This is a genomic window from Marinobacter sp. SBS5 (assembly GCF_048285575.1).
In the GTDB taxonomy this organism is placed as follows: domain Bacteria; phylum Pseudomonadota; class Gammaproteobacteria; order Pseudomonadales; family Oleiphilaceae; genus Marinobacter.
On sequence record NZ_JBLWAZ010000003.1, the window covers coordinates 838,512 to 896,182 of the forward strand.

The window sequence follows — 57,671 nt, forward strand, 5'->3', positions numbered from 1 at the left end:
CATTCTTGAAGAAGAAAGCGATGCCGGGCAAGCCTATGACGACGCAGTAGCACGACTTCTGGGCGAGGAGCGCGAACACCGCTTCATGACCGCACAGAAGAAAGGTTTCTTCTCACGGATGTTCAAGGGGGGCTAAGGGATGAGTTTCCTGGATTACTTCAGAAGCAGTAAAAACACCAGCACTGCCAGCGTTGCCAAAGAGCGCCTGCAAATCATCGTGGCCCACGAACGAGGCCAGAGGGGGCAACCGGATTACCTCCCTCAGATGCAACAGGAGCTGCTTGCTGTTATTAGAAAATACGTTCAAATCAGTGATGACATGGTGCAGGTCGAGATCGACCGAAACGACAGCTGCTCGGTACTGGAGCTGAACGTTACCCTGCCGGAGCAATAGCACCTATGCCCGCCTTACCAGCGGGCAAAATGGTCCTCCATCAATCCCCGTAGCCCTGCTACGGGGATTTTTTTGCCAGAGACATCCTCAACCGTTCCCTCGAAGGTACCCACGAATTGGCGGAAATTCGAAGCCAGTATCCCGGCATTCAGCTTCTCTTTACGCACGCCAGACGGGACAAATGACAGGTCTACTTTGCCATCTTCAGTAGTGACCCGCCAATGGCTATCCTGCTGATAACGATTAAATTCAAACCGAGCCGCCCCCAGGATGACACGCCGGCCATCCAGCCAGAGCGCGTTTTCCGTCATGCCTGTTTCGTTGACACCCGCTGCCAGATTCAATCCGACAGCCACGCCTTCATCCGTCTGACCGGCCAAACAGGCCCAATTCCAGGCGGTTTCCCGGCGCATGAAACCACAACTCCAGTCGATAGTGCCCCGGCTTTGCTCCTCCGTTCGCCATATCTGCTGCCCCCAGCGCACTTCGCCTTCTACCGGCAATCCTGCGGATTTACGCGTAAACACCCACCCCGTATACCCCGCCGGACACACTAACCGATGAGGGTCGTTGTCGTCCGTCAATTCCAGATCAACCTCAATGTTACCCGGCGCACTCACCCGCACATTCCGGCCACCTAGAGAGGGCGTGATCGACAGAGACACATCGCCCTTCCTGAAACGTGCGTTGCCCTGCTCCGGATAAGGCTCAATCTCGGTGTGCCGCGCGAGAGGCTGCAGAAACGAATGTTCATACATCTGCCCGGATTCAAAATCGAACAGATAGAAAAAACCGGACCCAACCAACTTCAAATCGACGATCGCCATTCCGAACACCCAGCCCGGAGACATCGCACTGACAAACTGAAATTGATTGAAGCGCCATTGCCGCGCTAATCGGGAACGCGGCTTGTCCATCACCGTGCGCAGGTCATAATCCCGGTAATTAATGACATCCACAGGTTCGGACATCAGCCCCGGAGCAATCCGCCCTTTCGGGTCGATCAGTTTTTTCTGTGTCATAGTTTTCGTCAGATTAGGCCAATTCTAGGTTGGGCGATATCAGGAGGCTACTTGGTTCACAAACTCCCGTTACTTCATCAAACGGGTGTGGATCAGCGTGGTAGACTTTCCTTAACCTTCAATCGCAAAGTGTAGCTTATGACCATCACCCGTGTCCGTGGCATTATGGGCATTCTCTTCGGTTTCGCCGCCCAGTTCTCAGCCGTTCCCACTTCTGCTGACAACCACCCAGCCTTGCCAGCAGAAAACTCAGAACACTGGGCTCTGCAAAAGCAAGTCGACAACATTCGCATCTACACCATGGATCAGCCCAATTCGGGGTTTCGAGCATTCAAAGCCGTTGCCGACCTCACCGTGCCGATCAACAATCTGATGGCCGTGATGATCAACCCGGAGTCCTGCAAAGAATGGGTGCATAACTGCACAGAGTCCTTTGCCTTTGGCGAAGGCAACTTCCATGATCGCTACGCTTACTCCGTCAACGACATGCCCTGGCCCGTTTCCGACCGGGATTATGTGCTGCGCATTCGTACTCGCGGCAATGCCGAAACGGGCGAAGTCATCATGAATTTAAACGCCACTCCGGGCATGCGCGCCGAAACAAACAGCCGTGTCCGTGTTGACCTCTCCAATACATTCTATCGGTTCACCCCCACCGGGCAGGGCTCTCACATGGTATGGGTTCAGCACACCGAACCTAACGGTGCCCTCCCGGAATGGCTGGTCAATCAGCTGGTGATTGATATCCCCGTCAAATCCCTTAAAGCCCTGGAGGCCGTGGCCCAAACAGATAAATATCAGGGCTATCGGATCAAATGGGCGCCAGATGGCAACATAGATGCCGTGGTTCCTGACAGCCCCTAAGCTCTAGATCAAACGGGGGTGACGGCAGGCCAAGGAACGGCTAAGCTGCAACTGAAACACTGCAAATGGAAGAGCTATTATCTAATGCCTATTCTCGCCCACGAGATCATGACGCCTACCATTAAGGCGGTCCCTCAAAACTGGACGATGGATCGTTTGGCCCGGTTTCTCACCGACAACGAAATCACCGGCAGCCCTGTCACCGACGACAGCGGCGAAATCATCGGCATCGCGACCCTCAAAGACATTACCGAGTTTCGCTGGAACGCCTCTCGCTCAGAAGATAAGCCAAAGCTGACCGAAGAAGAGCAAGATGAGGCCCGTCGCCTGCGCATGGTGATCTTTGAAGAAATGGGCAAAGTGCCAGTCGAAGTCAGGGACATCATGACGCCACTGGTATTTTCGGTCGATGAAAACACCCCCGTACGCGACATTGCCAATGTAATGATGGGCGAACACTTACACCGAATTTTTGTCACCCGGGATTCAAAAATCACGGGCATTATTACCACTTACGACATGCTCAAACTGATTTCAGACAAAGAGCTGTCCCAGCGCTGCGCCGAGTGCGACTGACACAACACAGAGGTAACGCATCTATGCCCAGAGCACCGCAAGCTCGCAAAAAAATGTACGTCCTCGATACCAACGTTCTCATCCACGATCCCAATGCCCTCCTGAACTTTGAAGAACACGATGTCATCATTCCGATGACCGTCCTCGAGGAACTCGACAGCCTGAAATCCGGCAAGCAAACGGTTGCAGCAGACTGCCGCCAAGCCATTCGCAACATTGATAAGCTGCTTGGCGACGCCAATCCGAAAGACATCGAGAAAGGCGTGCCCATTCTTCGGGGCCAGAAAGCCGAACCTCTGGGCAAGCTGTCCATCATCATGAGCACCGAACGCAACGGCAACCATTCACTGCCAGAGCACCTGAACGACAACAAAATCATCAACACCCTTGCCGCCTTGCAAGAACGGCACACCTCCCACGACATCATATTGGTCAGTAAAGACATCAATATGCGCCTGAAAGCACGGGGCTTTGGTGTCGAGGCGCAGGACTACCACAACGACCAATTGCTGGACGACATCGACCTGCTTCCCAAAGGCTACAAAGAATTCCCCAACTCCTTCTGGGACAACATCGCCAAGGTGGAAACCGTACAGCGCGCCGGCGTTACCGAACACCTGCTCAAGCGCGAAGGTGAACTGGCAAAACTCAACATCAACGAGTTTGTAATTGATGAACGAGGCTTTATCGGTCAGGTGGTGGACATCTCCGACGATCAACTGGTGATCAAAGACCTACTTCACGACGACCTGATGAACGAAGAAGTCTGGGGTCTGATCCCAAGGGATATCTATCAGGCCATGGCGCTGCACTTGCTGCTGGACCCGGAGATCCATCTGGTCAACCTGACTGGGTCTGCCGGTTCAGGTAAAACCATTCTGGCGCTGGCCGCCTGCATCGAAATGACCGTCGCCAGCAAACTCTACAAACGCATCATCGCCACCCGCTCTACCCAAGGGCTGGACGAGGACATCGGCTTCCTGCCCGGCACAGAAGCGGAAAAAATGGAGCCTTGGCTGGGCGCCATCGTCGATAACCTAGAAGCACTGCACGAAGACGACGAAAACATGTCGGCCAGCGTGGATTACATCCTCAGCAAGGTACCGCTGCACTTCAAGTCCCTGAACTACATCAGGGGCCGCAGTTTCCAGCACAGCCTGATCATCATCGATGAATCTCAGAACCTGACGCCCCACCAGATCAAAACCATCATCACCCGAGCTGGTAACGGATCAAAGGTGATTTGCTTGGGCAACCTGGCACAGATCGATACGCCGTATTTGAGCCCGCTAAGCTCTGGTCTGACTTACATGACCGAACGCTTCAAAGGCTTTGCACACGGCGGGCACATTCACCTTCAGGGCGTACCTCGCTCGGTTCTGGCGGAATTCGCTGAAGCCAACCTTTAACCTGCCCGCTCAAACACAGGGCGATTCATCCCGCCCTGTGTTCTGGCCCTTCCTGCCCGTACTTCATGTCTTGACCTAGCCTCGGCCAAGGGGCAGCATCCATTCATAACGATTACAATTAGAGCCAACAGGACACTCAATGGCCAAGACCCTTTCTTCAGACGTGCTGGTCGCCGGTGGCGGCTTAGCAGGCATTATCACCACTCTTGAAGCCCTTCGAGCCGGAAAAACCGTCACCCTCGTTGACCGCGATACGCCTGAACGCTTGGGCGGACTTGCCTTGTGGGCCTTTGGTGGCATGGCTTTGGTTGATACCCCCCTGCAACGGCGCTTAAAAATCCCCGACTCCCCGGAAACCGCTCTGAACGACTGGCTAAGATTCGGTGAACTGGCCCCAGACGATGAGTGGCCGATGAAGTGGGCCCGGTACTACGTGGAAAACTCCCGCACGGAAGTTTATGACTGGCTGCTGAGCGAAGGGCTGAAGTTTATGCCTGCCGTGAACTGGGTAGAACGTGGCCGACTGGCAGACGGCAACACAGTGCCGCGTTACCACATCGTTTGGGGCACCTCTCGCGAACTCACACGAAAAATGATTGAGGCCATGCATCAGGCCAATACCGGTGGTCGCCTGACCCTGCTGCACCAACACCGGATTACCGGCCTGGATCACGAGGGTGGAGAAGTCTCCGGCGCCGTCGCTATCAACGAACAGACCGGAGAGGAAGTGCGCTTCACCGCACCAGCGGTAGTTCTGGCCATGGGAGGCATCAACGGCGGCCATAGGGAATGCCGTGCGAACTGGCCTTCAGAACGCCCGCAACCCACCAGTATGCTCAATGGAGCCCACCCGTTTGCCGATGGCAAACTGCATCACTGGACCGAAGACAACCTAGGGGCAAAAATCACCCACGCTGGCGAGATGTGGAATTATGCTGCGGGCTTTCCCCACCCATACCCACACTTTAAAGGTCACGGGCTTTCCACCATTCCCTGCAAGTCTGCGCTCTGGCTGAACCATCGCGGCGAACGCATCGGCCCGGAACCTTTGGTTACCGGCTTCGACACCCACTGGCTGTGCCAGCAAGTCGCAGCGCAGGAAAAACCCTGGACTTGGCACCTGCTGAACCGGCGCATTGCCCTGAAAGAATTTGCCATTTCCGGCGCAGAACACAACGCCCGCATTCGCGACAAACAATTCCCGCTGTTCCTCAAAGAGCTGCTGCTCGGCAACAAGAAACTGGTTCGCCAGATGGAACACGAAAGCCCACACTTTCTGGTGGCCGATACGCTTGAAGAGCTGGCTGACAAAATGAATAGGCTAACCTGTTCCGTGGATATCGACCCCGCCACACTCAAGGCAACCGCCGACGCTTTCGATGCCAATTTCCATAAGGGCAATCAGCTCAACAACGACCCACAAATCCGGCTGATCCAACACGCACGGCAATGGGGCCCCGACCGGCTTCGCACATGCAAACCAGCCCCCTTGCAGAAATCCGGCTCTGGCCCGTTTATCGCCATCCACATGCAGCTGACCACACGAAAAAGCCTAGGTGGCCTGCGTACCGATCTACAAAGCCGTGTTCTGGATGGCAGCAACCAGCCTATCCCCGGCCTCTACTGCGTGGGCGAAGCCGCTGGCTTTGGCGGGGGCGGTGCCAACGGCAAGCGATCTCTCGAAGGGACCTTTTTGCCGGGCTGCATCATGACCGCCCGGGCAGCGGCTCGGTCCATATTGGCCGCAGGTTGATACCAGCCTTTTACAACAACCAATAAGAATACTGATCAGGAGAAGTTCCATGCCTAACGGCGCTCAAGCTTTGATGAAAACACTGGTGGATGCCGGTATTGAGGTTTGTTTTAGCAACCCGGGCACCAGCGAGATGCATTTTGTCGCCGCGTTAGACAACGAACCCAAAATGCGGGCAGTACTGGCCCTGTTTGAAGGTGTGGCAACTGGCGCTGCGGATGGCTACGCCCGCATGGCCGACAAACCCGCCGCAACCCTGCTTCACCTCGGGTGTGGGCTGGGTAACGGTTTGGCCAACCTGCACAATGCCCGCAAAGGCAAAGTACCCATCGTGAATATTGTCGGCGACCACGCCACCTATCACGTTAAATACAATGCCCAACTGCAATCAGACATAGAAACCGTCGCGCGCAACGTATCGCCCGGGTTCGTTCGCACGTCTCAAACCACCGAACAACTGTGCCAGGATGCCGCTGAAGCCATTGCCGCCGCCAAGGGCCTTCCCGGTCAAGTCGCCACGCTGATCCTGCCTGCAGACGTTTCCTGGGGCGAAGGCGGTGTACCTTGCGCCCCTTTACCGGAGCCAGAACTCATAGCTGCTGACGATGCCACGGTGCAAGCCGTTGCTGAAGCCGTGCGCAGTGACAAAAAGACCGCGATACTGCTCGGTGGCCGAGCACTTAGGGAGCCTAGCCTGATGGCGGCGGCTCGGATTGCCGCTCACAGCGGTGTAAAGCTGTTCGCGGAAACTTTCCCCACCCGCATTGAACGAGGCGTTGGCCTGCCTCCGGTCGAACGGATCGCCTATCTGGCAGAGTTGGCCACGCTGCAATTATCCGAATACGACAACCTGATTCTTGTGGATGCGAAGCCGCCAGTATCGTTCTTCGCCTACCCTGGCAAGCCCAGCGATCTGGTACCAGAGCATTGCACGCTTTATACGCTATCCACCCCCGAGCAGGATGCACTCTCCAGCTTAACGAAACTCGCAGACGTGTTGGGGGCAGCCTCCGCTGAACCAGAACTCCAGAAGCCTGCTCGTCCTTCCCGCCCTCGCGGAAAACTCACTGCGGAGAAAGTCTGTAAGGCGCTGGGCCACATGATGCCGGAAAACAGCATCATCGTGGACGAAGCCATTACCTCCGGTTTGATGCTGAACGCCATGACCGCAGGCGCCCCCCGGCACGACATCATCACCCTCACCGGTGGTGCCATCGGCCAGGGCTTACCCAGCGCAACCGGCGCCGCTATCGCCTGCCCGGACCGGCCGGTTTACGCATTGATTGGTGATGGTACGGCCATGTACACCATTCAAGCTTTGTGGACCATGGCGCGCGAGCAACTCAACGTCACGTCGATCATCTTCAACAACGCCTCATACTCTATTCTGAACGTCGAGCTGGAGCGTGTGGGTGCGGAAGAAGCGGGTGATAAGGCCAAGTCGCAGCTGGACATCAGTGGCCCGGTCACCCACTTCGCCCAACTTGCTCAAAGCATGGGCGTGCATGGCATTCGAGTACACACCACCGAAGAGCTGTTAAAAGCCATGGAGTACGCACAGAACACCCCGGGCCCGCATCTGATTGAAGCGATCGTGCCCGAGTCACTGAATGGGGTTAAGCGGAAGGTACTGCCTTGGCTGCTGCGCTCGCTTCCGAGCTTACCACGGCCGGTCACCAAGGCGTTGAAGCAGAAAATCGCCCCTTAAGCGATCACCGTGAATGAGTCAGTGCGGGCTGGGTTCCCGCGCCGGCTCAGTCTTTGAACTCAGCCTTATCCAAGCCGTGCTTTTTCATTTTATCGTAAAGCGTTTTGCGGGCAATGCCGAGTGCCACCATGGTGTCTTTGATGCTGCCCTGACACGTATTCAGGGCGCTCATAATGGCCGCTCGCTCAAACCCGTCCATCATTTCTGACAGGGTCTGTCGACCCGCCAGATGCCGGGTATCCGCACTGTCACTGTCCTCCAGCGCCGCCGGCCCTAACAGCACGTAACGCTCTGCCAGATTTCGAAGCTCCCTGACGTTGCCGGGCCAGGAATGCTGCATCAATCGGGCTGCCTGCCGGGCGTCCAGAGGCACACTTTCCCGGTCATAACGGGCCGCAGCAATCAACGCGAAGTGGTGAAACAGTGTGGGAATGTCTTCTTTACGTTCCCGAAGGGGCGGGATATCCACTTTTACCACGTTCAGGCGGTAATACAGGTCCGGTCGAAACTCGCCGTCATCACACAGTTTTTTCAGGTCAGCTTTGGTAGCCGCAATGATGCGGACATCGACATCCAGCACCTGGTTACTTCCCAAACGCTCCACCTTCTGCTCTTCCAGCACGCGCAGCAGCTTGACCTGCAGCGGCATGGGCATGCTTTCTACTTCATCCAGAAACAGGGTGCCTTGGTGGGCGTATTCCACCTTACCAATACGACGCTTATCTGCACCGGTAAAGGCACCCACTTCGTGGCCGAATAGCTCACTCTCGATCAGATTCTCGGGCACTGCACCGCAGTTGATCGCTACAAAGTTGTGAGCACTGCGCGTGCTACTCTCATGAATGTAGCGAGCCAGCGCATCTTTACCGGAACCTGTTTCGCCGTGCAGCAAAATATTGGCTGAAATATCGAGAATCGGCTCAACCGTTGCCATCACCCGCTGCATGGTGGGCGAATCCCCCAATATCCGCGGCCCCGGCTTTGCCAGTTGCCGCAATTGCGCCTTCAACCGGCGGTTTTCCAGCGCCAGTTGACGCTTCTCCAGCGCGTGCTTCAGGAGCTCGATCAGCTCTTCGTGATCAAACGGCTTCTCGATAAAATCATAGGCGCCCTGCTGCATGGCCGATACCGCAGTGCTGATATCACCCTGCCCAGTCAGAAGAATCACCGGAATGTCCTCATCAATGGCTCGCACGGTCTGCAGTAACTCCAAACCGTTCATACCCGGCATGTTGTAGTCACTCAGAACAATGCCTTGGTACTCCGGTCCCAAGTTTTTGAGCGCAGATTCCCCATCGGCAAAACAGGCCACCGGCATATCTTCCAGCGCCAGCGTCTGCTCCATCACCATCCGAATATCGGGATCATCATCCACAAAGATCACTAACGGTGCGGTCATTCCTCTGCCCTACGCTGTTTCAGTTTCAGAACAAACTCGGCGCCCGAGCCATCCGCCCGGTTCTGGCCAGACAAACTGCCCCCGAGAGACTCAACAATCTGTTTCGAAATCGACAAACCCAAACCCAACCCTTGCTTCACCGATCGGGTCGTGAAGAACGGCTCAAAAACACGCTCGGTGTTACGGGGCAACCCGTGGCCGTTATCCCGAACCACACAACGCCAATATTCACCGTCTTCCACGATCTCCACCTGAATCTCCGGCTCAGCCTGCCCTTCAACTGCCTGTACGGCATTCGCCATCAGATTGACCATCACCTGTTCAACCCGGATCAAGTCACCATGGCACATCGTCGGCGCATCCGGCCGAAGCCAACAGATAGTGATACCGTCGCTGCTGCTCTGAGCATTTATGATCTTCAATGCCGCGTCCACCGGTAACCGAAAATCCACCAACGAAGGAGGTCCTTCGGACTTGCGTGCGAACACTTTGAACTGGCGAATCAGCTCCGCCATTTTGTCGCACAGCGTGACGATTTCCTGCAGGTTGGCATCGACCATATCGCCCGCGCCACGTTCCAGAAATTTCCGGCTGTTGCGGGCGTATGCCTGAATGGCCGTCAGAGGCTGGTTTATCTCATGGTTAAGGCCCGCAGACATTTGCCCAAGCACCGCCAGCTTGGCGGCCTGAATAAGCTCCTGCTGGGTTTCGCGTAATTCCGTCTGAGCCCGCTCCCGCTCCTGAATTTCCGCCAGCAATTGATCGTTCGAACGCTTCAAATCCACGGTACGCTGCGCCACCCTGCGCTCCAACTGCTCACCTCTGGCCGCCAGCTCCCGCTCCCGCCTCTGGCGTTCACGTAAATACAACCACGTCAGGAACCCCGCGAGAAAGATCGCGCCGCCGCCTACCAAGAACCCGATCCGCGCCCAGAGGACCGACCGTGTGTCGGCAACCACCACCAACCGCCAATCCAACCGGGGCAACCCGGCATCCAGCGCCAGATAGCTTTGCTCGGAGTCACCATTTTTTATACGCATGCGGGTTGCGTGTTCCGACAGCACCCACGGGCCGTCCTGCAAGCTGAACTCAACCGGCTTCAACTCACGCTGTGGGTACCGCTGACGCACTTTGGGGTTTTCGGCGGCACCACCTGTCGGCGAAAAATCCCGATACAGCCACTTCCGGTTACTGGCAAGAAAGCTGATGCCGTCATCATCCAGCACCACCATTTCTGCCTGTCGCTGAATATCAGGTCGCTGCCAGAGCGATTCCAGCTCGTGCACCAACACCTTGATCGCCACCACCCCAAGAATCGCTCCACGCTGATCCCGTACCGGGTGGGAAAAGTACAAGCCGCGTTCAAGCGACATGGTACCGAGAGCGAAATACACCACCGATCCTCCGGTGTTCACCGCATCGTAGAAATAAGGACGATAGGAATAGTTGCTACCCACAAAACTGTCAGGCTGGCCAAAGTTGTTCGCAGCGATCGCAAGGCCGGTCAGGTCCATCAGGTAGACGTCGGAGCCACCCACAATCGTGGCCATCCGCTGCATTTGCTCATTGGCCTGGAGCAAAGTCACCGGATCATCAGGGCGTTTGAGGGCTTCCGCCAATAGGGGGTGTTCCGCGATCAATTCGGGAACGGGAATGTAGCGGTTTAGTTCGTTGGCAACCAACTGCCGGTAACGGAAGGCTTCCTGAAGACTGTCGTTCTCGAGTTGACGGTAACCAAACCAGCCGCCCAGCACCCAAGACAAAAGCAGGGTGGCGGTCAGAACCACAACAACACTGATCCGATAAAACATGGGGTCGAGTTCCGGAAAAGCCTCTAGACTAACGCCCGGAACCCGGCAGGACAACCGGCGCTCCCGCCCGTTGTCCTGCCCTGGAGTCACCACGTCAAGCCGCGGCCAGTCCAGGCGCGCGCTTACGCTGGATCAGGAAGGCAATAACCGCCAGCCCAATACCCGCCAAGTCTGTCCACATACCGCCTTCGATGGTCAGCAACGCAGCGGCTACCAGCAGCAAGCGCACCAAAACCGGTGCCGCGGATTTCGCGAACCAACCCAGCACGCCCGCCGACAGCAAGTACACACCAAAGATGGCGGTAATCAGCGCCCGCGCAATCTCAAGCCACTCGGCTTCCATCAACAGCGCACCGTTGTAGAAGAACATGAACGGCACGATGAACGCAGCAATACCGATACGGAACGATGCCACCGAGGTCGACATGGCATTGGCACCAGAGATGCCCGCAGCCGCATAGGAAGCCAGCGCTACCGGCGGTGTGATCGCGGATACTACCGCGAAGTAGAACACGAAGAAGTGTGCCGTCAGCGGCTCAATACCCAACTGCACCAAGCCTGGCGCCACCACGGAAGCGGCTACGGCGTAGGCGGCCGTAGTTGGCATACCCATACCCAGCAGGATGGAGATGAACATCGCGAACACCAGCGCCAACAAGTTACTGTGGGCAGCCACATCCAGCAGCAACACCGAGAAGCGCGCACCAACGCCGGTCAGTGAGATTACACCCACAATAATACCGGCGGCCGCACACACCACGATGATCTGGATAGACATATAAGCCGCGATTTCAAACGCGCGCAGAATCGACCGGATACCCATCTTGTTGGGTGAAATCCAGCTTACAACCGCGGCGGAAACCGTCGCCAAGGTGCCGGCACGAATAACCGAATAGCCTTGGAACAAGGCCACAATCAGGATGATGATTGGTGCAAACAAGTACACCTGGCGCGCCAGAACTTTCAAGTTCGGCAGTTCATCACTGCGCATTCCGCGCATGCCCAGCTTCTTGGCTTCAAAGTCGACCATGAAGAAAACAGACGCGAAATACAGAATCGCAGGAATAATCGCCGCAATGGCAATGTCGGTATAAGGAATACCGGTAATCTCCGCCATGATGAAGGCACCGGCACCCATGATTGGTGGCATGATCTGACCACCAGTAGAAGCAGCCGCCTCAACAGCACCCGCAGACTCTTTGCTATAACCCACCCGCTTCATCAACGGAATGGTCAGCGAACCGGTTGATACAACGTTACCGGCACTGGTGCCGTTGATCATACCCATCAGGCCTGAAGCAAAAATTGCCACCTTCGCGGGGCCACCACGAGAACGACCCGCTGCAGCGAACGCGAAATTCACAAAGTAGTCGCCCACTTTGGAGGCCTGCAGGAACGCGGCGAAAATAATGAACAAAATAATGTACGTCGAAGACACCGCGGTGGTCGGCCCCAAGATGCCAGCATCGGTGTACACCTGACTGAAGAAACGCTGCACTGACAGGCCCGGATAGCCCAGGAAACCCGGTAGATAAGGACCTACGAAGACATAAGCGAGGAACACCAAGCCAATCACCACCAGAGCCATACCCGCTACTCGGCGAGTCAGCTCCATGATCAAGGCGGTACCGGCAACAGCTGCGAAGGAAATTCCCACTGGTGCAAAGGCGGTGCCCGTGGTCATACGCATGGAGGTGTTGAACACCACCAACAGGTAAGCAGCTACGGCTATCGAGCACACCACCAACACAAGGTCCGGCACGCTAAAACGGGCACGATCGCGCTGGTGGAACCAGCTCATCACAATACCGATGCCCGAAGCCGCCAGCAGAGGCCAACCAAAATGCCAGGTTTCCAGTTCAGCGGGCACTCGGAAAGCGCCGGCCTTCAACTGCAAATCAAAAGAATAGGTTTGGTACAGTGCGTAAAACGCGGGAATCAAAGCAAGGGCACTGATCCAAGACGTCCACTTATGCCGGGCAGCGCCTTCTTCAGAGGAAACAAAACGGGCACCGGCAAATAATATAAAACCCAGCACCAAGGCGCCGGCGACGTGCACAATCCGGAACGACCAGGTTTCCATGGGGGCCACGTTCAACGTGTACAAATGGAACACGGAATAGGCAATGGCCAGCATGATCACGAACTTGAGCAACAGACCGGTAAACAAGCGGCGGTTGGCCTCAATGGGCTCTTCGTCAACGTCGTGCGCGAGCAGGTGATCTTCGTTAATCGTCAGGTTTTCAGCCAATGGTTTTTCGCCATCGGCGGGAAAATGTTCTTTGGTCATGATTGGTCCTGCCTATCGATAAGGCGGTTATTCAGAAACAACCAAGCCCCGGAGGCTATAACGCACTCCGGGGCTCAAGCCTGATTACTTAATCGCGGCAGCTTCGATGGTGTAACCGTTTTCGTTAAACCAACGGGCAGCACCCGGATGCCAAGGCAGCACGGTGTTCTTTTTGTAGTTCTCTGGGATAGAGAAACGAGCTGCTTTATGGATCGACACCATCTTGTCGTTGTTTTCCATAGTCAGCTTGGTGATCTCATACACAAAGCTCTCTGGCATGTCGCAGTTCACCATGGCGAAGTTCCACATGGACACAACGCGCGAAGGCTCATCCAGCGACTGGTAGGTGTTGGCTGGAATCACGAACTCTGAAACCGGGAAGTTATCAACGATCTTCTTGGCTTCTTCATCGTTCATGCCAATGATGTTCACATCGGTCTGAACTTCCAACTGGCTAACCGCTGGAATCGGAATACCCGCTGCAAACGCAACCACATCAATCAAACCGTCCTGCAACTGGCCACCCAGATCAGACCAGCTTCCGTTACGGCGCTTAAAGTTAACCCCAAGGGCTTCCATCATGCGCGGGAAGTAAGTGTCGGAGGTGGAACCCGCCGGGCCGAAACCGATAGTAGCGCCATCAGGAATATCAGAGATGGATTTGATACCGGTGCTGCTTAGAGCAGTAATGGAGAACGGCGTCTCGTACATCGGGAACATGGCGCAGACATTGTCCATCTTCATGCCCGGTGCCAGAGGGCTTTCGCCATCGCGGGATTCACGGGCTGGGCCCATGGTGGTCAAGCCGAACTTCAGGTCACCGGTGTGTACCAGCGCCATGTTCTGAACCGGGCCACCTGTGATTTCAGCACCACCAGACACGCCCAGGTTTTCTGCAACAAAGTTCGCCCAACCAGAACCGTAGGCAAAGTAGGTGCCGCCCTGACTTGCAGTGCCAACAGTAAAGCTGTCCGGCCAGCCGGCACGGTCCTGTGCAACAGCAGGTGTTGCAGCGAATACAGATGAGGCGAACGCGGCCGCCACGATGGTCTGAAGTTTCATATAAAAGGCTCCCGATGTGTTTTGTTAGTTCGGTGCAGATGAGGCCGAGGTCGGCCTCCTGAAACAGCACAAAGCAAAACCAGGGCCAAAACAATAAAAAACATACAAAACAATTGGATACAAAAACAAAAAATGAACCGACAAGAAAAAATGGGTAGAAACCCACACACGCGTTCTGCGAATTGGGTTGAAACCCGCCAAAGCCCCAGAACTAGCGGCCTCCCGCAGCATTCATTCGCCTTCTAAACAATTAATGACACAAAAAATCACACACAGCCCACAAATAGCGCCAAATAAGGCCTTTTCCGCCTATAGGAGCGAATTTGATATTTAGTCTTCAAACCATTACGCTTAATCAATGTTGAACGATCATTCAACAAATTGAACAAGTATTCAGGAAGAGCGGAACCGGGAATTTATGGCAAGAATCGGAGTGGAAACAATTCGGCGCCAACAACTGATCGACGCAACACTGAAGGTCATTGAAGAGCACGGCTTCCAAGGCGCTACGATCGGAAAAATCGCAGCGGTTTCTGGGCTGTCCGTGGGCATTGTTAGCCATTATTTCGGCGGTAAGCAGGGTCTGCTGGAGGCAACCATGCGACATTTGCTGTCGTCACTTCAGCAAGACGTGTCCACGCTCATGGCAGGCCGGCCAAATACGCCGCGGGAACGGCTAATGGCCATTGTCGATGCCAACTTCTCCGGAGTTCAAACTCATACGCAGTCTTCAAAAACCTGGCTAGCGTTCTGGACCCAAGCCATGCACAGCCCGGATCTCATGAGACTGCAGCGCGTGAACGAACGCCGCCTGCTCTCCAACCTGATGTTCTATTTGCGCCAACTGATGCCAGAAGCGCAGGTGCGCACCACCGCTCAAACCATCGCCGCCTTGATCGACGGATTCTGGCTAAGAGCGGCGATGAGTGAAGGCCGTATTGAGCCCTCACAAGCCGTCACCCTGTGCAAAACCTATATAGACCAAGCCATTCAAGCAAATAACGGAGCCTCCTGATGACGCTGCCTATTTATCAATCGTTTATTAACGGCCAGCCCATGGCCAATCAAAGTGGCGAACGGTTTGATGTTGTAAACCCGGCTACCGGCAAAGTGATCTATCAGGTTGAGCAGGCCGACGAGTCGGTCATGAAAGCCGCGGTAGAAAGCGCACAGAAAGGCTTCAAAGCCTGGTCCGCCATGAGCGGCCTTGAGCGTGGCCGTATTCTGAACCGGGCCGCCAACATTCTGCGTAAACGCAACGACGCGCTCGCCAAAATCGAAGTACTGGATACCGGCAAGCCCTGGCAGGAAGCCAGCGTGGTAGACGTGGTGACGGGTGCAGATTCGGTGGAGTACTTCGCCGGGCAAGCGTCCAGCATTACCGGCGAAAGCCAGCACTTGGGGCCGGACTTTTTCTACACCCGCCGCGAACCGCTGGGCATCTGTGCCGGTATCGGAGCCTGGAACTATCCACTGCAGATCGCCTGCTGGAAATCAGCACCGGCGCTGGCCTGCGGCAACAGCATGATCTTCAAGCCGTCAGAAGAAACTCCGCTGGGCGCCATCAAACTTGCCGAAATTTACATCGAAGCGGGTGTTCCGGCTGGCGTGTTTAACGTGATTCAAGGCGACTACAGAGTGGGTCAGATGCTCACGGCCGACCCAGCCATCGCCAAAGTTTCTTTTACTGGTGAAGCGAAAACGGGCCGCACCGTCATGGCCGACTCTGCTTCCTCACTGAAATCCGTGACTATGGAACTGGGTGGTAAATCCCCTCTGGTCGTGTTTGAAGACACCGACCTCGAACAGGCCGTGTCTGCAGCCATGCTGGGCAACTTCTACACGCAAGGCGAAGTCTGCACCAACGGCACTCGCGTATTCGTTCAACGCTCGATCTACGACGCCTTTATTGACCAGCTGGTGAGACGTACCGAGAACAACATCATCGCCGGCGACCCTGAACACCCCGACACAAACTTCGGTTCTCTGATTAGCGCCAAGCATCGCGACTTGGTGATGAAGTACATCGACAGCGCGAAAGCTGAAGGTGCGCGCCTTCTAACTGGCGGTAAAACTCTTCAGCCGGCCGGCTTTGAAGGCGGCTATTTTGTAGCGCCGACGATATTCGCCGACTGCACCGATGACATGACCATCGTGCGGGAAGAAATCTTCGGCCCGGTGATGTCGATCCTGCCGTTTGATACCGAAGAGGAAGTGATTCAGCGCGCCAACGACACCGACTATGGCCTGGCAGCGGCGGTATTCACCACCGACACCACCCGTGCTCATCGCGTGATTCATCAGCTTGAAGCCGGCATTTGCTGGATCAACAGCTTTGGTGCCTCACCTGCAGAAATGCCCGTGGGTGGCTACAAGCTCTCAGGACTGGGCCGCGAGAATGGTCGAGAAACCCTCGCGCATTACACCCAGACCAAATCCATCTACGTCGGCATGGCCCCGCTTGAGGCACCGTTCTGACACCGTCATTCCAACAAATATCGCTGCGGGCAAACAGCCCGCATCCGTATGAAGGAGACAGCTTTGCAGTTTGATAACGAATTTGACTATGTGGTTGTTGGCACCGGCTCAGCCGGCTGTGTGCTGGCGAACCGTTTGAGCGAAAGCGGTGATGATCAGGTACTGGTATTGGAAGCCGGGCGTCGTGACGACACTTGGAAAATCCACATGCCCGCGGCACTCATGTACAACCTCATGGACGACAAGTACAACTGGTACTACCACACCGAGCCGCAAGAACACCTCAACAACCGCAAACTTTACTGGCCCCGCGGTAAAGTCTGGGGCGGCGGTTCCACTCTGAACGCCATGGTGTACATCCGCGGCCACGCCTACGACTACGACCGCTGGCACGATGAAGGCGCCAAAGGCTGGCGCTATCAGGACGTACTGCCCTACTTCCGCAAAGCCGAAAGTCGTGAAAAGGGCGCCGACGATTACCGTGGCGGCAACGGCCCGTTAAACGTCCATACCGGTGACGAACCCAACCCGCTGTTCGGTGCGTTCCTGGAAGCTACCAAACAGGCCGGCTACCCCTATACTGAAGACATGAACGGCTACCAGCAGGAAGGCTTCGGCGAAATGGACATGACCATTCGCAAAGGCAAACGCTGGAGCGCAGCCCAGGCCTACTTGCGGCCAGCACTGAACCGCCCGAACCTGACGGCCGAAACCGGCGCCATGACCACCCGCATTCTGTTTGAAGGCGAAAAGGCCGTGGGCGTTGAATACATCCAAAACGGCAAAACCATTCGCGTGGCTGCCCGTAAAGAAGTGATTGTGAGCGGCGGCGCCATCAACTCGCCACAGCTGTTGATGCTCTCGGGCATCGGTGCGGCAGACGAACTAAAAGAGCACAACATTCCTGTTGTGGCCGACCGCCCAGGCGTTGGCAAAAACCTGCAGGATCACCTGGAAATCTATGTGCAGCACAAATCGACCCAACCGGTCACTTTGTACAAGTACACCACCCAGCCAGGCAAAACCATCGCTGGTGTGAAGTGGTTCCTGAACCACGATTGGGGTGCCTGCCGGACTGCTCATTTAGAAGCCGGCGGCTTTATCCGTTCCGAAGCGGGCGTACGGCACCCGGACATTCAGTACCACTTCTTGCCGTCGCAAGTTATCGACCACGGTCGCAAAGATGCTGAATGCCACGGTTACCAGGCCCACGTTGGCCCCATGCGCCCGACAAGCCGCGGCTTCCTGAAGCTGAAATCAGCCAACCCGACCGATCACCCGATCATTGACCCTAAATTGCTCAGCACCGAACGGGATCGCTGGGAAATGCGGCAGAGCGTCAAGCTGACTCGGGAAATTTTCGCACAGACCGGTTTCGATCCGTTCCGAGGTGAAGAACTCCGCCCGGGAGCCAGCGCCACCACAGACGAAGACATCGATGCCTTTGTCCGGGAATACGCAGACAGCGCATACCACCCTTCCTGCACCTGCAAAATGGGCGCAGCCGACGACCCCATGGCCGTTGTCGACGAAGAGGCTCGGGTTTACGGCGTAAGCAACCTGCGAGTGGTGGATGCCTCCATCATGCCCAGCGTGGTGAGCGGAAACCTGAACGCACCCACGATCATGCTGGCAGAGAAATGCGCCGATCACATTCTCGGTCGCGAACTGCTACCCCCTTCGTCAGCACCCGTTTGGGAGCACCCTGACTGGAAAAACTCACAACGATAACGCCGTGACAAAAGACCAAGAAAGGAGAACGACCATGAAAAAACTTATGCTGGCCTGTGCTGGCCTGGCTATCAGCGGAGCTGCAGTGGCAGCCCCTAACGCTGAATGTAAAGCTGTTCGCTTCGCCGATGTTGGCTGGACCGACATCACTGCCACCACCGCGCTCGCTTCCGAGGTACTGGAAGCTATGGGGTATGAGCCCAGTGCAAAAGTGCTGTCCGTGCCGGTAACCTACCGCTCACTCAAGAACAAAGACATCGACGTGTTCCTGGGTAACTGGATGCCGACCATGGAAGGCGATGTTCGCCCTTACCTGGAAAGCGGTGATGTCGAAAACGTGATCACCAACCTCGAAGGCGCGAAGTACACTCTGGCGGTACCTCAGTTTGTTTACGACGCGGGCGTGACCAGCTTTGCCGACATAGCCAAGTACGCGGATGAATTTGATGAGCGCATCTACGGCATTGAGCCGGGCAACGACGGCAACCGCCTGATTCAGGAAATGGTTGATCAAGATGCCTTCGGTCTTGGCGACTTCCGTGTTGTTGAATCCAGCGAAGCCGGCATGCTGTCACAGGTTAGCCGTTCCGTTCGCCGCAACCAGTGGGTCGTCTTCCTCGCGTGGGAACCGCACCCGATGAACGCCAACTATGACCTGGCGTACCTGGACGGTGGTGACGACTTCTTCGGCCCCAACTACGGCGGCGCCACCGTTCGGACCAACGTGCGTAAGAACTACCTGAACGAATGCCCGAACGTAGGCACCTTGCTGAAAAACATGAAGTTCTCGCTAACCATGGAGAACGAAGTGATGGGCGCCATCCTGAATGACGGTGAAGAGCCGCGTGATGCTGCCCACACTTGGCTGGCCAACAACCCTGACGTGCTGACCAGCTGGCTTGAAGGGGTGACCACCTTGGACGGTAAAGACGCACTGCCTGCAGTGAAAGCCCACCTCAAGTAGCCAAGTACATCGTGCTGACCTAACAGCACGATGGCTATCAGAAGCACGCCCCGAGCTATCCGCCCGGGGCATTTGTTACGGGTTACCTAGACCTTTCAATTTCCGTGCTGGCGCGGCCCGCACCCAAAAAGACAGAAAACCATGAACTGGATAACTGAGCATCAACTGCCTTTCGGCGACTTCATGGAAGACGTTGTTGATTTTCTAGTCATCAATTTCAGCGGCTTTTTTGACGCTGTATCCGAAGGCTTACAAAGCATGATTCACGGGCTGACCGATGCCCTCCTCTGGATACCGCCCGCTGCCCTTGTACTCCTTTTGACAGTGGCTGCCCATCTGCGCCATCGCCGCTGGGGCCTCACACTTTTTACCGCCTTCAGCTTTTTGCTGATCTGGAACATTGGCTACTGGGAAGACACCATGGCCACGCTTTCACTGGTGCTCTACGCCACCCTGCTGTGCGTAGTGATCGGTATCCCCCTAGGCATCTGGGCCGCCCACAGCGAATGGCTGTACAAGTTCCTGCAGCCGGTTCTGGACCTGATGCAAACCATTCCGCCATTTGTGTATCTGATTCCGACCTTGACCCTATTCGGACTGGGCGTTGTGCCCGGCGTTATCTCCACCGTTATTTTTGCCATTGCCGCACCGGTACGGCTGACCTACTTGGGCATTTCTCAAGTGCCGAACGAATTGGTTGAAGCCGGCAAGGCCTTTGGATGCACCAACCGCCAACTGCTGCTCAAAGTCGAGCTGCCCGCCGCCATGAGCTCGATCGGTGCAGGCATTACCCAGTGCATCATGCTGTCCCTATCGATGGTGGTGATCGCTGCGCTGGTCGGGGCTGATGGTTTAGGTGTGCCGGTTGTTCGCGCCCTGAACACCGTCGACATCGGTAAAGGTTTTGAAGCCGGACTGGCCATTGTATTGCTGGCTATCTGGATGGACCGTTTTTTCCGCCAACGTAACGCTGGGGAGCCCACACAATGATCGAATTCGACAACGTCAATGTTGTCTTCGGCAAACAGCCCAAGCAGGCGCTGCCGCTGATTGAACAGGGCCTGGACCGGGCTGAAATTCGCGAGAAAACCGGCTTGGTGGTGGGTGTCCAAAACGCCAACCTGAGCGTTAAAAAAGGCGAAATCTGCGTCTTGATGGGGCTTTCCGGTTCCGGAAAATCGAGCCTGCTGCGCTGTATCAACGGCCTGAACGATGTCACCAGCGGCTCCATTCGCATTCAACATGATGGCGAAATGGTGGATTTCACCCAAGCCAGCGAAAAAGTGCAGCGCGATATCCGTACCCGCCGCATTTCCATGGTGTTCCAGAGCTTTGCTCTGATGCCCTGGCTGACCGTTGAAGACAACGTGGCCTTCGGTTTGGAACTGCAAGGGATGAGCAAGGCCAAGCGCCGGAAGAAGGTCGCTCGCCAACTGGAATTGGTCGGCCTTTCAGCTTGGGCCAAGTGCCGCCCAGATGAGCTTTCCGGTGGTATGCGCCAGCGCGTGGGACTGGCCCGAGCACTGGCCACGGAATCCGAAATACTGCTGATGGATGAACCCTTCTCCGCGCTCGACCCACTGATCCGCCACCAGCTGCAGGATGAGTTGTTGAGCCTGCAGGACGAATTGCAGAAAACCATCGTATTCGTGAGCCACGACTTGGACGAAGCCCTGAAACTGGGCTCTCACATCGCCATCATGAAGGACGGTCAGATCGTTCAGCACGGCAAGCCCGAATCCATCGTGCTGCACCCCGAAAACGATTACGTGAAGAGTTTCGTAGCCAGCACCAACCCGCTAAACGTTCTGGCTGCGCGCTCACTGGCGCTGCCGATTGGGCAAATTCAGGAAGACGCCAGCGGCAACCGTTGCCTGAACAAACGCTACGACATTTGGCTGCACACACCCGATGTGGCGGAAAAGGCCGTCGTCACCAGCAATGGCCAAACCTTCCAGACTCAATCCTGGCAAGAGGGGCAAGCCATCGAGAGTTTGGCCAAGCAGCCAACCCGCATCGCGCCGGGTACACCGCTTCGGGATGCCGTGGAAATTCGCTACTTCACCGGCCACAGCCTGTTGGTTGAAGAAGGCGGACAAATCACGGGCGCCATCGGTGACCGCGAGCTTTACCACGCCATGCTTGGTAAGCACCTGGACGACTGACGTTAAGCCTCTGCCTAACTTGGCCCGGCACTTTGCCGGCGCCAAGCGCCCTTCCCCGCTACTTTAATTCACCAACGCCCCTGAACGGTCGCCACAATTCTTCTTCCACCTGCGTGATTCCGGTGTTCGCACAAGTAAATGCCCTGCCAGGTACCCAAGGCCAGCTTACCGTGGGAGATGGGGATGGTGAGTGATGGCCCGATCATGACATTCTTGATGTGGGAGGTAGTGTCGTCCGGCCCTTCCAGTGTGTGTTCATAGTAGGACGCATTTTCCGGCACCATGACATTGAAGTGGCGTTCCAGATCACCCCGCACGTCTGGGTCCGCGTTTTCATTGATCGCCAAGGACGCAGAGGTATGTTGAATAAACAGATTCAACAAGCCCACTTCGCAGTTCGTCAGCTCCGGCGCCCGCGCGAGAATGTCTTCGGTAACCAGATTGAAGCCCCGCGGGTACGGCGGCAGTTCAATGATGTTCTGATGCCAGATCATAATCTCTCCACAGTCTATTTCTGCAGGTCATCCCACGGGTGAACCGGGACAGCAACGTCTTCCGATACTTCGCTTTCGTAGGAGCTTCGGAAGTGATCCATGGCTTTTTCCGCCTCGCCCAGCTCGTCAAAACGGGCAATGTGGTAAATGGCTTCTCCTTCATTTACCAGTGGCAAATTGTTCACACAGATCACAATGCCCGAACAAGGCGACGTAATCGCGACTTCCGTTTCACCGAACGGGTCAGCCACCATGGCCAGCTTCTGCCCTTTAAGAACACGTTGCCCCAAACGAGCGACCGGGCGCATGATGCCGTCGATGTCGGCCCTCACCCACTGGGAGTTTGCTGCGGTTTCTGACCGTTTTTTCGGAGCCTTGGGGCCTTTCTTGGCAGGCACCATTTCCAGCTCGCGCATCACCCGAATAATGCCTTTCACACCACTGGCAATCACCACGTCATCAAAACGCAGGGCTTCTCCACCTTCAAAGGTGATCACCGGTATATCGAGCGAGTCTGCGTAGGCTCGCAAGCTGCCATCCCGAAGACCGGCATTGATAATGATCGGTGCACCAAAGGCTTCGGCCATACGGGCAGTTTCCGGGTTTTTCAGTTCGGCCCGGATCTGCGGCAGATTAAAGCGGTGGATGGCGCCCGTGTGCAAGTCGATGATGTGCGTCACTCTTTCCATAATCAGGGTGCGCAGCAAGTAGGCAATCCGCCCGCCTAACGAGCCGGACTCTGACCCTGGGAAGCAGCGGTTCAGATCACGCCGGTCCGGCAGGTAACGGGTGCGCTGAACAAAACCGAATATATTGACGATAGGCACCGCAACCAAGGTTCCGCGCAGGTGCCTAAGTGCCGAGTTTTTCATCACCCGGCGAATAATCTCAACACCGTTGATTTCATCGCCGTGGATGGCACCACACACCATCAATACCGGCCCGTCACGGCGCCCATGTACAACCTCCACCGGAATGTGTAGCGGCGTATGGGTGTACAACTTGGCCACCTGAACGTTCACGGTTTCACGGGTACCGGCTTTCACTTGTACTCCGGCAATTTCGAACGGTGCTCGCGCCATATACGGTTACCCTCTGCCCTTGGTTTTGGTTTTCCAAGGTTTGTAGTTTTTTTCAGTCCAATTGATAATCATGCCTGCAACGTTCTTACCGGTGGCATTCTCGATACCCTCCAATCCTGGCGACGAGTTCACTTCCATCACCAAGGGGCCTCGACTGGAGCGCAGCAAGTCCACACCCGCCACGTTCAAGCCCATAGCCTTCGCCGCAGTTACGGCCGTGCGCCGCTCCTCAGGCGTAATGCGAATCAAAGAGGCTGTGCCGCCACGGTGCAGGTTTGAGCGGAATTCGCCCTCAGCGCCTTGGCGCTTCATAGCCGCAATCACTTTGTCGCCAATCACGAAACAGCGAATATCCGCACCCCCGGCTTCCTTGATGAACTCCTGCACCAGAATGTCAGCTTTCAGGCCCATAAAGGCTTCGATCACACTTTCTGCCGCTTTACGGGTTTCCGCCAGCACCACACCAATACCTTGAGTGCCTTGCAGCAACTTGATCACCACCGGCGCGCCACCCACCATTCTCAGCAGTTCTGGCACGTTATCCGGCTTGTTGGCGAATCCGGTGACCGGCATACCCACGCCCTTACGAGCCAGCAACTGCAACGAGCGCAACTTATCCCGGGAGCGGGTAATTGCCACCGACTCGTTTACCGGAAACACGCCCATCATTTCAAACTGGCGCAACACGGCCGTGCCGTAGAACGTCACCGACGCACCTATCCGAGGAATCACCACGTCGAAGTTCTCTAAAACTTCCTCGTGGTAGTGAATCTTCGGGCTCGCGGAGGTGATGTTCATCGAACAGTGCAAACAGTCGATGACCTTCACTTCATGGCCGCGATTAATGCCTTCCTCCATCAAACGGCGGGTCGAGTAGAGGTGACGGTTTCGCGACAAAATCGCAATTTTCATGATCAGGTCCTTGGTGCCGGTTCGCCGGCAAGGTAAGAAGCTTCAGGGTATACAGTGGCACGGCCCGACATAGCGGTGCGCCCCAAGAGCATCCGAAATCTCATGGAGTCCCGGTTGGTCAATGTCATTTCAATGGGCCAGCTTTCGTTGCCCACAGTTACCGTGGTTTCAATCACCAGCCGTAATTCTTTGTGGCCACCGGAATCAGACACGGTTCGCTCATCCAGCACTTTGGCATCGCACTCAACCACCTTCTGCATATCGTTCTGTACGGGGTGCACCCAGAACTTCACGCGGCGTTCCCCATTTTCAGTATAGGGCTCAGTACGAAACGTGTGCAGGCAGGAGGTGCGCGCTCCGGTATCCACCTTGGCTTTCATCCGGCCAATACCCAAATCCGGCAGCCCCACCCACTCGCGCCAACCCAAACTAACTCTATTCTCAGTGGCGGCAGGAGGCGTGGCTTTAATTTCTTCAGTCGCGTTTATCGACATCCGGGAGACCCTTCTCTTTTTGTTGCTCCGGTGCTAACAGCTGCACCCGGAATGGCTCTGAATGACTACCCGCATAAATGCTGGTATGTGGAAACGGAATTTCGATGCCGTGGCCGTCCAGCATTTTTTTTACAGCGATCATCATGCTGCTTCGGCCTTCCAAAAACCGGTCTTTGGGCACCCAAAAGGAAAACTGTAAATCTACGGAAGAAGCACCAAACCCGGTGACCTGCACGAAGGATTTCGGTTCTTCGAGGCACGCGGCATTGTCATTGGCCAGCTCGAGCAGCAACTCGCTCACCCGCTCCACGTCTTCGGCGTAGGCAATACCCAAGGTCAGGTCAATTCGCCGGATCGGAAAACGTGAGCGGTTTACCACTCGCGTTTTAATCAGGGTTTCGTTAGGAATGCGCACATACAAGTTGTCGGGCGTTCGCAGCTTTACGCTGAGCAGGTCGATCGACACCACTTCACCTGCGGTGGCATCCACTTCAATGACATCGCCAATTTCAAAGGGTTTCTCCATCACCAGGAATAAACCACTGATGATGTTCGAGGCCGACGTTTGGGAGGCAAAACCAATCGCCACGGTCAGAATACCCGCCGCGCCCAACACCACTTCCAGCGAGAAACCCGCTTCCCGCAGTGCCGCCATCGCAAACAACATAAACACCAGGTAAAAACACAAGCGGCGAATCATGATTTGATGGTGGCGAGAGACCCGCTCCCCCACTAAACGGCCTGTGCTGCGAGCCACCAGCGTGCCAAGCACAGCACCCAGCGCCAACAGGAACGCAGCTGAAAACCACTGCCCCCAGGCAATGCCGTTGGCTATCTGGGCGATTGTCTGTTGTATCGAATCGAACAAAGAAATACTCCTGTCTTGGCGCTCAGCCAAAGATGTTATCAACGGCGCGCACTAATCTTCGGCCTCGGGCCAGCTTCTCTCGGGCTGGGGCAACAGGTTCACACTCACCGGCTTCAGCAATGACCATATGATCAATATGCAAGCTGGCAGAACTCATGTCGGTCTCGCACTTGACCGTTACACCCGAGGTCCAGAGTTGCCCCCGCTCGTTCTGATAGATCGCCAGCAGCGGGGTTGGCAAACTGAACCGTTCCAGTAACAACGGCTTTTCCCGGTCATTGATAATCGTCACGGGTGTCACGGCTCGCCATGGGCGCTTGGGAACCGCCTCCAACGCCAGTCGGCCATAGGTAGATGAGGCATAGCACAGCTCGCCTTCACGGGTATTTCTGCCCAGCCAGGTCATAGATGGCGGTGCCAAAGGAAACTCAGCCAGCTCCGTGCGAGCCTCTCCCACACACACTTTCATCCACAGTGTGGTACCCACATACAAAACACAACTCGCCCCCGCTGGAATCGTCAACGGCTGGTAAGGACGAATGACGGTAGGCTTATTGGCCATAGCGGGCAAAAAACAGAGCACACCATCATCCTTCGTGCGCACAAAACGCTGCACCTTAATGTCTGATGACGGCAAGGTATGGCCCGTTGATTCGTACCAGTTTTCTGGGTCTGTCCCTTGCTGGGCCGTTTGCTCACGGATCTGCCACTCAAGATCCAGCAGTGTCACCCACAACTTGGTATGACCGAGCTGATGGTGCTGCGTCTGGCCGGAAGCCAGTTGATAGGGGTGCGCCCAGACACCGTCGCGCTGACCTTCGGATTGCTCTGTCATACCGTGGAAAAAACTCCTTTTTCATAACCAGAAATATTGTTTAACTATAATCCAATCAGCCAAGGTCAGCGAATATATAAGTTAATGATTTGCCGCCTGTAATTACCCCTACTCCACAGCACGAGGTAAACCCGCTCATGGCAGAACTGGTCTGGTTTCGGAACGACCTGCGCACCGCTGACAACGCAGCCCTCACCGCTGCCTGTAAAAGTGGCCGCCCCGTGCGTGCGTGCTTTATCGTAACGCCTGCGCAGTGGCAGGAGCACGACTGGTCGGCCGCTCGGGTTCAATTTGTACTGGAACACGCTAACGCGCTGTCGAAACAACTGGCCAAACTCGGCATTGCTTTCACCTTTCTCCATGCCGACACCTTTACATCCAGCCTAGACGTTTTGGAACAACACTGCCGCCAGCACAACGTAAGCCATCTGCACTTCAACGAGGAATACGGTGCCAACGAGCGCAAACGGGACAAGCAAGTTCGCGACCGGCTAACCAATCTGGATATAACGGTCAAAAAATACCGGGACCAAACGGTCGCACCGGTGGGGCAAATTCTCACTCAGAAAGACGAGCCCTATTCCGTCTTCACTCCGTTTTCTCGCCGGTGGCGTGTGTGGATTGAAGAAACCCACCCAACGCTGTATCCAGCACCGTCAGAGGTCGGACCGGAAGTGACACCGGAACAAACCGACACCCTACCCGCGCCGTTCAAGAATGCGCCGGAGCCTTTGGTCGCAACCGGCGAAAATGCCGCCCACGATGCACTGGAGGAATTTTTGGCAGAACGGGCCGCCAGCTACAAAGAGCATCGGGACTTCCCGGCACTGGACGGTACCAGCCAACTGTCGCCCTACTTGGCCAACGGTGTTTTATCCGGCCGCCAGTGTTTGATTGCCGCCCAGCAAACCGGCAGTTCCGGCGAAGGCATTGAAACCTGGATCAACGAAATTGCCTGGCGCGACTTCTACATCAATATCCTTTATCACTACCCACGGCTCAGCATGCACCGCGCGTTCAAGCCGGAGACGGAAGCCTTGAAGTGGAATGAGCCCGGCGAGCACTTCGAAGCATGGAAAGAAGGCCGAACCGGCATTCCGATTGTGGATGCCGCTATGCGTCAGCTAAAAACCACCGGCTGGATGCACAACCGCTTGCGGATGATCACAGCGATGTTCCTATCCAAAAATCTGTTCATTGATTGGCGGCTGGGCGAAGCCTGGTTTATGAAGAATTTGGTGGACGGGTTTCTGGCCTCTAACAACGGCGGCTGGCAGTGGAGCGCTTCCACGGGCACGGATTCCGCACCCTACTTCCGGGTGTTTAATCCGGTCACCCAAAGCGAGCGTTTTGATCCGAAAGGCGAATTTATCCGAAATTGGGTGCCAGAACTGGCGAAGCTGGATAACAAGCGGATTCACGATCCGTCTAAAGGCGGTGTTATCCCTAAAGGGTATCCGAGGCCCATCGTAGATTTGAAGGAAAGCCGGAAGGAGGCGATTGCCCGGTTTCAGGCTTTGAAGGACTGAGTCGGGTTATCGGTCAGGGTTGGGGCGGCTATCAGGAAGCTACTTCACAAGCTGACGGGCTGAGTTGGGGATGCCTTTCCAAAAATGTGCGTAGCCATGGATGGCGGAGCAGAAGCGTCACATGGACGTGCCGAAGGAGCGGTTTTTGGAAAGGCATCCCCAACCCGGCCCCACTCCAAAGTTAGACCGAACACACGGGGCAGTCGGGGTCTTTTAAGAGCTTCATTTCTCGCCACTGCATTTGCCACGCATCCAAAATGAGCAGCCGGCCCACAAGTGGGCTACCAATTTGCGCGATAACTTTTATCGCTTCCATCGCTTGGGCAGAGCCAATCATCCCAACCAGCGGAGCAATAACACCCGCTTCGGAACAAGTCAGGTCTTCGTTGCCTTGCTCTTCATACAAACAGTGGTAGCAGGGGCTATCCGGATTGCGGGGATCATAAACGGATAGCTGCCCTTCCCCCCGAATCGCCGCGCCGGAAACCAATGGAACGCCGGCGGCAACCGAAGCACGATTGAGAGCAAAGCGGGTGTTGAAGTTATCAGTGCAATCCAGCACCAAGGTTGCATCAGCGACCAGTTGCTGAAGGTCGTCACCATCGACTCGGCGATTAACCGCGTTAACGGTGATCTCCGGATTGATGGCACGAACGCGCTCGGCCAAGCGTTCTGCTTTGGAGTCGCCGAGCCAGCTTTGCTGGAAGCCGATTTGGCGTTGAAGATTGGCCAGTTCGATCTGATCGTCATCCACCAGCGTTAGCTGCCCTACTCCGGCCGCGCCTAAATACAATGCAACCGGGCAACCCAAGCCACCGGAGCCCAGAATCATCACACGGGCCTCTTTGAGCTTTTGCTGGCCAGCAATGTCGAATTGGGGAATCAGGATTTGGCGGCTGTAGCGGAGTAGTTCGTCATCGCTGAGCATGGGAGGTCTCGCAGTTAGTCGCTGGCTGGCTTCCGGGCCAGAGTCATTCGGTCGTTGCCGCCGTAGTCTTTCCGGGTTTCTATGTTGAACCATGCGGCTTTGGCAAACAAATCCCGCACGGCTTCACCTTGGTCGTAGCCGTGTTCGAGCATCATCCAGCCGCCCTCATTTAACCAATCCAGCCCTTGGATAACCAGCAAACGAATATCATCAAGGCCGTCGTCGCCGGCAACCAAAGCCGATGAGGGCTCGAAGCGCACATCGCCTTCGCTGAGATGGCGATCGCTGGCTGGAATATAGGGCGGGTTGGAAATAAGCAGGTCAAAGGTGTCTGCCGGGATATCGTCAAACCAGTTGCTCTGCACCACAGTAATGGGAAGCTTCAGGTTTTGGCTATTCTCGCGGGCCAAATCGACCGCCTCGGCAATGCGATCACTGGCCGTTATCTGCCAATCGGGCTTTTCGCTGGCGAGAGCCAAGGCAATGGCGCCGGTGCCGGTACCCAAATCCAGAACCTTGGCGGCTTTGGGTAATTCAAGCGATAAGGCGGTTTCTACAAGACACTCGGTGTCTGGGCGAGGTATCAGCGTGGACGTGGATACCTTCAAAGGAATCGACCAGAACTCTTGTTGGCCCAACAGGTAGGCAATGGGATTGCCGTTTACGCGTTCTGCCACCAGAGCAGAAAACTGCTCGGCCTGCTCAGCCGCAATTTCCCGCTCCGGCCAAGCCCGAAAACTGGTGCGGCTGTGACCGGTGACGTGACTCAACAACAGCTCAGCATCCAATTTGGGTGAATCGCCACCGATTTTGGCTGCTGCATCTTTTATCAGGGCTTCACAGGTCAACAAGGGTTTACTGGTCCTGTGATAGCTCGGCCAGCAACTCGGCCTGATGTTCCTGCTGCAGCGGAATTACCACTGCGTCCAAATCACCGCTGACCACTTCATCCAGCTTATACAGCGTGAGGTTAATTCGATGATCGGTCACCCGGCCTTGCGGGAAGTTATAGGTGCGGATGCGCTCGGATCGGTCACCACTGCCGACGAGGCTTTTTCGGGTTTCGGCCATGCTTTGCTGCTGTTTTTCCAGCTCGGCATTCTGCAGGCGAGACGCCAGCAAGCTCATGGCTTTAGCGCGGTTCTTATGCTGTGAGCGCTCTTCCTGACACTCCACCACCAACCCTGTCGGCAGGTGAGTAATACGGATCGCGGAATCGGTTTTGTTAACGTGCTGACCGCCAGCACCAGAGGCCCGGAAGGTGTCTACGCGCAAGTCACCTTTGTTGATATCGATGGCTTCCGCTTCGTCGGCTTCCGGAATAACGGCTACTGTGCACGCAGAGGTATGAATGCGGCCCTGGGATTCGGTTTCCGGTACCCGTTGAACCCGGTGTGCTCCGGATTCAAATTTAAGAGCCCCGTATACGCCATCTCCTGACAGCCGCGCAATCACTTCTTTATAGCCGCCGTGCTCACCTTCGTTCTCGTTCAGGATTTCAACCTGCCAACGGCGCTTTTCCGCGTAACGGGAATACATGCGGAACAAGTCACCAGCAAAAATAGCGGCTTCATCACCGCCAGTACCGGCACGGACTTCCAGAAACACGTTTTTGGTGTCGTTCGGGTCTTTCGGCAACATCAGCCGCTGCAGTTCCGCATCCAGCTCTTCGCTGCGAGCCTGAGCGTCGGATAGCTCTTCTTCGGCCATGGCACGCATATCGGCATCGCCGTCTTTAGCCAACTCTTTCGCTTCCGCAATATCATCAAGAGACTGCTGCCATGCCTGGAAGCATTTCACCACAGGTTCGATTTCTGCGTATTCTTTGGATAAATCACGAAACTTGTTCTGGTCGGCAATCACCGAGGCATCGCTCAACAGCGCACTCACCTCCTCGAACCGCTCTACTAACTGTTCAAGGCGGGATTTAATCGATGGCTTCATAGTTTTTCCGTGGTGGTGGGCTCGTCAGCATCCAGCGCTTCAAGCTGATAAAGCTCACGAAGAAAGTCCGCTACTTCGGTACGCCCCTCAGCCATGGCTTTACGCACTTGCGTGGATGGTTGGTGCAGAAGTTTATTGGTGAGGCCCCGCGCCAGACTACGGAGTGCCGTTTCCGGGTCCGTACCGTTACGCAGCGCCCTCAGCGCTTTCTCGGTTTCCTCGTCGCGGAGCGATTCCGCTCGTGAACGGAACACCTTCAAAGTAGAGACAGCGTCTAACGCGCGAAGCTGGTCGAGAAAATCCTGAACACCGCTGGCAATCAGGTTCTCTGCTTCACGAGCGGCACCTTCCCGAGAGCGAACGTTTTCTTCAATAACCTGGCGCAGATCATCAACGGTATAGAGGTATACGTCGGCCAAGGCCCCCACTTCCGGTTCAATATCACGAGGAACCGCAATATCCACCATGAAATAGGGGCGGTGTTTACGTTTTTTCAGTGCTCGCTCTACAGCACCTTTACCGAGAATCGGCAGCGGGCTGGCCGTTGAGGAGATCACAATATCGACATCCGCCAAGTGATCCGGAATCTCGGACAGGACAATACCCTTACCGCCGTGAAGTTCAGCCAGTGCCTGCGCCCGTTCCAGCGTGCGGTTTGCAACCAGAAAATCACGCACTCCGGCATCGGCCAGGTGGCGAGACACCAACTCGATGGTTTTACCGGCACCGATCAACAGCGCCTTGTTGCGAGACATATCGGAAAAAATCTGATGCGCCATGCTGACAGACGCATAAGCAACAGACACCGGGTTTTCGCCGATCGCGGTTTCGGTGCGGACACGCTTGGCTACAGAGAACGTGTGTTCAAATAATCGGGAAAGGAACGACCCGGTGGCGTTGTGTTCACGGGCCAGGGCATAGGCATCTTTGAGTTGCCCGAGAATCTGTGGCTCACCCAACACCATGGAGTCAAGGCCCGCAGCCACGCGCATCATGTGTCGCACGGCGTCAGAATCCCGATGCACATAGATCACGTTTTCCAGATCGGCCGCGTCTAAGTCATGAAAACCGGCCAACCAGCGTAGTACCGAAGGTGCGCAGTCGTCATCACCCGCCAGATAGAGCTCCGTGCGGTTACACGTAGAGAGGATGCCGGCTTCACTGGCACCCGTCGCCACCCGCAGTTCGGAGAAGGCTTCGGCCATCCGCTCAGGTGTAAACGCTACCCGCTCGCGGATCTCCACGGGCGCCGTGCGGTGATTTATTCCCAGTGTTAGCAGTGCCATCGTGAGCTCAAAACACCCTAGTCCGTTGGAAGATAAGCAGCCTCATTCTACCGGCGCCCGCTTGCGCCTGCCACCTGAAAACACCCCAGCTTCGGCAACTGCGGACATGTTGGGCAACTTCAAGCGCTTATGCCATTATAGGCGCTCGGCCTTGACCACGAACCGATCTGCCTCAATTTTCCGGCAAAGAACGGTCATTCTGAAACACAGCCTCGAGCTCACAGGACGTTGCATGCAAAGAAACGCACCATACCTGGCCACCTGCCTGCTGGGATTTACCTTCGCCACTTTATCCGGCTGCTCCAGTTTTTCAGGGTCATCAACACAACCGGCCCCCGAACCTGTTGCCACCCCGGCAGCGCAACAAACCGACATTGAGTACGCCGACTTTGAACCTGAAGTGCTTTACCAGCTATTATCGGCAGAAATCGCGGCGCAAAGAGGCCGCTACGACGTCACCCTGGTCAACTATATTCAGGCCGCAAAAACCTCCAACGATGACGGCGTCATCGAACGGGCCATGCGCATTGCCCAAACACTCAATGCCGACAACGCCCAACAGCAACTGGCCGACTTGTGGCTCGAAAAATCGCCGGAAAATATTCAAGCCCACCGTGTAGCAGCCATTCAAGCCGTCAAACGACAAAATCTGGAGACCGCGCTGTTTCACATGGAAAAGATCATGGACCAAGGTGAGGATGCTGACTTTGACAGCCTGGCCGCCATGGCCACACAACTCCCTCCGGCCCAGCAGCAAGAATTACTGGCACTTTACCTGCGCCTCGCTGAACGCCACCCGAACACACCAGATTTGGAATACGGCATTGCCTTACTGATGAAGGTTACAGGTGCGCCCCAAGACGCCCTTGAAAGGCTAGACCCTCTGCTCAGCGAACACCCGAACTTTCAGCCGGCCATTACCCTCAAGGGTGACTTGCTCTATCAAACCGGCCAGACAAAGGCTGCACTGAACTATCTCACCACCAATACCCGGCGATTCCCTGACAATCGCCAGATGGGCACCCTTTACGGCCGAATACTCATTAACGAGCAAAAGCTGCAAGCGGCGCAAGATGAGTTTCAGCGGCTCGTAAATCGCCACCCCAATACACCGGGACTTAAGCTATCCCACGCATTGGTGGCGATCGAAAATCAGCAACCGGAGATCGCACGCACAGAGCTCATGGCATTAATCGAGCAAGGACACCACTTCAACGAAGCCAAGTATTACCTTGGCCGCGTAGAAGAGGAAGCCGGAAATACCGAGCTGGCCATCAACCACTACCAGAGCGTCGAAGATGGCAACTACTACTTCCCCGCCCTATCCCGTGCCAGCGAGCTGCAAGCGCAGGCCGGTGAGCTGGATGAAGCCATCAACCATCTACAATCGCTTAGGACCAACAGCCCTGATCAGGCCGAAAAGTTCTGGCTGCTGCAAATCAATCTGCTGATTGATCAGAACAAGAAGTCCCAAGCTTTGACCGCGGCCAACACCGCTCTTGAGGAATACCCCAAGAACGTTGAAGCTCGCTATGCCCGCGCCATGCTACTGGATGCTAACAACGAGCCAGAGCAGGCGGAACAAGATCTAAAAACCATTCTCGACATAGAGCCGGCCAGCTCCATCACTCTGAATGCGCTCGGCTACATTTTGATTGAGCGAACTGGACGCTTGCAGGAAGCTCAAGGTTACATCGAGCGCGCACTGGCGCTCGACCCGGACAACCCCGCTATTCTCGACAGCATGGGCTGGGTTCTGTTCAAGCAAGGTCACACAATGGAAGCGCTAGATTACCTGTCTAAAGCCTGGGGCGCCTACCCCGATCCGGAAGTGTCTGCCCACTACGGCGAGGCGCTGTGGAGCATTGGCGAACAAGAGCAGGCCCGCATTGTCTGGGAGGAAGGGCTGGACAACGACCCTGATCACGAAGTCCTTCTGGAAACCATACAGCGCCTGACCAACGATGGGAGTAGCGAATGACCTGCAGAATTCCCCTATTACTGGCTTTATTCCTCTCAATCACCGGCTGCACCACCATTCAGCTGGAGCCGTTACCAGAGGGCATGACAGAACAGCCACCCGCCGGGTGGGCCGCTCGCTCGTCAGAATTAACCCGGTTCAATCACTGGTTACTGTCCGGCAAATTGGCCGTCAAACAGCCTTCGGACAGCGGAACCGCAGTGATCAACTACTGGCAGCAGCGCAACGAGAGCTACGAACTGGCCTTGTCTTCATCGTTCCTCGGATTGGGCAGCACCCAACTGAAAGGGGTGCCCGGATACATTCATCTGACAATGCCAAACGGCGACAGCTACCAGTCCTCAGAACCTGAAAAACTTATTCAGGCGGCCACGGGCTGGCAACTACCCATCGACAACCTGACATGGTGGATCAAGGGTCTACCCGCGCCAGACGGAGACTTCCGCTTACTGTTTGACGAACAGAACAAGCTTGCCATCCTCAAACAGGATGGCTGGGAGATTCGCTACGATCGCTGGCATCCGTTCGTCGAAACCCTGCCAGAACTGCCCGCTCGCATCACGGCCCTGAAAGGCGACAAGCGAGTCCGTGTCGTCATCAGCCGCTGGCAACGCGAGGATTGATTCAGTGACAACCCGCATCACCCTGCCCTCGCCGGCAAAGTTGAATCTGTTTCTGCACATCACCGGCAGGCGGCCAGACGGCTACCACGAGCTTCAAACCCTGTTCCAGTTTCTGGACTACGGCGATGAGCTGACGCTCACTCTCACCCCGGAACAGCCAGGAATACGCCTTGAAAACTCCATAGAGGGCGTCCCCGACGACCAGAACCTCATCATCCGGGCGGCCCGGGCGCTGGCGTCTCGCAGCTCGCACGCGTTACCCGGCGTAACCATTAATTTGAACAAACGGCTACCGATGGGCGGCGGATTGGGTGGCGGCAGCTCCAATGCCGCCACCACACTTGTTGGGCTGAATTATCTCTGGGGCCTGAAGCTGAGTGAAGACGAGCTGGCCGACATCGGGCTGGCGCTGGGCGCCGATGTGCCTGTTTTCATTCGCGGCAAAGCAGCAATTGGCGAGGGTGTAGGAGAAATCTTGACCCCCGCAAACCCGCCCCAGGACTGGTTTTTGGTGCTAAAAGCCGAGTGCGAAATAAATACTGGAAAGATTTTTTCACAAGAAGGGTTGACAAGAGACACGCCAAAATTGAAAATACGCCCCGCTTTTGAGGGAGACGCCTCGAGGTACCGAAATGACTGCGAGGATGTAGTTCGTGAACTGTATCCTGAGGTTGACCGAAGCCTGGAATGGCTTGCACAATTCGGACCTGCAAGATTAACCGGAACCGGGGCTTGCATTTTTGGACGTTTCCCTACAGAATCCGCAGCGCGGATCATCTGGGAAAGCAAACCCTCCGGCATCAAGGGGTTCGTAGCTAAAGGGGTGAACATTTCACCACTTCACACAAAGCTAACAGAGCTAAGATGATGCCAAAAAAGCACGATACTGGGGTGTCGCCAAGTGGTAAGGCAACGGGTTTTGATCCCGTCATGCGCAGGTTCGAATCCTGCCACCCCAGCCACCTTTCTCCCGCTTCTTCTGAATCAAACGCCGATACCGAGAAGGATGCCGTCGTGTCAAAACTGATGATCTTCGCTGGCAATGCCAATCCTGAGCTTGCCCAAGCAATCGCAAAAAAACTTCACATTCCCATGGGCGAAGCCACTGTTGGCCGCTTCAGCGATGGCGAAACCACCGTTGAGATCAATGAGAATGTACGTGGCCATGATGTTTTTATCATCCAGCCCACCTGCTACCCCACTAACGACAACCTGATGGAACTGATCGTGATGGCTGACGCCCTGCGTCGCGCCTCTGCATCACGAATCACCGCGGTTGTGCCTTATTACGGGTATGCACGCCAGGATCGTCGCGTTCGCTCAACGCGAGTCGCGATCAGCGCCAAGGTCGTAGCCGATATGATCTCCAGCATCGGCGTGGATCGTGTACTGACGCTTGACCTGCACGCTGACCAGATTCAAGGCTTCTTCGATATTCCGGTAGACAACATCTACGCCACACCCGTGATGCTGGAAGACATCGAAAAGCAGCGCTTCGAAAACTTTGTTGTTGTGTCACCGGACGTTGGCGGCGTTGTTCGTGCTCGCGCTGTCGCCAAGCGCATGGACGACGCCGATCTGGCGATCATCGACAAACGTCGTCCGAAAGCCAACGTATCCCAGGTTATGCACATCATTGGTGATGTTGCCGACAAGACCTGCATCTTGGTGGACGACATTGTGGATACCGCCGGCACCCTGTGTAAAGCCGCTGAAGCTCTGAAAAATCGCGGTGCTTCGCGCGTTGTTGCCTACATTACCCACCCGGTACTGTCGGGCCCGGCAATCGAGAACATTAACGGATCTGAACTGGACGAACTGATCGTCTGCGACACGATCCCGCTGAGTGACAAAGCGAAGAATTGTGATAAAATCCGCGTCCTCAGTATGGCTGGCCTGCTTGCGGAATCTATCCGCCGTGTCAGCAATGAAGAATCTATCAGCGCCCTGTTTGAGAACGTGTAATTCGGAATCCCCGAAATACAACGCAATATCAAAAAGTTAAATAACGCTGAAACCGTATCAGAGTCGGGAGCCTAACAAGGCTCCCGACTCTTTTAGTCAGTCTGGGAAATAATTCTCAGACTATTCAAAAAAACATCATCTGTTCAAATGCCTGGTCGCGGGCTGTTCAGATGACGATTGAGGTACATATCATGTCCCAGGAATTTGTTATTGAAGCATTTCCTCGCGACGATCAGGGGAGAGGTGCGAGCCGCCGCCTGCGTCGTGAGGAAAAGAAAATCCCAGCTATCATCTATGGCGAAGGCAAAGAAGCCGTATCCATTTCTATCTGGGAAAACGAGCTGAAAAAAGCTCTGGAAAACGAATCTTTCTTCTCTCAGATCCTGACCATCGATCTGGAAGGCAAAAAGGAAAGCGTTATCCTGAAGGATCTGCAGCGTCATGCGTACAAGCTGCGCCTGATCCACGCTGATTTCCTGCGTGTAGACAAAAACCACGAAATCGTTGTTCAGGTTCCCGTTCACCTGGTGAACGAAGACACTGCTCCTGCGATCAAGACTTTCGGTGGTGTAGCTTTCCGCCTGCTGACCGAAGTTGAAGTTGCGTGTCTGCCACAGAACCTGCCTGAGTTCATCGAGGTTGATCTGACCGACGTGGAAATGGATCAAGTTGTTCACCTGAGCGACCTGAAACTGCCAGAAGGCGTTCGCATCCCTGCCCTGCAGCACGATGCTGAGCACGACCAGGCAGTTGTGTCCATCCACAAGCCGAAAGGCTCCAAGGCTGATAACGCCGAGGACGCTGAAGAAGCTGAAGAAGGCGGCGAGGAGTAATCACTCCGGAGGGACTGGCATATGGCACAGGATATTGTCATGGTCGTTGGCTTGGGGAACCCCGGAGCTGACTACGAGAATACCCGCCACAATGCCGGCGCCCTGTTCGTCGAAGCGCTGGCCCGCGATGCGGGTCAGACGCTCCGCCCCGAAAAGAAGTACCACGGGCTTTACGCCCGCATCCAATGGCAGGGTCTCGACCTGCATCTGCTTAACCCCAGCACGTTCATGAACCGCAGCGGCCTGGCCATCAAGGCTCTGGCGGATTTCTTCAAGATCGCGCCTGAAAATATTCTGATCGCCCACGACGAACTCGATATCGCTCCCGGTACCGCCAAACTTAAAAAAGGCGGCGGCCACGGCGGCCACAACGGGTTACGCGACGCCATCGCACACTTGGGCACCAAAGACTTCCAAAGACTTCGCATTGGAATAGGCCACCCCGGCGACAGCCGTAAAGTGACCGGCTATGTACTGGGCCGCCTCGGCAAGAAAGAAACCGAGGAGCTAAACGCAGTCACCGATGAAATCATGCGCGTGCTTCCGGATGCTGCCAACGGCAAACTCGCAGCCGCCATGAACCGCTTACACAGCTTCAAGCCTACCGCCTGAGCACGACACAACCCCTTACTCGCACCTATACCGATACACCGGTATAATCCGCGCAAATTATTAGTTCCAGCAGAGGCATTCCATGGGATTTAACTGCGGCATTGTCGGCCTACCTAACGTCGGCAAATCAACCTTGTTCAACGCACTCACCAAGGCCGGTATCGGCGCGGAAAACTTTCCGTTCTGTACCATTGAGCCGAACGCGGGCGTGGTGGCCATGCCCGACCCACGCCTGACCAAACTGGCAGAAATCGTCAAACCCGAGCGCGTGGTGCCCACGACTATGGAGTTTGTCGACATCGCAGGCTTGGTAGCTGGCGCTTCCAAAGGTGAAGGTCTTGGCAACCAGTTTCTGGCTAACATTCGCCAGACCGATGCCATCGCCCACGTAGTGCGCTGCTTTGAAGACAGCAACGTTATCCACGTTGCCAATAAAGTCGACCCGGCCTCCGACATCGAAATCATCAACACCGAGCTGGCGCTTGCCGACCTCGATACCGTTGAGAAGGCTATCAAACGCGTACAGCGTGTTGCCAAGAGCGGCGACAAAGACGCCAAAGCCCAGCTCGAGATGTTCGAACAGCTGCTGCCCGTCCTGAACGAAGGCAAGCCCGTACGAAGCATGAATCTCGACAAAGACCAGTTGGCACTGATCCGTGAGCTATGCCTACTCACCATCAAGCCCACGATGTACATTGCCAACGTTAGTGAAGACGGCTTCGAGAACAACCCTCACCTGGACGTTGTTCGCGAAATCGCAGCTTCTGAAAACGCAGCTGTCGTCCCGATCTGCAACAAGATCGAAGCCGAGATCTCCGAACTGGAAGACGACGAAAAAGCCATGTTCCTGGATGAGATGGGCATGGAAGAACCGGGTCTGGACCGCGTGATCCGTGCCGGCTACAAGCTGCTCGACCTGCAGACTTATTTCACCGCAGGCGTGAAAGAAGTGCGCGCCTGGACCGTTCGCGTGGGTGCCACTGCACCGCAAGGGGCCGGTGTTATTCACACCGACTTCGAGCGCGGCTTCATCCGCGCCGAAGTCATCAGTTACGACGACTTCGTGCAGTACAACGGCGAAGCCGGAGCAAAAGACGCAGGCAAATGGCGTCTGGAAGGCAAGGAATACATCGTTCAAGACGGCGATGTTATTCACTTCCGCTTTAACGTGTAATTTTTCGAAAATTTTGGCCAAGAAGCCTTGACAGCTTGAGGCCAAATGCCGAAAATACGCGCCTCGTTTCGGGTGATCCCCAAAACGATTTGGCAAGGTAGCTCAGTTGGTTAGAGCACAGCACTCATAATGCTGGGGTCGGCGGTTCGACTCCGCCCCTTGCTACCAGTATTCTAAAAGCCCGACTCGAAAGAGTTGGGCTTTTTTTTTGCTTATACCTTCTGGAATCTGCTGCTATGTCCGAAAACATCGCGTCCGGCTTATCCATCAACGCCCTTGATCGAATTACCCGCCACTTCGATGAACGTTACATCCAGCCCGGAAAACTGCCCGGCGCGGTAACCCTCGTGGCTCGTCACGGAAAAGTGGTCTGGACTCAGGCTCAAGGCTCCATGGACATTGAACGCAGCCGGCCTATGCAGAGGGACACGCTTTTCCGTATCTACTCCATGACCAAGCCAGTCACCTCCATTGCCATGATGCAGCTCTATGAACAGGGCAAGTTCCTGCTGAACGACCCCGTGCACAAGTACATCCCGTCATGGCACAATCTGAGGGTTTACAAAAGCGGCGGCTACCCAGATTTTGAAACCGGGCCAGCCACCAAAGCAATGACCATTCGGGATTTGATGACGCACACCTCCGGCCTGACCTACGGCTTTACCGAACGCACCGAAGTAGATGCGGCGTACCGCAAACTGAAACTGGATGGCAGTTCGATTCTTACGCTGGAAAAGCTGGTAGAAAGACTGGCTGAGCTGCCTCTGGAGTTCTCGCCCGGTACCGCATGGAATTACTCAGTCTCAACAGATGTACTCGGGTATCTGGTAGAAGTGCTTTCAGGAAAACCACTGGATGAATATTTTGAAGACCACATATTCCAACCGCTGGGTATGACCGACACCGGCTTTCACGTTAAGCCAGAACAGCAGCACCGCTTTGCGGCCTGCTACCTGTATCAGCCCGGCGACACCATGAAGCTGCAGGACGACCCGGAACGCTCAAAGTACCTGAAGCACCCGCGATTCTTATCGGGCGGCGGTGGGCTGGTATCAACCATCGACGATTACCACAAGTTTGCCCAGGCCCTGTGTCAGGGCGGCGAGTACCAAGGGCAACGAATCATCGGACGTAAAACGCTGGAGTTCATGCGCCGCAACCATCTGCCCGACAACAAGGACCTACCCGCCCTATCCATCGGTGGGTTCAGCGAAACTCCCTACCAAGGCAGCGGCTTCGGTCTGGGCTTCTCAGTGAAAACGGATGTCGCGTCGTCTCATACCGTTGGCTCAGAAGGCGAATTTGGCTGGGGAGGATTGGCGAGCACAAGTTTCTTCATCGATCCGGAAGAAGACCTTGTTGTCATCTTCATGACTCAGCTGATGCCGTCGTCGTCTTATCCCATCCGGCAAGAATTGAGAGCTTTGGTCTACGGATCGATGACCTGAAATACGCCGGTAGCGAGCATTACGTAACACTACCTATTCGATCATAGCCGCCTATGGCATACTCGGCCTCCTTAGCCAACAACGAACAACTCATCAGCAAGGAATGTTGTCATGAAACCAGCAACTCTCGCCCTGCACGCCGGCTTTAAAAGCGACCCGACCACCAAGGCCGCAACGACGCCGATTTACCAAACCACGTCATACACCTTTGACGACACCCAGCACGGTGCCGATCTGTTTGACCTGAAAGTTCAGGGCAACATTTATACCCGCATCATGAATCCCACCAACGCGGTTCTTGAAGAGCGCATGGCCGCTCTGGAAGGCGGCATTGGCGCGCTGGCGGTTGCTTCCGGCATGGCAGCTATCACCTACGCATTGCAAACCATTTGCCGTGTTGGCAACAACATCGTCAGCACTGGCCAGCTATACGGCGGCACCTACAACCTGTTTGCACACTCGCTGCCGAACCAGGGCATCACCTGTAAAATGGTCGCCCACGACGATTACGAAGCACTGGAAAATGCCATTGATGACCAGACCCGTGCGCTGTTCTGCGAATCCATTGGTAACCCAGCAGGCAACGTCGTAGACATCCAGAAGTGGGCCGAAATCGCCCATAAGCATGGCATCCCGCTGATCGTTGATAACACTGTCGCCACACCTGTTCTGTGCCGTCCGTTTGAACACGGTGCCGACATCGTTATCCACTCACTGACTAAATACATTGGCGGTCACGGTACAACCGTAGCCGGCATTGTGGTGGATTCCGGCAAGTTCGACTGGAAAGGCAATGCCGATAAGTTCCCGATGATGAACCAGCCGGATCCCTCTTATCACGGCGTTGTTTACACTGAAGCACTGGGCGAAGCCGCCTTTATCGGCCGCTGCCGCGTAGTGCCGCTGCGCAATACCGGCTCAGCCTTGTCACCGTTCAACTCCTTCCTGATCATGCAGGGCATGGAAACGCTAGCCCTGCGTATGGAACGCCATTGTTCCAACGCAGAAAAAGTCGCCCAATTCCTGCAGGATCACCCCTCTGTTGAATGGGTTAACTACGCTGGCTTGGCGAACAGCCCGTACAAGGCAACCTGCGAGAAGATCTGTGACGGCAAAGCTTCTGGCATTCTGAGTTTCGGCATCAAAGGCGGCCGCGAAGCCGGTGCCAAGTTCATCGACGCGCTGGACCTGATCCTGCGCCTGGTTAACATTGGCGACGCTAAGTCTCTGGCCTGCCACCCAGCCACCACCACGCACCGCCAGCTTGATGCAGACGAACTGAAGAGTGCTGGTGTTAGCGAAGATCTGGTACGTCTGTCCATCGGCATTGAAGATGTTGAAGACATCATTGCCGACGTTGCTCAGGCCCTGGAGAAGTCCCAAGCCTGATTTGCATCAACCGGGTACGACCAAAGTCGTGCCCGGTACCCTCGTGATTGCCCGTATCCACCTTGTAACTGCACGCCCTGCCCATTAACCTTTAGAGCTCACCTTATCTGATTCGAGAGCTCCAGACCTCATGAGCGACACCGCAAAGCCCCGCATTACCAGTGGTTCCAAATTCCGTAACGAACACGGTTTCTCCGCCATCAAAGACGGCGTCAAGCGATCGAGCTCAAGTTCGGAAGATAAGCCTCTGGAGCGCAAGCCAAAATGGCTGAGAGCGCGCATGCCTGGTGGCGAACGCTATGAGGCCGTGCGCCGGAATGTATCCGAACACCGGCTGAGCACGGTTTGTCAGGAATCCCACTGCCCGAACATCGGCGAATGCTGGACCAACGGCACCGCCACTATCATGGTGATGGGTTCGGTCTGCACCCGCGCCTGTAAGTTCTGCGCGGTCGACACCGGCAACCCGAAAGGCTGGCTGGACCCGGAAGAACCGGAGAACACCGCCAAGTCGGTAGAACTCATGGGCTTGCGTTACATCGTGTTGACGTCGGTAGACCGGGACGATCTTGATGACGGCGGCGCCGCTCACTACGCGGCCTGCGTGTCTGCCATTAAACAGCACACACCGGAAGTTGCGGTGGAAGCCCTTACGCCAGATTTTGATGCAGTGATGAGCGATGTGGAGAAGGTGGTGGATTCCGGTCTGGACGTATTCGCTCAGAACGTAGAAACCGTCAAGCGGCTGACCAGCCGTGTGCGGGATCCTCGCGCCGGTTACGAAAAAACCCTGAGCGTTCTGGCACATGCCAAGAAACACCGCCCGGACGTGCTCACCAAGACCAGTCTGATGCTGGGCCTAGGTGAAACCGAAGAAGAAGTCCTCGAAACCATGGATGACTTGCGTGCTGTCGGCGTAGATATTCTGACACTGGGCCAATACCTTCGCCCTACCCCGAATCACCTGCCTGTAGAGCGCTATGTGACCCCGGAAGAGTTCAATCGATTCCGTGATATCGGTTTGGAGAAAGGCTTTATGGAAGTGCCGTCAGGGCCAATGGTGCGATCCAGCTACCGGGCCGATCGGGTGTTCGACAAGAACAACCTGGGGCTGACCGTGCCTAATGTTCCCGAGGCGCCTCAGGCTATGCAGATTCCCGTCAAACACGTGGAATAATTCAGGTTCGTATAATTTTATCTAGCAAGCAAACAGTTCAGAACAGTTTGCTCTTGAGACGGGCCTCACTCAAGGTGAGCGTGGCCCCATCCCACAAATATTCACACTCGCTTACTGCGACTGCTGCATCTGGCGCTGTTGCATTTGCTGCTGCATCTTTTGCTGCATTTCCTGCATCTTGCGGTCGAGCTCATCACGCTGCTCTTTAGTGAAAACCGCATCAACCTTCGCCTGCATCAACGCAGAAACGGCCGCGATTTTACCGGTCACATCACCCAGCTTTTCAGCGTGTGAGCGAATAGCGCCCTCGTCGTAGTCCGCTTTGATTTGACCCTGCAAGTCCCGCTGCAAACCTTGAGCGTCCTGACGCAGCTCACCTAGCTCACCTTCCATTTCGCTGATGATGCCGCGGATCTTCGCTTGCTGGTCATCAGACAGGCCGACCATTTGAGCCAGCTGCGCAACTTGATCCGTCTGACCCTGCTGGGCAAAGGCCGGCATAGATAGGCTGAGTGCAATGAGTGCAGAACCAATAATTTTTTTCAGTTTCATAGTACGCTCCAAACTTGCGTGGCCAAATTCGCCACTGGATAGTTAAATTTACGCTTCAGTGCCTGACACCCTAAATCATTCTCCTACGCAATTTCACCCCGATACCCCTGCTTTTTGTACAGACTTTCATGCCACCCTCTCACACGCCGCGCCACTCAGGCTTTTTAAGCAATGTGAAAATTTAGTCATTCCACTGCATAATGGCGGCTTTCCACACCATACGGAGCAGACATCATGGCCATTAACTGGTTTCCCGGGCATATGCACAAGGCCCGAAAGGAGATCAAAAAAGTCATGCCCCAGATGGATCTCATCATCGAGGTCGTTGACGCCAGACTCCCATTCAGTAGCGAGAACCCGCTGGTGCCTTCACTGCGCGGTGATACGCCTTTGATCAAAGTGCTGAACAAGCGGGACCTGGCAGACCCGGCGATTACTGAACAGTGGCTGGAGTGGCTGGAACAGGAACGGGGAGTGCGCGCCATCACCCTCACCCACAATCAGCGCCAGGAAGCCTTGAACATCCTCAAGCTCGCGGAGGAAATGACACCCGATCACGATCGCCAAAAAAGCGCTTTACGGGTGATGATTCTGGGCATCCCGAACGTTGGAAAATCCACGCTCATCAACACCCTTGCGGGCCGCCCGGCTGCGAAAACCGGCAACGAGCCCGCGGTTACACGGGCTCAACAAGCCATCAAACTTCCGGACAATGTCTTGCTCTACGACACCCCCGGCTTTCTATGGCCCAAACTGTCACCTGAGCATTGCGGTTATCGCCTTGCCGTCAGTGGCGCGATTCGAAGCGCGGTGCTGGATTTTGAAGATGTCGCCATGTTTGAGGCCGATTACCTGGTCGACACTTACCCGGAACTGGCAATGTCCCGTTATGGCCTCACTGAACGCCCTCGAGACGGCTTGGCGTTAATGGATGCCATTGCAGCCAAACGTCGCTTCTTGGGCCGCGGTGGCATCCCTGATCTTCACAAGGTTTCGGAAGTGCTCATCAACGAGTTCAGGGCGGGTACCATTGGCCGGATTTCGCTGGAGACCCCCGCAATGGTAGAAAAAGAACTGGCGGAAGCCAGAGCTTTGGCAGAGGCTGAAGCCGCTGAAAAAGAAGCCCAAGAGCAGGAGCGCAAACACAAAGGCCGCAAACGCTAAGCATTAAGAATTAAGCACAAATACCGCTAGCTCGAACATCCGGTATAAAGCTATTTTCTTTTGGTATACTCGCCCAAGATTCGATAAGCAGCCTTCGCTGGCAATGTAGAGCTGCTTGTTCTCACATTTATTCTAGGTTGAACGGCTATGGCTCAGGCAATCCCTCTTCGCTCCGTTTCCCCGCTCAAGGCCTCTTGCAATCAATGCAGCCTGAGCAATCTTTGCCTGCCGCTTGCAGTCGAAGAAAACGATCTGGATAGCCTTGAAGACATTGTTCAGCAGGGAAAGATTTACAATCGAGGGGAACACGTTTTTGACCAAAGCACTCCGGTCAAATCCTGCTTTGCGGTAAAAAGCGGCTCGATCAAAACCTCCATCATCACCGAGAGCGGCGAAGAGCAAGTTACAGGCTTCTTTATGCCGGGCGAACTTATCGGTCTGGATAGCTTGGGCAGCGACCACTATGCCTGCACAGCTAAGGCTCTGGAACGCACCAGCCTATGTGAATTCCCGATGGATAAGCTGGAAGACCTGACCATCAAGCTGCCTGAACTCCAGCACCATATGTATCAGTTGATGAGCAAGGAAATCCAAAGCAGCCATCAGCTGGCCATGTTGCTTAGCAAAAATACAGCTGAAGAGCGCATCGCCGCCTTGCTGCTATCTCTTTCCAGCCGCTTCCGTCGTCGCCGGATGTCCGGCACGAACTTCACTCTGCCCATGCCTCGAAACGACATTGCCAATTTCTTGGGCCTTGCGGTTGAAACCGTCAGTCGTGTGTTTACGCGTTTTCAGAGCCAGGGCATCTTGCGGGCGAAAGGGCGCGAGGTTGAACTTCTTGATGTGGAAGCCCTGCAGACCGTCACTCACGAAGTGAGTAAGCAAGCCTGTCGGACATAGTAACCAGAAAGCGGGCCTGGCTTAATCAGCCGGCTCGTTTTCAGGCTTTCCAGCCGCGATGACCATTAAAAACTCTTCCTCCAGCCAGCGCCGCCACGGCAATTGTTTTATGCCAAAGGTATTGCGAATTTTAGTGCACACCATGGTCGTATTAACCGGCTCCAGGTAACCCCAGTCAGGCGTCTCATCCACAACCCGGATCCCCTCTGGAATGCCCGGCATATCCGCGATGGATAGCCCCAATTCGTAAAGAGATATTTCCTCAGCGCCGGCATATTGGTAGGTGCCCCAAACTTCAGCGCCACAATCCAGCTGCATAATGATAGCCGCCATGACCCGTGCCAAATCCTTCACCGCGACAGGTTGCCCCTGACAGCGGCCTGGCAATGGGAGCGTCTCCGGGTTGGCGCTGTTTTCATAGACCTTCTTCGCAATCCGGGCCAGACTCCAACCGGTTCGCAAAATAATATGTCTGGGCAACTGACTACGTAACGCCTGTTCGCATTCCCACTGCCAGCGCCCCAATTCATTGATCGGCTGACCGGGATTGGAAGCGATATAAGCATCCTGTTTGCGACCATCAAACACATAACATGACGACAACTGAAGCATGGCCATGCCTCGGTCTAGCGCATGGCCAGCGAGCGCCAGAGGAAGCGAGAAGGCAGCCTCATGAGTTGCTTCACGATCGGACTCGGCTTGCTCGGGATCTCCCAGCCACAGTGCATTAACAATCAAATCAGTGTCATCTGGGATCCAGTTTGCCAACGCATGGAGATCGACCCGAGCAGGATCGCTTATCAGCAGAGGACTCACCCGCAGGTGCGATGCTCGCAAGCGGTCAAGAAGCACCCGGCCTAATGGGCCGTAATCGTGAACAACTAATACATGCACGGGAATTAAATACCTCCGAATTTCGCTGATATGACAGGCTAATCCACTTTAGGGCCAATGGCCTTAACGAAGGTTTTGCTGCACCATTCATCGCACCATCGTATGACGACTGATTATCGTCAGTATGTACCACGCTCACAGCAGCAACACCACCAGTGCGCTGCAACCATGAGCATACAACACCAGGACTTATCATGCTGAAACAACAAAGCCACATTGTTGCCCCCATCCCAGACGAACTCCGCACTCGAGCTCTTTACACCGTAAGCGAACTCAAAACTCGCGGAAAAGCCGATAAGGAAGCCATCGACAAGCTGCACAACCTAATCGTAGAGCTGACTGAGCACGGCCTCGATTTCTTTTTTCTGGAACCGCTACGGCGCTTGAACGCGGGCAGCATGACCATGAGCATGGCCAAAGTGGGTATTGGCAGCATGCTAAAGGGCAGCAAAATGGTGGTTCATAAAGTACTCAAAAAGCTGAACGACCGCAGCCTGACTTCCATCTTGGAATTCATCGAAGAAATCATTCACGAGCCGGAAGCTCAGTAAGCGCAGCCAACGCACCCGGGCCTGACGATCACCGGCAGTCCCGGGGCACTCTTGCCGTCACTCCGGTCAGCAACTCGTAGCCGATGGTGCCGGCACAGCCAGCCACTTCGTCAACGCTCACGGTCTTGCCCCACAGCTCCACCATGTCGCCTTCCTGAGCCTCAGGAACGGCGGTCAGATCGACTGCCAGCATATCCATCGACACCCGGCCGAGCAGGCCTATGCGCTGCCCACGAACGGCTGCCGGCGTACCGGTACCGGCATGGCGTGGATAACCATCACCGTAACCAATAGCAACCATGCCCATCCGGGTTTCAGTGTCTGCCACCCACGTTGACCCGTAACCAATGGATTCACCCGGCCTGACAACTCGCGTGGTGATCAACGGGGCCTCGAGCGTCATAACCGGTTCAAGCCCCAGCTCCGCCCCGGTTTTACCTATCATGGGGGAAGCACCGTAGAGCATGATTCCTGGGCGGCTCCAGTCATAAAGCGGCTGCTCAGGCAGAAAGTGCGCTGCAGAGTTGCCTACACTTCGCATAAGCGAAGGCCATGCCCCTGTGGCTTGCTCGAAAATACGCGTTTGCTGTTGAGTCATGGTACTTGCTGTATCGTCGGCGCAGGCAAAGTGCGTGACGAAGCCTTGCAGTTCCGCTCGCCGCTCTACTCGTTCAAGATTTTCCATGACGGCAGGAAGATCTTCCGGTCTGAAACCTAACCGATTCATACCGGTATTTACTTTCAACCAATACCTTGGCGCACGACTCGCGGCCAACCACTCCAGCTGCAAGTTGTTGTGCAACACGGGCTCAAAGCACTGCTGCCGGCACAGGTCCACATCTTCACGGCTGTGCACACCCTGCAGCATCACAACCGACTGACTCAAACCTGCGGCACGTATTTCCAGCGCCTCTTCCACGCACGCCACGGCAAACTTGCCAGCATCGTCAGCCAACGCCTGCGCGACCGCACGAATGCCATGACCATACCCATCGGCTTTTACAACGGCCATCGCCTGTGCCGTACCCGCTTTTGCTTTTGCTTGTGCCAACCTGTAGTTGTGCTTCAGTGCGTCCAGATCAATTCTGGCAACGGTTGCGCGCGGCATTAATAGTCACCACCGTAATCGCCATAATCCCCGTGGGCCAAGTCCTCAAACTTGGTGTACTTGCCGATAAACGCCAGCCGGATGGTCCCGATCGGACCGTTCCGCTGCTTACCAATGATAATTTCGGCGATGCCCTTATCCTGAGTGTCTTCGTTATAGACCTCATCCCGATACACGAACATGATAACGTCTGCATCCTGCTCGATCGCACCGGATTCGCGGAGGTCAGAGTTCACAGGTCGTTTGTTGGGCCGCTGCTCAAGGCTTCGGTTCAACTGGGACAGCGCTACGACGGGGCAACTCAACTCCTTTGCAATACCTTTCAGCGACCGGGAAATCTCGGAAATCTCAGCCGTTCGCCCTTCGGTGTTTCCGGGTACGCGCATCAACTGAAGGTAATCCACCATGATCAAGCCAATCTTGCCGCCATTTTCACGGGCAATCCGGCGCGCCCGTGACCGCATTTCAGTGGGACTCAAACCCGGCGTGTCATCAATATAGAGCGGCTTGTCTTTCAGCAGACTCACAGCTGAAGTCAGTCGTGGCCAGTCTTCTTCCTCTAGCTTACCGCCACGGACTTTCGTCTGGTCAATACGGCCCAGAGAAGAAAGCATACGCATGGCCAGTGCATCCGCGGGCATCTCCATACTGAACACCAGAATCGGTGTGCCCGTGCTGATCAAGGCATTTTCCACGATGTTCATGGCAAAGGTGGTTTTACCCATCGATGGACGACCGGCAACAATAATCAAGTCCGCCGGCTGCATACCGGAGGTCTGGTCATCCAGATCTCGGAAGCCGGTGGTCAAACCGGTGGTTTGCTCGCCAGATTCGAACAATTCTTCGATACGGCTGAGGGTTGTCGCCAGAATAGGGTTAATAGCTTTGGGGCCCGACCCTTCTTTTGTACGAGCTTCTGCAATCTGGAAGACGCTGCGTTCTGCCTCATCCAGAATTTCACTACTTTTTCGACCTAGCGGATTAAAGGCGGAATCGGAAATCTTACCGGACACCTCAACCAGCTGGCGTAAAACAGAACGCTCGCGCACGATATCCGCATAGGCTGCGATATTGGCGGCACCGGGAGTCTTTTCTGCCAGCTCGGCCAGGTAAGAAAGACCACCCGCGTCTTCAATATCCCCGGCCCGCTCGAGAAATTCGGCCAAGGTGACGACATCCAAAGGCTCGCTTTCACTGGCTAGCCGCTCCACGGCACCAAAAATCAGACGGTGATCCTGGCGATAAAAATCAGCCGCCGAAATCATTTCTGATATCTCGTCGAAACGTCGATTGTCCAGCATCAGGCCACCCAATACGGCCTGTTCTGCTTCCACCGAATGGGGTGGAACTTTGATACGACTGGTTTCTGAATCAAAAGATGCAGGTTTGGGAGAAGGAGTTGCCATAGACACCAGACACGTAAGGAATGAAAAACAGAACTACAAGAATACCAGAAACAAACAAGCCCGAAACCGTTTCCGGCTCGGGCTTGTTTTAGACCGCTAAAACCCTCGGCTTCAGCGGTCGCTGAACTTACCTGCTGAGGCTAACCGATTACTCGGCTACAACCGCCAGCTTGATGGTAACTTCAACATCAGAGTGCAGCTGGAGCTCAACATCGAACTCGCCAGTCGTCCGCAGCGGACCTTCTGGCAGACGAACTTCGCTCTTCTCGACTTCAGTGCCGCCAGCAGAAACAACTTCTGCGATATCACGAACACCGATAGAGCCGAACAGCTTACCTTCGTCACCAGCCTTGGAGGTGATGGTGAAGGATGCGCCTTCCAGAGCTTCTGCACGGGACTGGGCAGCAGACAGCTTTTCAGCAGCGGCTTTTTCCAGCTCAGCGCGACGCTCTTCAAACGCCTTTACGTTTGCTTCCGTGGCAGGCACAGCCTTGCCGTACGGCAGCAGGAAATTACGACCGTAACCGGCCTTAACATTTACCTTGTCGCCCAAAGTGCCAAGGTTTGCAACTTTCTCGAGCAGAATAACTTCCATCTCGTTAACCTCTTCGTGCTTTATTCAGCCGGTCCGGTTGGCGCTATGCGTTCCCGAATATCCAGCCAGCTATCCACAAAAGCCAGAACCAACAACAGCATCATCAGATTCAGACCCAACAGCCCCAACACAATGTAAAACGCGAACAGCGCCTGACCGCCCCACTGCTTACGACCTACTACCCCATGAACCAAGGCCAAACCTGCCACGAGAAGTGGCGTGCCTGCAGCCCAGGCCAAAAGTACCGGATTCAGCCCCAACAACGGGCCCGATACCATGGTTACAGCGCATACTACCGCGATAGCCGGCGACAACCTGATGGCATGAAACTCGCGCCGGAAACCACCTGGGTTATCCAGCCCTGCCTGCCAGGATCTCGCCAACATAGCCATGGCAATCGCTATCGCGAAAGCCGAGCCCGCCATACTGGCGCTCATCGCGCTTCGAATGATTCGCTCTAGGTCGCCGCCCAGAGCCTGAACCACTTCAGCGTTGTACTGGTCGTAAAACTCGACACCGATCCGAACAAGTTCGTTCAACAGTGCCGGATACATGACTGGCAACATAAGGCCGGTCAGTATCGTCAGAAAGGCGCCGGATAACAGCGCGTTTTCCCAGGACAGCGATGCCCGGAAGACCGATGCCATCAGCATCGTTTGCAGCAATACGATCAGCGCTGTCGGGTTTTGACCGTATACGGCCCAACCCAATGCAGGCAAAACTGCCCAGAGGCCAATGGTGAGCCCCTGCCGAATCCCCTGTCGCATTATGACAAGGGCCGTAACTGCTGCGCCTATCCAGAACAACAAAGGAACAATAGTCGAAACTACTGCAACTCCGCCGGCCTGCATGGGACCGCGCATTACATACTGTGCCAGTGCACGCATGGTCCCGGGTCCTGTCTATCTGTGCTTAGTGGTCGTGACTATCCGTATACGGCAGCAGTGCCAGGTAGCGGGCACGCTTGATAGCGGTAGCCAGCTGACGCTGATAACGTGCTTTGGTGCCGGTGATACGGCTGGGCACGATTTTGCCGGTTTCAGTGATGTAGCCTTTCAGGGTGTCCAGATCCTTGTAATCGATCTCTTTAACACCTTCTGCCGTGAAGCGGCAGAATTTACGACGTCTGAAAAAACGAGCCATAACTTAACTCCTAACTCCGGTGAATTACTCTTCTTCGCCTTTGGACTCAGCGCTCTGGCTTTCGCCAGACTCAGCCGAACGGCGTGGACGATCGTCTCCGCCGGAACGACGGTCCTCACGGGACTCAGCGGCTTTCATCGGAGACAGGTCAGTAACAGCCTCGTCGCGACGCAGAATCAGCTCACGGATGATGGCGTCGTTGAAACGGAAGTTATGAGTCAGCTCGTCCATCGCAGCCTGTGAACATTCAACGTTCATCAGCACGTAGTGAGCTTTGTGAATCTTGTTGATCGGGTATGCCAGGTGACGACGGCCCCAATCTTCCAGACGATGTACCTGACCGCCATCTTCAGTGATGAGGCCGGTATAACGCTCGATCATCGCGGGCACTTGCTCGCTCTGATCCGGATGTACCATAAATACGATTTCGTAGTGACGCATGAGTTCTCCCTACGGGTTAAACAGCTTTCGACCTCAGATGGCCCCTTCCGGAACCGCTCCAAAGCATGGAAAGCAAGGAGGTGACAGCTAAGCTGCCGGCTTCTTTTTGCTTTATTGACAAGGCCTTGTATAAAACCGCCTGATCAAAAGCGAGATTTTGATCCCCTGAATTCAGGCAACACAAAACCACCCCTTCTAAAAGGGGTGACGTATTCTATGCCTACAAGGGGTATCGTGCAAGGATTAACCGGCTCGTTGACGCAGTGCTTCGTACAAACAAACACCGGTCGCCACGGAGACATTAAGGCTATCGACATGTCCGTGCATCGGAATGTTAACCAACTGGTCACAGTGTTCACGGGTAAGGCGGCGCATACCCTTACCTTCTGCCCCCATCACCAACGCCACCGGCCCTTTGAAATCAGCCTGGAACAGATTCGCATCCGACTCACCGGCAGTGCCAACCAGCCAAACACCCTGATCTTTCAGCTCGCGCAGAAAGCGAGCCAGATTGGTCACCCGAACAAAAGGCACAGTTTCAGCAGCACCGCAGGCAACCTTTCGAGCCACCGGCGTCAAGGTCGCCGACTTGTCTTTCGGCACGATAACCGCCTGCACACCTACGGCGTCTGCGGTACGCATGCAAGCACCCAGATTGTGAGGATCTGTCACACCGTCCAACACCAAAAGGAATGGCGGCTTATTACTAGCCGCCAACTGCGCCAGCAAGTCCGCCTCAGTCCATTCGCGACTCTCTGAGACTTCAGCCACAACACCCTGGTGCACGCCGGACACCCGCTCATCCAGTTCGCGGCGATGCACAACACTCCAGCGCACGCCCAAACCGTCCAGTGCCTCGGTCACCGATTTTACTCGCTTGTCCTGCCGGCCCGTTTGAATCCACACGCGCAGCAAACGCTCCGGCTCCCGTTTCAGCACTGCATCAACGGCATGCCAGCCAAATACATATTCCTGAGACACTAGCGATCAATTCCTGTGTTACTGGTTACTTACGGCTGTTGCGCTTTTTACTGGCAGGCGCCGGCTTATCTTTCGCACCCTTTTTAGAGGCCTCTCGGGCTGCCTCGCTGGCCAGCCGCTCTTTCGCGCTGGCCGGTTTTCCAGACTTGCCACGCTTACCGCCCTTACCAGCCCGATCGCCTTTATTGCGAGGCTCTCGCTTGGCAATATCCAGCGCATCCCGGTCGGCGGTACGCTTTTGAGGCTTACTGGTCAGCTCCAGATCGATTTTGCGATCTTCCAGCCCGACCCGAACCACCTTCACACGCACTTCGTCACCTAAGCGGAAGCTCACAGCCGTGCGTTCTCCGATCATCCGGTGCTTCGCCGCATCATGATGGAAGTAATCGCCACTCAGGGTCGACACATGCACCAGCCCTTCAATATAGATATCCGACAGTTCCACAAAGAAACCAAAGGGCACTACCGCCGCAATCACACCTTCGTATTCCTCGCCCACGTGATCCTTAAGGAATTCACACTTGAGCCAAGCCATTACGTCGCGTGTGGCATCATCGGCCCGCCGCTCCGTCATCGAGCAATGCTCACCGAGCTGTTCAACTTTGGCGTAATCGTATGGATAAGCAGCCAAGCCCGCATCCAGTTCTTTGGGCGACACCACATCCTTTTGCACTTCAGGATTATGAATGCAGGACTTAATAGCCCTATGCACAATCAAATCCGGGTAGCGTCGAATCGGCGATGTAAAGTGCGCATAGCTGGCAAACCCGAGACCAAAATGGCCACTCTCTTCAGGGCTGTAAACCGCCTGACTCAGCGAGCGCAACATGACCATTTGGATGACATGGGCATCCGAGCGGTCAGCTACTTCAGACAGCAGCTTCTGGTAATCCGCCGAAGTCGGCTGATCACCACCGCCTAACTGAAGCCCCAGCTCACTGAGGAACAACCTCAGTTTACCCAGACGCTCCTCGGAAGGACCATCGTGCACCCGGTAGAGTGCAGGCATCTTATGCTTCTTCAGGAAGCGAGCCGTTGCCACGTTGGCGCACAACATACACTCTTCCACGATCTTGTGAGCATCGTTTCGGTGCACCGGCACGATCTCTTCAATCTTGCGCTCCGCATCGAACACCACCTTGGTTTCGGTGGTTTCAAAATCAATAGCACCCCGTTCGGTACGCGCCTTGCGAAGAAGCTTATAAAGCTCGTACAAGTTATGCAGGTGCGGCAACAAGTCTGCGTAATGAGCACTCAGCTGATAACCCTGTTCGGTATCAGGGTGTTCCAGCATGGCACTTACCTTGTTATAGGTCAGCCTTGCATGGCTGCGCATAACCGCTTGATAGAAGGTATAGCCACTAATATTGCCCGCTGCACTGATGGTCATATCCGCCACCATGCACAAACGGTCAACACCCGGATTCAACGAACACAGTCCGTTGGAAAGTTTCTCCGGAAGCATCGGCACGACGTGGTCAGGGAAATACACCGAGTTGCCACGCTCAAACGCTTCTTCGTCGAGCGGCGAGCCTGCACGCACATAGTGAGATACGTCGGCAATCGCCACGACCAGCCGGTAACCGCCACGAGGGCGCGGCTCACAGTAGATCGCGTCATCGAAGTCGCGAGCGGACTCATCATCAATGGTGACCAGCCGCATATTGCGGATATCAACACGATTTACTTTGTCTTTCTCTTCAACTTCCGCAGGAATCGCCGCTGCCTGTTCGCCCACCGCTTCAGACCAACTGTGCGGGATTTCGTAGGAACGAATCGCGACATCGATTTCCATGCCGGGAGCCATATGTTCACCCAGCACTTCAAGCACTCGCCCGGTTGGCTGGGTGCGCACGGTTGGCTGCCGCAAAATTTCGACCACCACATACTGACCATGCACAGCCGCACCGACATTTTCGTCCGGAATCAGAATCTCGTGATTGATACGAGCATTCTCAGGAACGACAAAGGCAATGCCGCTCTCCTTGAAGAAACGCCCCACGGTCTGCTCGGTACGATGCTCCAACACCTCGACAATCACACCTTCACGGCGGCCACGATCATCTACGCGGTCCACTCGGGCTGCCACTCGGTCTCCATGAAAGACCTGGCGCATCTGGCGCGCGGTCAAAAACAGGTCGGAACTGCCATCATCGGGAATCAGAAAGCCAAAACCATCCCGGTGTCCCGATATTTTACCGGTCACCAACGCCGCTTCTTCAATAGGCAGGAATGCATTCCGGCGATTACAGATCAACTGCCCATCACGACACATGGCAATCAAACGTCGGCGTAAAGCCTCGATGCCTTCCTCGGACGCCTGCCCCAACTCTTGGCACAGGGTTTCGTGGGTGGCAGGGGCACCACGCTCTTTCAGGTGATTGAGGATAAACTCCCGGCTCTGGATGGGGTTATCGTATTTCTGGGCCTCACGATCAGCGTGTGGGTCCCGTACATTTTTTTTCTTAGAAACCATTCGGATCCTTGTTATTCAGGCCGCAAACACTGCGGCAAAATTCATCAATTCACACAGTATAACGTTGCCGTCTTAAACCTGCATGACAAGGCGGACATTAATAGGCACAAATACCGTGAAAACTTTTTTTCACTAAAACGTTTGACAGGCCATAAAGGAATTATTAAAGTACGCGCCATCGGTTGAGGGGCACCCTTCAACTCTGGCAGAAACGCTAGTTTTAAACAAACTGACAGCGCAACTGCAAATCACCTGCCGAGGTGGTGAAATTGGTAGACACGCTAGCTTCAGGTGCTAGTGGGGGCAACCCCGTGGAGGTTCAAGTCCTCTCCTCGGCACCATTTCCTTCCCCAGGAAATGGCAGAAAAAACGTTCAACCGATTTAAATTGCTCGTTATCAGGCCATAAACCCTGAGCTCTCCCGTTTAAACCGCATTTTATTTATCCAACACCAGCCAACGCAGTCAGCATTTACTGTACCCGCTCCGGATAACTCTGCGGTAACCACGCCTACAACACCATGATCTATAGTGATAGCTAGCCACCTTCTCCGGAAAACACAATGCGCAAGCTGCTCTACCGGTACGTTGATGCCACAGCCTGGAATGCGAAAGGGCTATCCCCGTTCAACTTTGCCATCTGCATTCTGATCCTCGTCTCCGTCTTGTTGGCGGTTATCGAAACTGAGCGCTCGTTCAGCGAAGCCTTACCTCAATTCTTTCTGATATCAGAAAAAATTCTGTTCGCCGTCTTTGTCATCGAGTACTTGCTCCGAGTGTATGTGGCCCCGGAGAACCCGACGTACTCAGGCCCATTCGGTCGGTTGCGGTACATGAAATCAGGGTGGGCTTTTTTTGATCTTTTGGCGCTCCTATCATTTATTGCGCCTTTCGTCACAAACTCCCTAACCTTCTATATTCGCCTGACTCGCATCTTCAGAATACTGAGAGTGTCTCGGCTCGGGCGCTTTACTCAAGCATGGAACCTGCTTTGGTCAGCCATCTCCAGACGTAAGTTTGAACTGCTGATGAGTGCGACTATCGCCTTTATCTTGCTTCTCATATCCAGCGCATTCCTCTACTTATTTGAAGCAGAGTTACAACCTGAAGATTTCGGCAGTATTCCAAGGGCGCTATGGTGGAGCGTAGCGACACTCACCACGGTCGGGTATGGAGACGTCACCCCAATCACTGCTGCGGGCAAATTCTTTGCCGGCCTTACGGCTATTTCTGGCGTTGGCCTCGTTGCCATGCCAACCGGCATACTTGCCGCGGCCTTTAGCGATGCCTTCCAAGCTCGACAGACCGAAAATCCAAGCGAGCATTCAGACTAACGGCAAGCACGCAGAGTGATCGCCACCTCATCACTCAGCCACAACCGTGTCCGTCAACCCCTCAACCAGATATTCCGTGAGCGTTTTGTAGACATAATCCACGTGCGCAAACGCTATGCCCGTCCCGCCCCGAACCTCGCTCCCACATGCATTGACCGAGCCGGCACGCTTGAGATCCGCCTGACGAATATGATTCACCGTTTCCTCGGTTACGTCAGCTTGATTCAGCTTCGAGTATGACAAATGCCACTTAAAGGCACCGTCTGAAGAATCCACACGCTCAAGGCTGGCCAGCGCTGAGTTTTGAACCGGATATTTGAGTAGTCGCTGAACATTCAACTCTACTACCGACTCCGGATCTTGTTTGTAGTTACGGTGATCGTATTCGTAGGCACTGCCATAGGATCTTTCCCCCTCAGAAAGGGTTACACCGAACAGCCGGGTCACATAAGGGTTTTCGAGAACAGCAGGATCATCCTCGGTGCCGGACGGCTCACAGACATCTGCCGCGCCTGCCTCCAAGAAGGTTACCGCTCGCTCCACCTCACCATTAGCGTCAACGCTGTATCCACTGACCTTGCTGCCCTCCCACTCCTCTGCAGGTGAATTTTGAGCTGTTAATGACATCGTCCAAGTCCTGTCCGGTTGGCCCGGAATCAACTCAACAACGGCACTCTTATCCGCCCAGCTCCATTCAATTTCAGCACTTCCGCCCAGCTCAGTGCTGTCAGGCTCAATGCCTTGGGTGATCTTGTGGCACTGGGTAACAGTGTCGAAATAAGCCCGTTTATTTGGCCAGTCGAAGACGATCCGCTCATGGACGCCGCCTTCGTCGTAGAGGCTTTTACTCAACGGTGACAATGACGCGCCAGGCAACCACTGAGTTTGCAGCAATGCCATGTAGCCATCCACTTGCACCAATCGCAC

Annotated in this window: 54 protein-coding genes and 3 tRNA genes (2 of these 57 cut by a window edge); 31 read left to right on the top strand and 26 right to left on the bottom strand. The window is 55.2% G+C overall.

The window, feature by feature from the left end:
• Both minD and minE read left to right on the top strand, forming a co-directional pair.
• On the top strand, positions 1-136 hold the 3' portion of the coding sequence (minD, locus tag ACNQ6O_RS10900) for a septum site-determining protein MinD (protein WP_418053238.1). 677 nt of this gene lie to the left of the window's left edge; the window shows 136 of its 813 coding nt (coding positions 678-813); the start codon falls outside the window, past its left edge; the stop codon is at positions 134-136.
• A 3-nt stretch (positions 137-139) separates the two neighbouring features.
• A complete protein-coding gene (minE, locus tag ACNQ6O_RS10905) occupies positions 140-394 on the top strand; it encodes a cell division topological specificity factor MinE (RefSeq protein ID WP_418053239.1) in 255 nt (84 codons plus the stop codon).
• A 14-nt stretch (positions 395-408) separates the two neighbouring features.
• On the opposite strand, the gene ACNQ6O_RS10910 is transcribed toward minE, so the two are convergent.
• Positions 409-1,416: a DUF2804 domain-containing protein gene (locus ACNQ6O_RS10910; RefSeq protein ID WP_418053240.1), complete on the bottom strand. Its 1,008-nt coding sequence runs from the start codon at positions 1,414-1,416 to the stop codon at positions 409-411.
• 138 nt (positions 1,417-1,554) lie between these two features.
• Here ACNQ6O_RS10910 and ACNQ6O_RS10915 point away from each other — a divergent pair, with 138 nt between their 5' ends.
• The 5 genes from ACNQ6O_RS10915 (at position 1,555) to ACNQ6O_RS10935 (ending at position 7,726) form a co-directional block, all read left to right on the top strand.
• On the top strand, positions 1,555-2,280 hold the full coding sequence (locus tag ACNQ6O_RS10915; RefSeq protein ID WP_418053241.1) for an START domain-containing protein: 726 nt from the start codon (positions 1,555-1,557) through the stop codon (positions 2,278-2,280).
• An 84-nt stretch (positions 2,281-2,364) separates the two neighbouring features.
• Positions 2,365-2,856: an HPP family protein gene (locus ACNQ6O_RS10920; RefSeq protein WP_418053242.1), complete on the top strand. Its 492-nt coding sequence runs from the start codon at positions 2,365-2,367 to the stop codon at positions 2,854-2,856.
• A 23-nt stretch (positions 2,857-2,879) separates the two neighbouring features.
• On the top strand, positions 2,880-4,265 hold the full coding sequence (locus tag ACNQ6O_RS10925; protein WP_418053243.1) for a PhoH family protein: 1,386 nt from the start codon (positions 2,880-2,882) through the stop codon (positions 4,263-4,265).
• 139 nt (positions 4,266-4,404) lie between these two features.
• A complete protein-coding gene (locus tag ACNQ6O_RS10930; RefSeq protein ID WP_418053244.1) occupies positions 4,405-6,018 on the top strand; it encodes an FAD-dependent oxidoreductase in 1,614 nt (537 codons plus the stop codon).
• Positions 6,019-6,067: 49 nt separating this feature from the next.
• Positions 6,068-7,726 carry an acetolactate synthase large subunit gene (locus ACNQ6O_RS10935; RefSeq protein WP_418053245.1) on the top strand — a complete coding sequence of 553 codons (1,659 nt, stop codon included), beginning with the start codon at positions 6,068-6,070 and terminating at the stop codon, positions 7,724-7,726.
• Positions 7,727-7,772: 46 nt separating this feature from the next.
• On the opposite strand, the gene ACNQ6O_RS10940 is transcribed toward ACNQ6O_RS10935, so the two are convergent.
• From ACNQ6O_RS10940 to ACNQ6O_RS10955, 4 genes are all read right to left on the bottom strand, one after another.
• Positions 7,773-9,125 (bottom strand): sigma-54-dependent transcriptional regulator, encoded by a 1,353-nt coding sequence (locus ACNQ6O_RS10940; RefSeq protein ID WP_418053246.1) that lies wholly within the window; start codon positions 9,123-9,125, stop codon positions 7,773-7,775.
• A complete protein-coding gene (locus ACNQ6O_RS10945; protein WP_418053382.1) occupies positions 9,122-10,936 on the bottom strand; it encodes a sensor histidine kinase in 1,815 nt (604 codons plus the stop codon). The genes ACNQ6O_RS10940 and ACNQ6O_RS10945 overlap by 4 nt, the downstream gene beginning before the upstream one ends.
• Before the next feature lie 94 nt (positions 10,937-11,030).
• Positions 11,031-13,226, bottom strand: a complete 2,196-nt coding sequence (locus ACNQ6O_RS10950) for a TRAP transporter permease (protein WP_418053247.1) — start codon at positions 13,224-13,226, stop codon at positions 11,031-11,033.
• 84 nt (positions 13,227-13,310) lie between these two features.
• A complete protein-coding gene (locus ACNQ6O_RS10955) occupies positions 13,311-14,288 on the bottom strand; it encodes a TAXI family TRAP transporter solute-binding subunit (RefSeq protein WP_418053248.1) in 978 nt (325 codons plus the stop codon).
• Between the two features lie 418 nt (positions 14,289-14,706).
• Here ACNQ6O_RS10955 and betI point away from each other — a divergent pair, with 418 nt between their 5' ends.
• From betI to choV, 6 genes are all read left to right on the top strand, one after another.
• Complete coding sequence (gene betI, locus ACNQ6O_RS10960) at positions 14,707-15,303, top strand: transcriptional regulator BetI (protein WP_418053249.1); 597 nt, start codon at positions 14,707-14,709, stop codon at positions 15,301-15,303.
• Positions 15,303-16,766, top strand: a complete 1,464-nt coding sequence (gene betB, locus ACNQ6O_RS10965) for a betaine-aldehyde dehydrogenase (RefSeq protein ID WP_418053250.1) — start codon at positions 15,303-15,305, stop codon at positions 16,764-16,766. Before betI ends, betB begins: the two co-directional genes overlap by 1 nt.
• A gap of 63 nt (positions 16,767-16,829) precedes the next feature.
• Entirely contained in the window at positions 16,830-18,497 is a 1,668-nt protein-coding gene (gene betA, locus ACNQ6O_RS10970; protein WP_418053251.1) for a choline dehydrogenase, read from the top strand.
• Positions 18,498-18,531: 34 nt separating this feature from the next.
• Positions 18,532-19,461: a choline ABC transporter substrate-binding protein gene (locus ACNQ6O_RS10975; protein WP_418053252.1), complete on the top strand. Its 930-nt coding sequence runs from the start codon at positions 18,532-18,534 to the stop codon at positions 19,459-19,461.
• 141 nt (positions 19,462-19,602) lie between these two features.
• Positions 19,603-20,451, top strand: coding sequence for a choline ABC transporter permease subunit (gene choW / locus ACNQ6O_RS10980; protein WP_418053253.1), 849 nt, complete (start codon positions 19,603-19,605; stop codon positions 20,449-20,451).
• Positions 20,448-21,626, top strand: a complete 1,179-nt coding sequence (gene choV / locus ACNQ6O_RS10985; RefSeq protein ID WP_418053254.1) for a choline ABC transporter ATP-binding protein — start codon at positions 20,448-20,450, stop codon at positions 21,624-21,626. Before choW ends, choV begins: the two co-directional genes overlap by 4 nt.
• A gap of 68 nt (positions 21,627-21,694) precedes the next feature.
• Here choV and ACNQ6O_RS10990 read toward each other — a convergent pair whose 3' ends face one another.
• From ACNQ6O_RS10990 to ACNQ6O_RS11015, 6 genes are read right to left on the bottom strand one after another with little or no spacing between them, the layout of a single operon-like run.
• Positions 21,695-22,120 carry a secondary thiamine-phosphate synthase enzyme YjbQ gene (locus ACNQ6O_RS10990; RefSeq protein ID WP_418053255.1) on the bottom strand — a complete coding sequence of 142 codons (426 nt, stop codon included), beginning with the start codon at positions 22,118-22,120 and terminating at the stop codon, positions 21,695-21,697.
• 14 nt (positions 22,121-22,134) lie between these two features.
• Complete coding sequence (locus tag ACNQ6O_RS10995) at positions 22,135-23,202, bottom strand: succinylglutamate desuccinylase/aspartoacylase family protein (RefSeq protein ID WP_418053256.1); 1,068 nt, start codon at positions 23,200-23,202, stop codon at positions 22,135-22,137.
• Between the two features lie 6 nt (positions 23,203-23,208).
• On the bottom strand, positions 23,209-24,114 hold the full coding sequence (gene rimK / locus ACNQ6O_RS11000; protein WP_418053257.1) for a 30S ribosomal protein S6--L-glutamate ligase: 906 nt from the start codon (positions 24,112-24,114) through the stop codon (positions 23,209-23,211).
• Positions 24,115-24,116: 2 nt separating this feature from the next.
• Complete coding sequence (locus tag ACNQ6O_RS11005; RefSeq protein WP_418053258.1) at positions 24,117-24,608, bottom strand: ATP-dependent zinc protease; 492 nt, start codon at positions 24,606-24,608, stop codon at positions 24,117-24,119.
• On the bottom strand, positions 24,589-25,476 hold the full coding sequence (locus tag ACNQ6O_RS11010; RefSeq protein ID WP_418053259.1) for a mechanosensitive ion channel family protein: 888 nt from the start codon (positions 25,474-25,476) through the stop codon (positions 24,589-24,591). The genes ACNQ6O_RS11005 and ACNQ6O_RS11010 overlap by 20 nt, the downstream gene beginning before the upstream one ends.
• A 22-nt stretch (positions 25,477-25,498) precedes the next feature.
• Positions 25,499-26,311 (bottom strand): hypothetical protein, encoded by an 813-nt coding sequence (locus ACNQ6O_RS11015; RefSeq protein ID WP_418053260.1) that lies wholly within the window; start codon positions 26,309-26,311, stop codon positions 25,499-25,501.
• Positions 26,312-26,448: 137 nt separating this feature from the next.
• Here ACNQ6O_RS11015 and phrB point away from each other — a divergent pair, with 137 nt between their 5' ends.
• The gene (gene phrB / locus ACNQ6O_RS11020) at positions 26,449-27,840 is read left to right on the top strand and encodes a deoxyribodipyrimidine photo-lyase (protein WP_418053261.1); all 1,392 of its coding nucleotides are present in this window, start codon (positions 26,449-26,451) and stop codon (positions 27,838-27,840) included.
• 181 nt (positions 27,841-28,021) lie between these two features.
• Here phrB and ACNQ6O_RS11025 read toward each other — a convergent pair whose 3' ends face one another.
• The 4 genes from ACNQ6O_RS11025 to hemA are packed head-to-tail and all read right to left on the bottom strand — an operon-like array spanning position 28,022 to position 31,998.
• Complete coding sequence (locus ACNQ6O_RS11025; protein WP_418053262.1) at positions 28,022-28,768, bottom strand: HesA/MoeB/ThiF family protein; 747 nt, start codon at positions 28,766-28,768, stop codon at positions 28,022-28,024.
• A 14-nt stretch (positions 28,769-28,782) separates the two neighbouring features.
• On the bottom strand, positions 28,783-29,616 hold the full coding sequence (gene prmC / locus ACNQ6O_RS11030) for a peptide chain release factor N(5)-glutamine methyltransferase (protein ID WP_418053383.1): 834 nt from the start codon (positions 29,614-29,616) through the stop codon (positions 28,783-28,785).
• 7 nt (positions 29,617-29,623) lie between these two features.
• A complete protein-coding gene (gene prfA / locus ACNQ6O_RS11035; protein ID WP_418053263.1) occupies positions 29,624-30,712 on the bottom strand; it encodes a peptide chain release factor 1 in 1,089 nt (362 codons plus the stop codon).
• Positions 30,709-31,998, bottom strand: a complete 1,290-nt coding sequence (gene hemA, locus ACNQ6O_RS11040; protein WP_418053264.1) for a glutamyl-tRNA reductase — start codon at positions 31,996-31,998, stop codon at positions 30,709-30,711. Before hemA ends, prfA begins: the two co-directional genes overlap by 4 nt.
• A gap of 232 nt (positions 31,999-32,230) precedes the next feature.
• On the opposite strand from hemA, the gene ACNQ6O_RS11045 reads away from it, so the two are divergent.
• The 12 genes from ACNQ6O_RS11045 to lipA all read left to right on the top strand — a co-directional run bounded on the left by ACNQ6O_RS11045 (position 32,231) and on the right by lipA (position 43,200).
• Positions 32,231-33,979, top strand: coding sequence for a tetratricopeptide repeat protein (locus ACNQ6O_RS11045; protein ID WP_418053265.1), 1,749 nt, complete (start codon positions 32,231-32,233; stop codon positions 33,977-33,979).
• A complete protein-coding gene (lolB, locus tag ACNQ6O_RS11050) occupies positions 33,976-34,602 on the top strand; it encodes a lipoprotein insertase outer membrane protein LolB (protein ID WP_418053266.1) in 627 nt (208 codons plus the stop codon). Before ACNQ6O_RS11045 ends, lolB begins: the two co-directional genes overlap by 4 nt.
• A gap of 4 nt (positions 34,603-34,606) precedes the next feature.
• Entirely contained in the window at positions 34,607-35,470 is an 864-nt protein-coding gene (ispE, locus tag ACNQ6O_RS11055; RefSeq protein ID WP_418053267.1) for a 4-(cytidine 5'-diphospho)-2-C-methyl-D-erythritol kinase, read from the top strand.
• Between the two features lie 19 nt (positions 35,471-35,489).
• Positions 35,490-35,564 (top strand) — tRNA-Gln (locus ACNQ6O_RS11060).
• A gap of 52 nt (positions 35,565-35,616) precedes the next feature.
• Positions 35,617-36,567: a ribose-phosphate diphosphokinase gene (locus tag ACNQ6O_RS11065; RefSeq protein WP_418053268.1), complete on the top strand. Its 951-nt coding sequence runs from the start codon at positions 35,617-35,619 to the stop codon at positions 36,565-36,567.
• A 191-nt stretch (positions 36,568-36,758) separates the two neighbouring features.
• Entirely contained in the window at positions 36,759-37,400 is a 642-nt protein-coding gene (locus ACNQ6O_RS11070; protein ID WP_418053269.1) for a 50S ribosomal protein L25/general stress protein Ctc, read from the top strand.
• A gap of 21 nt (positions 37,401-37,421) precedes the next feature.
• On the top strand, positions 37,422-38,012 hold the full coding sequence (gene pth / locus ACNQ6O_RS11075) for an aminoacyl-tRNA hydrolase (protein WP_418053270.1): 591 nt from the start codon (positions 37,422-37,424) through the stop codon (positions 38,010-38,012).
• 82 nt (positions 38,013-38,094) lie between these two features.
• Positions 38,095-39,186: a redox-regulated ATPase YchF gene (ychF, locus tag ACNQ6O_RS11080; protein ID WP_418053271.1), complete on the top strand. Its 1,092-nt coding sequence runs from the start codon at positions 38,095-38,097 to the stop codon at positions 39,184-39,186.
• 91 nt (positions 39,187-39,277) lie between these two features.
• Positions 39,278-39,354 (top strand) — tRNA-Met (locus ACNQ6O_RS11085).
• Positions 39,355-39,422: 68 nt separating this feature from the next.
• Positions 39,423-40,634, top strand: a complete 1,212-nt coding sequence (locus tag ACNQ6O_RS11090; RefSeq protein ID WP_418053272.1) for a serine hydrolase domain-containing protein — start codon at positions 39,423-39,425, stop codon at positions 40,632-40,634.
• Positions 40,635-40,745: 111 nt separating this feature from the next.
• Positions 40,746-42,023: an O-acetylhomoserine aminocarboxypropyltransferase/cysteine synthase family protein gene (locus ACNQ6O_RS11095; RefSeq protein ID WP_418053273.1), complete on the top strand. Its 1,278-nt coding sequence runs from the start codon at positions 40,746-40,748 to the stop codon at positions 42,021-42,023.
• Positions 42,024-42,153: 130 nt separating this feature from the next.
• A complete protein-coding gene (lipA, locus tag ACNQ6O_RS11100) occupies positions 42,154-43,200 on the top strand; it encodes a lipoyl synthase (RefSeq protein WP_418053274.1) in 1,047 nt (348 codons plus the stop codon).
• Positions 43,201-43,311: 111 nt separating this feature from the next.
• Here the strand turns inward: lipA and ACNQ6O_RS11105 are convergent, their stop codons facing one another.
• Positions 43,312-43,752 carry a Spy/CpxP family protein refolding chaperone gene (locus ACNQ6O_RS11105; protein WP_418053275.1) on the bottom strand — a complete coding sequence of 147 codons (441 nt, stop codon included), beginning with the start codon at positions 43,750-43,752 and terminating at the stop codon, positions 43,312-43,314.
• Between the two features lie 234 nt (positions 43,753-43,986).
• Between ACNQ6O_RS11105 and ylqF the strand changes: the two genes are divergently transcribed.
• Positions 43,987-44,916 carry a ribosome biogenesis GTPase YlqF gene (gene ylqF, locus ACNQ6O_RS11110; RefSeq protein ID WP_418053276.1) on the top strand — a complete coding sequence of 310 codons (930 nt, stop codon included), beginning with the start codon at positions 43,987-43,989 and terminating at the stop codon, positions 44,914-44,916.
• A gap of 147 nt (positions 44,917-45,063) precedes the next feature.
• On the top strand, positions 45,064-45,816 hold the full coding sequence (gene fnr / locus ACNQ6O_RS11115; protein WP_418053277.1) for a fumarate/nitrate reduction transcriptional regulator Fnr: 753 nt from the start codon (positions 45,064-45,066) through the stop codon (positions 45,814-45,816).
• Between the two features lie 21 nt (positions 45,817-45,837).
• Here fnr and ACNQ6O_RS11120 read toward each other — a convergent pair whose 3' ends face one another.
• A complete protein-coding gene (locus ACNQ6O_RS11120) occupies positions 45,838-46,710 on the bottom strand; it encodes a sugar nucleotide-binding protein (protein ID WP_418053278.1) in 873 nt (290 codons plus the stop codon).
• 194 nt (positions 46,711-46,904) lie between these two features.
• On the opposite strand from ACNQ6O_RS11120, the gene ACNQ6O_RS11125 reads away from it, so the two are divergent.
• The gene (locus ACNQ6O_RS11125) at positions 46,905-47,261 is read left to right on the top strand and encodes a hypothetical protein (protein WP_418053279.1); all 357 of its coding nucleotides are present in this window, start codon (positions 46,905-46,907) and stop codon (positions 47,259-47,261) included.
• A gap of 28 nt (positions 47,262-47,289) precedes the next feature.
• Here ACNQ6O_RS11125 and alr read toward each other — a convergent pair whose 3' ends face one another.
• From alr to rnr, 8 genes are all read right to left on the bottom strand, one after another.
• A complete protein-coding gene (gene alr / locus ACNQ6O_RS11130; RefSeq protein ID WP_418053280.1) occupies positions 47,290-48,369 on the bottom strand; it encodes an alanine racemase in 1,080 nt (359 codons plus the stop codon).
• Positions 48,369-49,775, bottom strand: a complete 1,407-nt coding sequence (dnaB, locus tag ACNQ6O_RS11135; protein ID WP_418053281.1) for a replicative DNA helicase — start codon at positions 49,773-49,775, stop codon at positions 48,369-48,371. The genes alr and dnaB overlap by 1 nt, the downstream gene beginning before the upstream one ends.
• A gap of 148 nt (positions 49,776-49,923) precedes the next feature.
• On the bottom strand, positions 49,924-50,370 hold the full coding sequence (gene rplI / locus ACNQ6O_RS11140; RefSeq protein WP_418053282.1) for a 50S ribosomal protein L9: 447 nt from the start codon (positions 50,368-50,370) through the stop codon (positions 49,924-49,926).
• A 20-nt stretch (positions 50,371-50,390) separates the two neighbouring features.
• Positions 50,391-51,257 (bottom strand): hypothetical protein, encoded by an 867-nt coding sequence (locus ACNQ6O_RS11145; protein WP_418053283.1) that lies wholly within the window; start codon positions 51,255-51,257, stop codon positions 50,391-50,393.
• 25 nt (positions 51,258-51,282) lie between these two features.
• Positions 51,283-51,513: a 30S ribosomal protein S18 gene (gene rpsR, locus ACNQ6O_RS11150; RefSeq protein ID WP_008937282.1), complete on the bottom strand. Its 231-nt coding sequence runs from the start codon at positions 51,511-51,513 to the stop codon at positions 51,283-51,285.
• Between the two features lie 24 nt (positions 51,514-51,537).
• Positions 51,538-51,954: a 30S ribosomal protein S6 gene (rpsF, locus tag ACNQ6O_RS11155; protein ID WP_114332954.1), complete on the bottom strand. Its 417-nt coding sequence runs from the start codon at positions 51,952-51,954 to the stop codon at positions 51,538-51,540.
• Between the two features lie 243 nt (positions 51,955-52,197).
• The gene (rlmB, locus tag ACNQ6O_RS11160; protein ID WP_418053284.1) at positions 52,198-52,935 is read right to left on the bottom strand and encodes a 23S rRNA (guanosine(2251)-2'-O)-methyltransferase RlmB; all 738 of its coding nucleotides are present in this window, start codon (positions 52,933-52,935) and stop codon (positions 52,198-52,200) included.
• A 25-nt stretch (positions 52,936-52,960) separates the two neighbouring features.
• Positions 52,961-55,411, bottom strand: a complete 2,451-nt coding sequence (gene rnr / locus ACNQ6O_RS11165) for a ribonuclease R (RefSeq protein WP_418053285.1) — start codon at positions 55,409-55,411, stop codon at positions 52,961-52,963.
• A gap of 254 nt (positions 55,412-55,665) precedes the next feature.
• Between rnr and ACNQ6O_RS11170 the strand changes: the two genes are divergently transcribed.
• Both ACNQ6O_RS11170 and ACNQ6O_RS11175 read left to right on the top strand, forming a co-directional pair.
• Positions 55,666-55,752: transfer RNA gene (locus ACNQ6O_RS11170), tRNA-Leu, on the top strand.
• 221 nt (positions 55,753-55,973) lie between these two features.
• Entirely contained in the window at positions 55,974-56,744 is a 771-nt protein-coding gene (locus ACNQ6O_RS11175; protein ID WP_418053286.1) for an ion transporter, read from the top strand.
• Positions 56,745-56,774: 30 nt separating this feature from the next.
• Here the strand turns inward: ACNQ6O_RS11175 and ACNQ6O_RS11180 are convergent, their stop codons facing one another.
• Positions 56,775-57,671, bottom strand: partial view of a hypothetical protein gene (locus ACNQ6O_RS11180; protein ID WP_418053287.1) — the final stretch only. 1,041 nt of this gene lie beyond the right edge of the window; 897 of the gene's 1,938 nt are visible here — the last part of the coding sequence; its start codon lies beyond the right edge, outside the window — the gene reads right to left on this strand; it ends in the stop codon at positions 56,775-56,777.

Excerpts from the sequence above, each read along its gene's own strand:
- ACNQ6O_RS11125 (WP_418053279.1), top strand. The coding sequence starts at position 46,905 with ATGCTGAAACAACAAAGCCACATTGTTGCCCCCATCCCAGACGAACTC.
- ACNQ6O_RS10910 (WP_418053240.1), bottom strand. The coding sequence starts at position 1,416 with ATGACACAGAAAAAACTGATCGACCCGAAAGGGCGGATTGCTCCGGGG.
- pth (WP_418053270.1), top strand. The coding sequence starts at position 37,422 with ATGGCACAGGATATTGTCATGGTCGTTGGCTTGGGGAACCCCGGAGCT.
- ACNQ6O_RS11090 (WP_418053272.1), top strand. The coding sequence starts at position 39,423 with ATGTCCGAAAACATCGCGTCCGGCTTATCCATCAACGCCCTTGATCGA.
- ACNQ6O_RS11095 (WP_418053273.1), top strand. The coding sequence starts at position 40,746 with ATGAAACCAGCAACTCTCGCCCTGCACGCCGGCTTTAAAAGCGACCCG.
- ylqF (WP_418053276.1), top strand. The coding sequence starts at position 43,987 with ATGGCCATTAACTGGTTTCCCGGGCATATGCACAAGGCCCGAAAGGAG.
- alr (WP_418053280.1), bottom strand. The coding sequence starts at position 48,369 with ATGCCGCGCGCAACCGTTGCCAGAATTGATCTGGACGCACTGAAGCAC.
- ACNQ6O_RS10990 (WP_418053255.1), bottom strand. The coding sequence starts at position 22,120 with ATGATCTGGCATCAGAACATCATTGAACTGCCGCCGTACCCGCGGGGC.
- ACNQ6O_RS10975 (WP_418053252.1), top strand. The coding sequence starts at position 18,532 with ATGAAAAAACTTATGCTGGCCTGTGCTGGCCTGGCTATCAGCGGAGCT.
- rnr (WP_418053285.1), bottom strand. The coding sequence starts at position 55,411 with ATGGTTTCTAAGAAAAAAAATGTACGGGACCCACACGCTGATCGTGAG.
- betB (WP_418053250.1), top strand. The coding sequence starts at position 15,303 with ATGACGCTGCCTATTTATCAATCGTTTATTAACGGCCAGCCCATGGCC.
- ACNQ6O_RS10955 (WP_418053248.1), bottom strand. The coding sequence starts at position 14,288 with ATGAAACTTCAGACCATCGTGGCGGCCGCGTTCGCCTCATCTGTATTC.
- betI (WP_418053249.1), top strand. The coding sequence starts at position 14,707 with ATGGCAAGAATCGGAGTGGAAACAATTCGGCGCCAACAACTGATCGAC.
- ychF (WP_418053271.1), top strand. The coding sequence starts at position 38,095 with ATGGGATTTAACTGCGGCATTGTCGGCCTACCTAACGTCGGCAAATCA.
- minE (WP_418053239.1), top strand. The coding sequence starts at position 140 with ATGAGTTTCCTGGATTACTTCAGAAGCAGTAAAAACACCAGCACTGCC.
- rimK (WP_418053257.1), bottom strand. The coding sequence starts at position 24,114 with ATGAAAATTGCGATTTTGTCGCGAAACCGTCACCTCTACTCGACCCGC.
- ACNQ6O_RS10915 (WP_418053241.1), top strand. The coding sequence starts at position 1,555 with ATGACCATCACCCGTGTCCGTGGCATTATGGGCATTCTCTTCGGTTTC.
- ACNQ6O_RS11175 (WP_418053286.1), top strand. The coding sequence starts at position 55,974 with ATGCGCAAGCTGCTCTACCGGTACGTTGATGCCACAGCCTGGAATGCG.
- ACNQ6O_RS10940 (WP_418053246.1), bottom strand. The coding sequence starts at position 9,125 with ATGACCGCACCGTTAGTGATCTTTGTGGATGATGATCCCGATATTCGG.
- prfA (WP_418053263.1), bottom strand. The coding sequence starts at position 30,712 with ATGAAGCCATCGATTAAATCCCGCCTTGAACAGTTAGTAGAGCGGTTC.
- ACNQ6O_RS10950 (WP_418053247.1), bottom strand. The coding sequence starts at position 13,226 with ATGACCAAAGAACATTTTCCCGCCGATGGCGAAAAACCATTGGCTGAA.
- lolB (WP_418053266.1), top strand. The coding sequence starts at position 33,976 with ATGACCTGCAGAATTCCCCTATTACTGGCTTTATTCCTCTCAATCACC.
- rpsF (WP_114332954.1), bottom strand. The coding sequence starts at position 51,954 with ATGCGTCACTACGAAATCGTATTTATGGTACATCCGGATCAGAGCGAG.
- fnr (WP_418053277.1), top strand. The coding sequence starts at position 45,064 with ATGGCTCAGGCAATCCCTCTTCGCTCCGTTTCCCCGCTCAAGGCCTCT.
- ACNQ6O_RS10925 (WP_418053243.1), top strand. The coding sequence starts at position 2,880 with ATGCCCAGAGCACCGCAAGCTCGCAAAAAAATGTACGTCCTCGATACC.
- choV (WP_418053254.1), top strand. The coding sequence starts at position 20,448 with ATGATCGAATTCGACAACGTCAATGTTGTCTTCGGCAAACAGCCCAAG.
- ACNQ6O_RS10995 (WP_418053256.1), bottom strand. The coding sequence starts at position 23,202 with ATGGCGCGAGCACCGTTCGAAATTGCCGGAGTACAAGTGAAAGCCGGT.
- ACNQ6O_RS11045 (WP_418053265.1), top strand. The coding sequence starts at position 32,231 with ATGCAAAGAAACGCACCATACCTGGCCACCTGCCTGCTGGGATTTACC.
- ACNQ6O_RS10930 (WP_418053244.1), top strand. The coding sequence starts at position 4,405 with ATGGCCAAGACCCTTTCTTCAGACGTGCTGGTCGCCGGTGGCGGCTTA.
- rplI (WP_418053282.1), bottom strand. The coding sequence starts at position 50,370 with ATGGAAGTTATTCTGCTCGAGAAAGTTGCAAACCTTGGCACTTTGGGC.
- ACNQ6O_RS11015 (WP_418053260.1), bottom strand. The coding sequence starts at position 26,311 with ATGACAGAGCAATCCGAAGGTCAGCGCGACGGTGTCTGGGCGCACCCC.
- ACNQ6O_RS11025 (WP_418053262.1), bottom strand. The coding sequence starts at position 28,768 with ATGCTCAGCGATGACGAACTACTCCGCTACAGCCGCCAAATCCTGATT.
- ACNQ6O_RS10935 (WP_418053245.1), top strand. The coding sequence starts at position 6,068 with ATGCCTAACGGCGCTCAAGCTTTGATGAAAACACTGGTGGATGCCGGT.
- phrB (WP_418053261.1), top strand. The coding sequence starts at position 26,449 with ATGGCAGAACTGGTCTGGTTTCGGAACGACCTGCGCACCGCTGACAAC.
- hemA (WP_418053264.1), bottom strand. The coding sequence starts at position 31,998 with ATGGCACTGCTAACACTGGGAATAAATCACCGCACGGCGCCCGTGGAG.
- ACNQ6O_RS10920 (WP_418053242.1), top strand. The coding sequence starts at position 2,365 with ATGCCTATTCTCGCCCACGAGATCATGACGCCTACCATTAAGGCGGTC.
- dnaB (WP_418053281.1), bottom strand. The coding sequence starts at position 49,775 with ATGGCAACTCCTTCTCCCAAACCTGCATCTTTTGATTCAGAAACCAGT.
- ACNQ6O_RS10945 (WP_418053382.1), bottom strand. The coding sequence starts at position 10,936 with ATGTTTTATCGGATCAGTGTTGTTGTGGTTCTGACCGCCACCCTGCTT.
- choW (WP_418053253.1), top strand. The coding sequence starts at position 19,603 with ATGAACTGGATAACTGAGCATCAACTGCCTTTCGGCGACTTCATGGAA.
- ACNQ6O_RS11105 (WP_418053275.1), bottom strand. The coding sequence starts at position 43,752 with ATGAAACTGAAAAAAATTATTGGTTCTGCACTCATTGCACTCAGCCTA.
- ACNQ6O_RS11145 (WP_418053283.1), bottom strand. The coding sequence starts at position 51,257 with ATGCGTGCACTGGCACAGTATGTAATGCGCGGTCCCATGCAGGCCGGC.
- ACNQ6O_RS11070 (WP_418053269.1), top strand. The coding sequence starts at position 36,759 with ATGTCCCAGGAATTTGTTATTGAAGCATTTCCTCGCGACGATCAGGGG.
- lipA (WP_418053274.1), top strand. The coding sequence starts at position 42,154 with ATGAGCGACACCGCAAAGCCCCGCATTACCAGTGGTTCCAAATTCCGT.
- rpsR (WP_008937282.1), bottom strand. The coding sequence starts at position 51,513 with ATGGCTCGTTTTTTCAGACGTCGTAAATTCTGCCGCTTCACGGCAGAA.
- ACNQ6O_RS11005 (WP_418053258.1), bottom strand. The coding sequence starts at position 24,608 with ATGTCGATAAACGCGACTGAAGAAATTAAAGCCACGCCTCCTGCCGCC.